This window comes from Ensifer sp. ENS06 (genome assembly GCF_014852205.1).
GTDB classification, from domain to species: domain Bacteria; phylum Pseudomonadota; class Alphaproteobacteria; order Rhizobiales; family Rhizobiaceae; genus Ensifer; species Ensifer adhaerens.
On sequence record NZ_JACVBC010000014.1, the window covers coordinates 56,168 to 112,179 of the forward strand.

Sequence of the window (56,012 nt, forward strand, 5' to 3'; positions counted from 1 at the left end):
CCTTGCCGGCTACGACGCCAAGTACCCGCATCAGCTTTCCGGCGGCATGAAGCAGCGCGTCGGCTTGGCTAGGGCGCTGGCCGCCGATACCGATGTGATCCTGATGGACGAGGCCTTCTCGGCACTCGACCCCTTGATCCGCGCCGACATGCAGGACCAGTTGCTGCAGTTGCAGCAGAACCTTTCAAAGACCATCGTCTTCATCACCCATGATCTCGACGAGGCGCTGCGCATCGGTTCGGAAATCGCCATCCTCAAGGACGGCCAGGTGGTGCAGGTTGGCACACCGGACGATATTCTGGAACGGCCGGCCAACGATTATGTTGCCCGCTTCGTGCAACGCCGACAGGGACGGCCGGAAGCCCATGAGTGAGAAAGTAGTCCTCGATGCGCCGCTGACCTGGAAGCAAATCGCAGCGGTTGCCAATGGCGCACCGCTCGCGCTTTCCGATGCAGCACGCCAGCGCATCGTCCACGCTCGCCGGGTCGTCGACGCTCTGGTCGAGCGCGGCATCCGCGGCTACGGCATCAACACCGGTGTCGGCGCGCTCTGCGACGTCGTCATCGACCGCGAGAACCAGCAGGCGCTGTCGCGCAACATCATCCTCAGCCATTCCTGCGGCGTTGGCGAACCGCTCGCCCGGCCCGAAGCCCGGGCGGTGATGGCCGCCCAGATCGCCAACTTCGCCCACGGCTATTCCGGCGTGCGCATCGAGACGGTCGAGGCGCTGCTGGCACTGCTCAACGCCAACCTCATCCCCGACATCCCCTCGCGCGGCTCGGTCGGCTATCTCACCCATGCGGCCGCGATCGGCCTCGTGCTGATCGGCCATGGAACGGTCGACGACGGCAAGGGCAAGATCTGCGGCGCCGAGGCGCTCGCTCGCATCGGGCTGAAGCCGCTCAGGCTCGAAGCCAAGGAGGGCCTGAGCCTTGTCAACGGCACGCCCTGCGCCACCGGCCTTGCGGCATTGGCACTGTCGCGCGCTACGCACCTCTTCGACTGGGCGGATGCCGCCGCCGCGATGACCTATGAAAACCTCGGCAGCCAGGCGAATGCCTTTGCCACCGGTCCATTGGCGCTTCGCCGCTCCAAGGGGCTGGATGAGGTCGGAGCATCCCTGCGCGATTTTCTCGCCGGCAGCCCGATGCTCGCCGAGACCGCCGGCACCCGCACGCAGGATCCTTTAAGCCTTCGTGCCGTGCCGCATGTGCATGGCGCTGCCCGCGATGCACTGGCCCACGTCGCCGAAGTCGTTGACCGCGAGCTTGCAAGCCTCACCGACAACCCGGCCGTGTCGGGCACGTCTGAGGCGCCGGAGGTACATTCGCAGGCCCATGCGGTCGGGGCTGCCCTCGGCCTTGCCATGGACAGCCTGGCCGTCGCCGTCGCCGAAGTCGCTGCCATCTCCGAGCGCCGCATCGACCGGCTCGTCAATCCGCTGGTGAGCCGCCTGCCGGCCTTCCTCGCCGGTGATAGCGGTGTTGCCTCCGGCTTCATGATCGCCCAGTACACCGCCGCCTCACTTGCCGCTGAAAACCGACGCCTGGCCGCCCCCGCCAGCCTCGATGGCGGCATCACCTCGGCGCTGCAGGAGGACATCCTGACCCATGCGACGCCGGCCGCCTGGAAGGCACTTGCCATCGCCGACAACCTCGAAACGATCCTTTCGATCGAACTGCTTGCGGCGTCGCAGGCCTATGACCTGCAGCCGCGTGGCCGCGCCGCACGCACCGACGCGCTTTACCGGCGCATTCGCTCGGAAATCCCCACCTATGCCGACGACCGGCCGCTCAACGGCGACTTCGCCCGCATGCGCACACTGATCGAAGGAGGCACGCCATGAAGCTGCTTCGCGCGAAAGACTACAAGCGCATGCCCTGGAAGAACGGCGGCGGTGAGACGGTGGAGATCGCCATTTTCCCCGAGAAGGCGTCGCTTGCCGATTTCGACTGGCGCGTCAGCATGGCGACCGTCGCCACCGATGGCCCCTTCTCCAGCTTCCCCGGTATCGACCGCACGCTGTCGATCCTTCAGGGCAAGGGTGTGCGGCTGATCATCGAGGGTCGCAAGCCCGCTTTGATGACCGGCGAGACGGCGCCGCTCCCCTTCCCGGCCGACGTCGCAACATCAGCGACCCTCGTCGACGGTCCGATCGTCGACCTCAACGTCATGACACGGCGCGGCAGGCTCACGCACTCGGTTCAGCGACTGGCACTCGATCATCCGCATAGGGCAGAAAACCTGGGGGGCACGATCCTCGTGCTATGCCACGGCGGCGCCGTGCGGTTGACCGCAAGTGACGCCACGGCCGACCTGGCAGCGGGCGACACGGCCGTGCTGACGGGCGCAGCCTCCTTAACCATCGAACCGGCGGCCTCTGCCGTCCTCTTCCTGATCACCATCGACAAGCCGGCCGCCTGATCGGGCGCCGTCTCGCGTCGTTCAGCCGCGCCTCAGATGCTGCAGGGGATAGGGCCGGCCTGCATCGTCGACAGGCGAAAGCCCGACCACCTCAAAACCCATTCGCCGATAGAAACCGGCGCCGGACACATTCTGCTCGTTGACGTCAACCGTCAGCACCGGATGCAGGCTCATCGCATGCTCGACAAGCCGCCGACCGACGCCAGCGCCGCGCGCCTCGGCGTGGACGAAGAGCGAGTCGATCTGCGCCCCGCTCATGCCCATGAAACCGAGCGCCAGGTCATTTTCATCCGCGGCGATACAGAACTCGGCGGCCGGCAGATACTGGTCGCGCACCAGCACCTCGATCGCAGCAAAATCCTCCGGTGTCAGGAAATCATGGGTGGCGACAACGGCGCTGCGCCAGATCTCGAAGGTGCGCGGAAAATCGGATGGACGGGAGGGGCGGATGGAGATGGTCATGATGCAATCGCTTCTGAAAATGCGGCAGCGCGAGGCGTGCCGCGCGTCCGGCTGTGGCCAACGCGACTTTGCGAGGGCGTCAGCCTGTGAAGATGTCCGGTCCTGATCCGGTCCCGGACCGCGCACCTTATCCGCAGCCCCGACGATCGCAAGCGATCTCCGCACCTGCGGTTTTCAGGCCACGCCGGTTAAGAATTCAGCAACCATATTCCATGTTCCCCGGGGAACAGCACGATTGACGCCACACGATAGTCTCCATGTCACGGTTCTTAGCCACACATCAACGAACGCAGGGACTGGAGGACAAGGACATGATCAAAACCGCTTTCGGCGTCAACGTCACCGTACTGGTCTTCTCGATCACCGTGATCGCCATCATGCACTTCGCCCTGTCCCAATATCGCGCAGCCGAAATCGCCAACATCGACCTGCCGGACTACACGACGATCACTTCGTCGATTCATCGCTGAAGCGACCTACCCCGCGGCGGCAGCCGGGCAGCATGCCTGACTGGTTTCTACGCACACCCTCTCAAGCCGCATCTGCAGGCGCTGCCATCGATGATGGCGGCGCCTTTTGCATCGATCATCGGCTCCATGTATGGCCAAAGGGATTATGATAGGGAACGCTGACTGAACGAATCGCCGCTCAAGACAGCGTTGGCAGCATATCCAGGAAGGCCCGAAATGACGGATCCGCAAAACGAACTGAAACTCAGCGCGTTCAAGTTCCACGAGCAGGCCGTCCGCGCCTCCGTCGGCGGAAAACCGCTCGCACTCGATGCGTTGGAACTCGGCGGCGAAATCCTGGTGGTACTGACCTGGCTCGGCAATTCCGAAAGAGGCCTGCGCAAGCCGGAATACGTCCTGCCCCTGAGCGCCGTGGCGCATCAGGCGCTGAGCAACGATCAGGACGCCAAATACAAATGGGCCATCGGCGCCCCGCTGCCGCAATCGCTCTTTGACGGCAGCGCGTCAAGGCAGTTCCGCAGACAGTTCGGGGTCAAGAGCGGACCGGCGCTGACATTGCCCTTGAAGCCGCCGCACCATTGACGGCGATTGTGCGTGCCTCAGACGAGCGCTTTCGTGCCAGATCTCCCTCATCAATCATTGCAATCTTAAAATCGTTAGAGATTGATGCCGTAACCGGCCAGCCACGAGCAGTCATCTCCAGATTGCGGAATGGAACCGTCCCCGCTTACCATGCGTAGGATGGGGGATATGCCTATGAACGACAGAGGCTTCTACATTCCGGTTCTAAGCGCGCTGACCTTGGCCGCCTTTGTACTGCTTATTCGCTTCTTTCCAGATGTGACGAACTGGGAGCTTTGCGAAGCGTCGAGATGCACCGTACAGGATTGGCTGGCAGCGACGGCAGGCTGGGTGGGATTTCTCGCAGCCGCGGTCGGCGCATACTTCGTTTATCACCAATTGGCGGAACAAAGGCGACAAACTGCATTCGCGCTCGGAGATGGCGATCCCGTCTTTCAGGTCCACGTCTACGCTTTCGACCACACACGTGCGGTTCTGCGCTTCATCAATTGGAATAGGCGTACCCTCGCCATTCACCGGATCAGGATCCGGTGCGCGGATGTCGCAATTCCCATGCCGATCAAGTTTCGCTGGTCTGAGGACCAATTCACGCCCGGCGGAGTCGTCAACGACTGCGGGATCAATGCGGCAGGATGGCTCAACACAGTGCCCGGCGTAGAAGGCTGGATAGACAGACAAGGTCGTCCAGATATCTTCGACTTCCAACTGCTCTTCCAGGAAGAAGTTGAAGACTTCATCGATCTCATTGGGGGTCTTAGCACTGCAACGATCGCTGAGATCATTGTAAACGGACAGTATGAAGACGGTACGGAAAGACCGATTTATTTTAGGCTGAGAGTACCCGTCATCGATTTCCTGCCGAACACCGCAGCACGTGTACATTTGCACACAGCGGATGGCTAAGAGCACTCAAACAGAGTGCCCGCTTGGCGCCTTTTCAGCAACTTATTCAGCGCGCGTAAGGAATCGACCACCTCATTCGCCGCGAGGTGGCAACGCATGCCGTACAAGCAAACTATTATCGATTCCTTCGGGAACAAATGGTAGCGGAGGAGGGATTCGAACCCCCGACACAAGGATTATGATTCCTCTGCTCTAACCTACTGAGCTACTCCGCCGGGTACCGCGTCAGGGCTTCGAAGGGGAAGCCGTCTTGACTGGACGGGCGGCTTATACGGCCCGCCTCCGCCCACTGTCAACCCAAGTCTCCGGGAAAATGTGAAGTTTTCACAACAGCCCGGAAATCAAGGGCTTCAGGCGGCTGCCTGCGCCGAAAGCAGCGCCTTCAGCGCGGCTTCTGCGCCGGCTTCGCGTTCCGATTTGCGAATAAATCCGCCGCCATAGACGCGCGCATCCTCGCCGACGCCGGAATAGAGCGCGCAGGCCTGGCCGGGTGCAATACCGGCTTCGCCTTCCGCAAGCTCCACATAGATGCCCTCTTCGTCCATCGCGAGCACGGCAGGCGCCGGCTGGCGGGTGGAGCGCACCTTGGCGAAACATTCAAAGCCCCGCGCAGCGGCCACTTCGACGTCCTCATCACCCAGCCAGTTGACGTCGCGCAGGTAGACGCGGCGCGTTTCCAGCGCCTCCTTGGGGCCGACGATGACGCGGCGCGAGCGGGCATCGAGATAGACGACGTAGAGCGGCTCGCCGGTCGCTACGCCGATGCCGCGGCGCTGGCCGATCGTGTAGTGCAGGATGCCCTCATGCGTGCCGAGCACGCGGCCGTCGAGATGCACGATCTCGCCGGAAAGCGCTGCATTCGGCTTCAGCTTCGACACGATGTCGCTGTACTTGCCCTGGGGCACGAAACAGATGTCCTGGCTGTCTGCCTTCTGGGCAACGACGAGGCCCATCTTCTCGGCGAGCTTGCGGGTCTCGGCCTTGGAGAGATGCCCCAAGGGAAAGCGCAGATAGTCGATCTGTTCCTGCGTCGTTGCAAAGAGGAAGTAGCTCTGGTCGCGATCGGCATCCGTCGGCCGGTAGAGCGCCCGCTGGCCGGCATAGCGCGGGTTCGGGCTCGGGCGCGAGCGGATATAGTGGCCGGTCGCCAGCGCATCGGCGCCAAGCTCCTTGGCGGTCAAAAGCAGGTCGGCAAACTTGACCGTCTGGTTGCAGGCGACGCAAGGGATCGGCGTTTCGCCGGCGATATAGCTTTCGGCGAAGGGATTGATCACCGTTTCGCGGAAGCGCGCTTCGTAGTCGAGCACGTAGTGGGGAATGCCGAGCGTTTCGCAGACGCGGCGTGCATCGTCGATGTCCTGGCCGGCACAGCAGGAGCCGGCACGGTGCACGGCGGCGCCGTGATCGTAGAGCTGCAGCGTGATGCCGAGAACGTCGTAGCCCTCGCGTTTGAGCAGGCCGGCAACGACGGAACTATCGACGCCACCGGACATGGCAACGACAACACGCGTATCTTCGGGCTTGCGGTCAAAATCGAGACTGTTCACGGGATCCAATCCGGCCTTCGGGCGGCAACCTTGCGCCTGCCCTGTTTCACGCTTCATGCGATGCTTTGCCGAGGAACTCTCGGCCCACGGCATCTTCGGCTCCGCGGCGGCCGGCATCAATCGGATGCATAGAGCGCGTCGCAGTACTTTCAGTTCCGCGACATATAGAAACTTGTCCGTCCGGCGGCAAGGCCGGCCGCTGCCGCTGCCCGGCCTTAAAGGCGTCAGATGAGCTTCAATCGCATGGCGCGGGCAATCGCCTGCATGCGGTTGACGGCATCGAGCTTGCGGGTCGCGCTCTTGAAGTAGCTGCTGACCGTGTAGGTCGAGATCCCCAGGATGATGCCGATCTCGTCGCTGCTCTTGCCGGCAGCCGCCCAGCGCAGACATTCCAACTCGCGGCTCGAGAGTTTTTCACGTGCCGTATTGCCGGTGTCGAAGGTGCGCTCCAGGCATTCGAAAAGCTGGACCAGCGTGAGATACAGCGTCGCCCGCTCGACGCCGGCAGGTGCCTCGCGGCGGCCCGAAAGCATGGCGATGAAGGGATCGCCGCCACTCGTGTGCAGCAGCACCGCGAAATGGCGCGCCATCTCCGGATGGGCCAGCAGGCGGTGCACCATGGCCTCGTCCGCGGGCTTGGCCGCAACATCGAGCAGCTCGGCCCCGCCGGTCACCGGCAGCTTGGTGAACCGCAACTTTTCGACCAGCCCGCTCGACTGGAAAGTCTCGCAGGCGTCGTACTGGCGCACCAGTTCGGACGGCCAGTTGCTGAGCACCAGCCGCTCGGAAAAGCGCTGCTGTTCGGCCAGCGGCATGCGCGCGATCATGAAATGGCCGAAGCCATAGCGCGCGATCAACCGCCGCATGAGATGCAGAAGTTCGTACTCGGTGCGGACGGTGGCCGTATCGATGTCCGAAAACATCTCCACCGTTTCAGCCTCGCGCAGCAAGGCCGGTTCATGCGATTCCTTCATCTGCGATCACCACATCCCCGGCGCCACCGCACCGGTCGAGAGAAATACAAACAACGCCCCACATCTTCAGGAGCATGAAATTCACCGGACAGGCGAAATAAAACTGCCGCTCCCGGCCTGCCCGCGAAAGAAACGCGCCCGGTTGTGAAAACTATGACGATGCACCAAGAATGAATGCGGGAGCGTACATACGACGCTCATCCTTATTTCGGGGCTTCGTTACCAAAAATTTTAGTTAAAGTGAAATGTGGTATTTGCATGGCTCCCATGTCAATTCCGGGAGAATCCGGATTGTTCTCAAGCGTTTCCACAAGTCGGGGAAATATTGCCCCAAAATCTAAGGGGCGCCGCACACGGGCAAAAGCCCACCGGAAGTGTCTCAAATTATGAGCAAATTGTTACTTGACGCTTAGGCAAATGTTAAATGTGGCAGGCTAAGGTCACGGTCATATGGTCTTGAGTTTGTGTAGAGAGTCCCATGACCGAAATGATGCGACCACGCGTGAAATATGTCATCGGCCCCGATGGCAGCCCTCTGACGATTGCGGATCTTCCGCCGGCTAATACCCGGCGCTGGGTGATCCGCAGGAAGGCTGAGGTTGTTGCCGCCGTGCGCGGTGGCCTGTTGAGCCTGGAAGAGGCGTGCGAACGCTATACCCTTACCGTCGAGGAGTTCCTGTCCTGGCAGTCGTCGATCAACGATCACGGTCTCGCCGGCCTGCGCACCACTCGCATCCAGCAGTATCGCCACTAATTCGCCCATCACAGGGCCATAGGTCGCGCGGCGGCTCCGGGTTTCCCGGGGCCGCCGCCGTCGTTTTTCCAGGTCCCGCGCGCACCGGCATTGGTTGCGTTTAACGAACGCTCTGTGCACCGGCGATGGCGGGGCAGGCGATTCCGATTTGCGGAAAACTGCGCTAGCTTCCACGCAGACAAACCCGTTCATCAAGGAAGGCTGCCATGGAAATTATGCACGAGGAAACCGGATCGCACGGCCGCTACTCGACATCAGTCGAAGGCCATACCGGTGAAATGACCTATTCGCGCACCTCGCCTCAACTGATCATCGTCGATCATACGCTCGTTCCGGATGCTCTGCGCGGCAAGGGTGTCGGCCAGGCGCTGGCCAAGCATGCGATCGAGGAAGCCCGCAAGGGCGGCTGGAAGATCATTCCGCTCTGCCCTTTCATGAAGGCCCAGGCGATGCGGCATCCCGAATGGCAGGATGTCATCCAGGGTTGAGACAACCGCGGCAGCCACGGCACAAATCTTAAATCGAAATCGCGACCTTGGCGCGTCTTGAAAGAGGCGCGGCCCTGCAGGCCCCAAAATGAGAAGACCCGCCCGGATGCCGAGGCATCGGGCGGGTCTTTTTGTCTTGTCACGAATCGTGCCGGATCGGATCATGCCAGCCGCATGATCCGTCAAGGATGGAACCATCTGCTCCGAAACGGGCAATCGGCCCGTCCAACGGACAAATCCCCCTTGCCGGATCCGGCTCGGGGTTCAAATCGCCCTTTGGAACAAGGCGTTACGGCCCGCTGCGCCGGATTTTGGCGCAGGAGCCGCAGCTATGCCCGCAGGCGGGTCGACGTGTCCCGCTCTTCGAGGGCCGCCGCCTTCGCGTATTCAGCCTGCACTTCTTCGAGCGCGAGTTCGGCAGCATCCTGCTGCGTCTTCAGTTCGCGAATGGAAACCTGAAGATTGTCGGCTCTTTGACGTGCGGCCTTGGCGAAGGTGGGATAGGCGAAGTGCTGGGGATCGGAGATACCCGACTTCTTCTCCTCGAAAATAATCTGATTTTCCAGATCCTTGGTCATCCGTTCGAACTCAGCCATCATCATCTGAAGCTGGTTCAGCTGACGCTGCTTCTCCCGGACCTGAAATTCCTTCAGGCGGACAAGGCTCTCACGTGCTTTCATACGCAATACTCCCGTGGATAACGAGACCCCGGTTACTGATTTGCCCGCGAGCCGGCCCGAACAGGGCCGGAAACGAAAAATCTTCAGCGATATTAACAAAAGCCTACCGCTGGTAACCTTTCGTTTACGGGCATCGTTAATCATAGGCGTGATGATTTAAGGCTCCGTAAATGCTGAGGCACGAAATGTGACCGCCCCGGCATTAACGAGTCAGAAGAGTCAGATAACGGCATTTCCTCATGTTTCACATGAGATTAGCCGTTCTGGATTCACGTTTGAAATCAGGAGACTGCTAAAAATATTTAACAAACTCGATACACCTTGCCAGAGGGAATCAGAATTTGTTAACCATTTGGTGGCAGCCTCCAAATCAGGCAACGACTGGATCCGTATCGCGTAAGGGTGCCACGACAACCTTGGGCGGCGGAAAAGGGGAAGAATATGCGGGTTCTATTAATTGAAGACGACAGTGCAACGGCTCAGAGCATTGAGCTGATGCTCAAGTCCGAGAGTTTCAACGTCTACACCACCGATCTCGGTGAAGAAGGCGTCGATCTCGGCAAACTTTATGACTATGACATCATCCTTCTCGACCTCAATCTGCCGGACATGTCCGGCTACGAAGTCTTGAGAACGCTGCGTCTTTCCAAGGTGAAGACACCCATCCTGATTCTTTCGGGTATGGCCGGCATCGAAGACAAGGTTCGCGGCCTGGGCTTCGGCGCAGACGACTACATGACCAAGCCGTTCCACAAGGACGAACTGGTCGCTCGCATTCATGCGATCGTCCGCCGCTCCAAGGGCCACGCCCAGTCGGTCATCTCCACCGGCGAGCTCATCGTCAACCTGGATGCCAAGACGGTTGAAGTCGGCGGACAGCGCGTCCACCTGACCGGCAAGGAATACCAGATGCTCGAGCTGCTCTCGCTGCGCAAGGGCACGACGCTCACCAAGGAAATGTTCCTGAACCACCTCTACGGCGGCATGGACGAGCCGGAACTGAAGATCATCGACGTCTTCATCTGCAAGCTGCGCAAGAAGCTTGCAAACGCCGCCGGCGGCGCCAACTACATCGAAACCGTCTGGGGCCGCGGCTATGTGCTGCGCGAGCCGGATGGTGCCGAATACGCCGAAACTGCCTGATTCCCCGCCAGGGCTTGCACCGATCCCCGCATGATGCGGGCCCGACATTCAAGAGTTTCGCAAAACCCGCCTTATGAGGCGGGTTTTGTTTTGCGCGCAAACAACCACGCTTGCCGATCCTGCAATGCCCGGCGGATGCCAGGGTTGCGCGCGCCTGCACCCTCCCCTTCCCCGACGCTCGAAAATCTGATCCGCTCGCCCGCTCCGCACACAACAAAAAGCCGCGGCAAATGCCACGGCTTGATTTTGCTGCAAACAGATCAGGATAAGGCGGCTCAGGCCGCCATCGACTGGCTCGCGAAAACGCTGGTCAGGATCTTGCGGTCGAAAGGCTTCAGCAGGAAGTCGTCCGCGCCAGCGCGCTTGCCGGCCATCATCTTCTTCAGGTCTGCCTCGACGACGCAGTAATAGATCCGCACCGAAGGGCCGTTCGGCAACCGGCGAATATTGCCGATGAGCTCGAGCGCGCCTTCGAGACCCGCGTCGATGATCAGGATGTTCGGGAGTTCCGCTTCGCAGCGCACAAGCGCCTCGAGGCTGTTCGACGCCTCGTAAACCATGAAGCCCATGCCGGAGAGGATACGTTTTCCAACTTTCCGCACGACATCCGAGCCGTCGGCAATCATCAAACGTCGCATGTCCAACTCCCTTCGCCACTTACCTATACGCGTATCGGCATTCCTGAAACAACTCTATACAAATTTGGGAAAGATTTCGTTACAGAGTTTGCTTAACGAAGCTTTTTCATGCGGGATCAACACTCTGAAAACATTAAATTTTCCAGAATGCGAGCGAGATCGAAACGCATATGGCAGATACGTTTCCGCCGGATGCGATGGCACCCGGCGGCTGTAGAGAAGTCAAGAAATCGGAATACCTGGCGCAGCCTAATTAAACCTCAGGCTGCATTTTGGCCGTAAAGATGATTTCCTCGCCGGTCGAGGTAACGGCGATTTCCATGCGCGCCTCCTCGCCGAGAAGCACGGTGTAATAGGGCTGGATCGAATGGGCATCGACCGCCTCTTCCGGCGTGCCGGACAGGAGTTCCACCAGCCTCGGCGGTACCCGCATCATCCGGCCCTTCGCAACGAGCGTGAACGCGGCGTCGAATTCCGGATTCTCGAGCGTCACGTCGATCGAGCCGCCGCGCGGAATGGCGCCGTAGGCAATCAGGAAGAGGTTCAGAAGCAGCTTGACCCGGTTCTTGGCGATGATCGCCCGCGGGCCGTGCCAATTGACCTCGGTCTTCTTCTCGGCAGCGGCAAAATCCTTGGCGGCCTTTTCCGCTTCGCCGGTGTCGATCGACGCGCCGACCGAACCCGAGGCACCGAAGGCGAGGCGCGCAAACTTCAGCCGGACAGAGGCGTTGAGCGCGCTCGTGCGGATGAGGTCCATCGCATCGGCATCGGCGCCGCCCTCGTCGAGCAGTTCCAGGCCGTTGTTGATGGCGCCGACCGGGGAAATGATGTCGTGGCAAACCCGGCTGCACAGAAGCGCGGCCAGATCGGGTCCCGTCAATGTCAGGTTCGGATTCGTTGCCATCTTAGTTCCTTGTTTGGTGCCATCGGCCGTCGCCTGGAGCACGCGCCGTGGTCACGCCGGTAAACCCTCACGCGTGAAGACGCAAGTCATGAGCTGCCCGGCGCAGCCGTTCATCAGTGGAACATAATGACACCACATTTGGTAAACCGATTGTTAAGACCATCAGTTCAAATTGCATGGCATTGGTCCAGACCCCAACTGGCCGAGCAGTGATCTGACTGTCGGCCACTGCAAACCCGCAAGCGAGCAATTTTCGCGCCTGACGGAGGATATGATGCATCAGATCATGAAGGCAGCCACATCGGCTGGCCGTGTTGTCCTGGCCACGATGTTTCTGGTCGCCGGCGCCCTGTCCGCTGCGCACGCCCAGTCGGCGAACAACAACAGCCAATACACAATGCAGGAAATCGTCGATGCCGGTCACGGCTTCTTCGGCGAAACCTCGGGCGGCCTTGCCAAGGTCGTCGAACGTGCCTTTGAACGCTACGGCCTGCCGAACGGCTACATTCTCGGGCAGGAAGGCTCAGGCGCGTTCATCGCCGGCCTCACCTATGGCGAAGGCGAGCTCAACACCAAGAATGCCGGACAGCACAGCGTCTTCTGGCAGGGTCCGTCGCTCGGCATCGACTGGGGTGGCCAGGGCAGCCGCGCGATGATGCTCGTCTACAATCTGCCGAGCGTGCCGGCGCTCTACAAGCGCTTCGGCGGCGTCTCCGGCTCGGCCTATGTGGTTGCCGGCGTCGGCATGACGGTGCTGACCGACGAGAACATCGTCGTGGTGCCGATCCGCACCGGCATCGGCGCGCGCCTCGGCGTCAACGTCGGCTACCTCAAGATGACCCAGACCCCCACCTGGAATCCCTTCTAAGACCGTTGCCGGACCTGCCTGTCGCAAAATCCGGCACCATAGACTTGCAGCGCACGAAACGTCATGTTTAGTGCAAGGAAGCGGAAGATGGAGCGCCTGCCGCGCCCTTTGTGGCCGGGCAGGCGGTTCGGTTTCCGGTCCAGTTTCGAAACGGCCAGCTCGTGATCCAATTCTCGCTTCTCTTTGCCCTGGGCTTTCTGACGGCGATCATCATCGGTCTCCTGGTCGCACCGGCGATCCACCGCCGTATCGTGCGTTTCGCCGAGGACCGGCTGAAAGCGACGATGCCGCTTAGCCCTCAGGAGGTGCGCGCGCAAAAGGATGCTGCCCGCGCCGCCTTTGCCGCCGAGAATGCCCGCACGCTTCAGGCCCTGAAGCGCGAACGGGACAAGGGCGTGTCGCTGATGCTGACCAACGAGAAGAGCCTGCAGGAAGCCCGTCGCCTCAGTGGCGAAAACGCCGATCTGCACGCCCAGCTGGCCGACATGAACGTTGAGGCGGCAGACATGCGCTCGGCCATCCGCCAGTTCGAACAGCGGCTGGAACGCATGAAGGCGACCCTCGACAGCGTCGAGCGGGACAACGCCGGCAAGGCTGACGAGATCAGAAAGCGCGACGCCCAGCTCGCCCAGGATGCGGCCCAGACCGACAATCTGCGGATCGATCTGGCTGCGCGCGAGACCGAGGTCGAGCATCTGAAGAGCCGGATTGCCACGCTGCGCGACGAGCGCGAAGCCCTGCGCAGCGACTTGAAGACCGAGACCACCCATGCAAAGGAAATGGAGCTCCGCCTGTCGCGCGACGGGACCCGCCTTCACCGGCTGGAAGACAAGCTTGCGCGCGAAATGGCGACCAGCGCCGATCGCGAGAGCGCGCTCGAAAGGCGCGCCGGGGAAATCGAGAGATTGAAAGCCAAGGTCAAGGACACCAACCAGGAAATGCGTGACGCCGCCAAGGCTCTCCGCGCCGCGGGCGTCGCCTTTCCCCTGCGCCGCGACCGCAAGCCGGCATCCGAACCGGCCGCCAACGGCGCCGCGGAACCGGCCCAATCCGTAGGAGGGGAGCCCGGCTCCATCGTCGCCGCCGACGACCTGCGCAATCGCGCCACCGCCCTTTCGGAGCGCCTAACCAACTCCAAGTCCGCAGCCCATGACGAGGCGCTTCGTGATGAAGTCGCAGCAATCGCCGCGGGCATGGTCGCACTGACGGCGACGAACGAAGGCGCCGCCTCCCCCATCCTCGGCCTGCTCTCGGGCGAGGAAGAAGGCACCGGTAACAGGAAAAGCCTGGCAAAGCGCGTCAAGGACATCCTGCCGCGCGAGTAGTGCGCGCAGCGGTCGGAATCATCTGCCCTTACACCAGTGCGAACCGTCAGATCCGGCCGTTGATCAATGCCACCTGGTGCAATGCGATGCCCGCCGCGGTCGACACATTGAGGCTGTCGAGCCCAGGACGCTGGCGGATGCGCGCCGTCTGGATCGCCGTCATCACCGATTGCGGCAGCCCCTCGCCCTCGGTCCCCATCAGAAGCGCCGTGCGCTGTGCCGCCGGGATCGCCCCGATGTCGATCGTTCCCGCCGGCGACAGGCCCCAGATTGCAAAGCCCGCATCCTGCAGCTGCTGCAGCATGACGGCAACGGACCCTTCGCGGGCAAAAGGCACCGTCAGCACGGAACCGACGGAAACGCGGATGGCCTTGCGGTACATCGGATCGCAGCTCGTCTCGTCCATCAGCACCGCATCGACCCCGAAGGCCGCGGCGTTTCGGAAAAGCGCACCCATATTGTCGTGGTTGGAGATGCCGCAGGCCGCCAGCACCAGGCTCGACGCGGGTAGCGACGCGATCAGCGCGTCGCGATCCGGCTCGCCTTCGCGGCGCCCGAGTGCCAGCACGCCGCGATGCATGTTGAAGCCGGCGATCGCGTCGAACACCTGCGCATTCGCCACATAGACCGGCACGTCAGGCGGGAAACGCCGAAGAATGTCGCCAACGCCCTCCAGACGGTTTTCCAGAAGCAGGAGGGCCTCGGCCGCAAAGCCACGGCCGGTCTCGTGCGCGGCAGCCAGCATGCGCAGCACCACGGTGCCTTCGGCGATGAAGCGACCCTGCCGCCCCGTCAGATCGCGCTCCTTGATCGAGACGAAACCGGCGATCCGGGGATCGGCGGGATCGTCGATGCGCAAGACGGGCGGGAGGGCGCCTGGCATGCCGTCAGTTCGTCCGAACGGTAATATCCGCAACGATGCGGCCGGTGCCGATGTCGAAGACGATGGCGCGCGGCTCGGCGCCGGGCAGGTTGCCGTAGAACAGCACCTGCGAGCCCGAAAGCGCGACATTCGTCACGGTGAAGCCTGCGGGCAGCGCGGCAACGGCGTTGAGCGGTGCCTCGCTCGGGACGACGGCAGCGGACGTCTGGGCCGGCGCTTTCTCATCCGTGCGTGTCAGCTTGTAGACAATCGTTCCAAGGACAGCCATAAGCATGACCAACATGACGCCGGCCGAGACGAGCTGCAGCTTCACCATCTTGCGGCGGACATTTTCCATCGCCGGATCTAGCGGCTTGTCTTCCTGGTCGTCGGGCTCGATTGCGGTCATGGCTGGCCTTTTTTCGGATTTTTAGCGGAATGAACGACCCCTTTAAACAAGCAACGGCCAATAGGAAAGTCCTGACGGCGGGCGAGGATGCCGCAGGGCGGCTCGATTCCTTCCTGACGGACGCACTTTCGGGTGAATTCTCCCGCAACCGCATCAAGGCCCTGATCGAACAGGGTGCGGTGTCAGTCAACGGCAAGCCGGTGAGCGAACCGAAAAAGAAGGTACAACCGGGCGACGTTTTCGAGATCGACCTGCCCGAGCCGGAAGATCCCGAGCCGAAGGGCGAGAACATTCCCCTCGACGCGCTCTATGAGGACAGCGACCTGATCGTGCTGTGCAAGCCGGCCGGCCTTGTCGTGCATCCGGGCGCCGGCAACTGGACCGGCACGCTGGTCAACGCCCTGATCCACCATTGCGGCAGCAGCCTGTCGGGCATCGGCGGCGTCAAGCGCCCCGGCATCGTCCATCGCCTCGACAAGGAGACGAGCGGCGTCATGGTCGTCGCCAAGAACGATGCGGCCCATCGCCATCTCTCGGACCAGTTTGCCGACCACGGCCGCACCGGCCCGCTCGAGCGCGCCTACCGGGCGGTCGTCTGGGGGCGGCCACGGCAACTGAAGGGTACGATCGACGCGCCGCTCGGCCGCGCCGGCGACCGGACGAAGCGCGCGGTCAAGCGCGAGGACAGCGACGACGCCCGCGAGGCGATTACCCATTACGAGGTGGTCGAGCGCTATCTCGAAAAACCCGACGGCACCTCGCTCGCCTCGACCATCGAATGCCACCTGGAAACGGGCCGGACCCACCAGATCCGCGTGCACATGGCTCATATCGGCCACCCGCTGATCGGCGATCCCGAATACGGCGCCGCCTTCAGAACCAAGGCGAACCTTCTGCCGGAGGCCGCCAAGACCGTCGTCAACCAGTTTCACCGCCAGGCGCTGCATGCCTTCATGCTGCAGTTCGAACACCCCTCGACCGGCGAGACCATGCATTTCGAAGCACCGATGCCGGCCGACATGGCAGCGCTGATCGACGCGCTGCGCAGCGGGGAATGACCGCCCCTTGAAATCCGGCGAGAGAATTCCGATCTAAGGCGAGCCTCTATTCGTGACATTTCCGTCGCTCCGGCGTCACATGCTTGTGAACCGGACTCCTTGAATCATGCTTTCGCCGTACTTATTTTCTACGTTCGTGGGGTCTTGACGAAGACCCACATGCCCGGCTTGCCGACCGGAGGCCGGAGACTAAAAAGGGGGGTGCTTCATATGGCCCGAAACAATTTGCCGTCCATTGCCGCTGGAGAAGGCGGCCTCAATCGTTACCTCGACGAAATTCGCAAGTTCCCGATGCTGGAGCCGCAGGAAGAGTACATGCTCGCCAAGCGGTACCAGGAACATGACGACCGCAAAGCGGCACACAAGCTCGTCACCAGCCACCTTCGCCTCGTCGCCAAGATCGCGATGGGTTATCGCGGCTACGGCCTGCCGATCGGCGAAGTCGTGTCGGAGGGCAACGTCGGCCTGATGCAGGCCGTGAAGAAGTTCGAACCCGATCGCGGCTTCCGTCTCGCCACCTACGCAATGTGGTGGATCAAGGCCGCGATCCAGGAGTACATCCTGCGCTCGTGGTCGCTGGTCAAGATGGGCACGACCGCCAACCAGAAGCGGCTGTTCTTCAACCTGCGCCGCCTCAAGGGCAAGATCCAGGCACTCGATGAGGGTGACCTGAAGCCGGAGCAGGTCAAGGAAATCGCCACCACGCTCAAGGTGAGCGAGGACGAAGTCGTGTCGATGAACCGCCGCCTGTCCGGCGACGCCTCGCTCAATGCGCCGATCAAGGCGAGCGAGGGCGATTCCGGCCAATGGCAGGACTGGCTCGTCGACGATCACGACAACCAGGAAGAAATCCTGATCGAGCAGGACGAGCTCGAAAGCCGCAGGGCGCTGCTGGCAAACGCGATGAAGGTGCTCAACGACCGTGAGCGTCGCATCTTCGAAGCACGCCGTCTGACCGAAGATCCGCTGACGCTCGAAGATCTTTCGGCCGAGTTCGACATCAGCCGCGAGCGCGTCCGACAGATCGAAGTTCGCGCCTTCGAAAAGGTTCAGGATGCCGTGCGCAAGGCAGCGCTGGAGCGCGCCAATTCCCTGCGCGTCGTCGAAGGCGCCTGAGGCGACTGCAGCACTTCAACAAAGGTTCTGCTTCAAGAGCGCGAAAACCAACAAAAAAACCCGGCGGTTGCTTCCGCCGGGTTTTCTGTATCTACCGCTCTTATCGAGCTTACTGGCTGTTGCTTTCGGCAGCCGTTCCCGTCGTCGACCAGGCGCGCATCGCCTGATTGAAGGCATCCGTACCGCTCTGCCCCTTTTCAAGCGTCAGCAGCGCGCGGCGGCCGTTGCGATAGGTGAGCGGAATATCGATCCAGCTGCGGCTACGCAGCAGTTCGGTGTTGTTGCCGATGGCGTCCGTCGCATCGTTCAGCGCGATCATGTGGAAATCGTCGGTGATCTTGGCCGGAACCGCGATCAAGGCGTCTCCCCGGTCCTGCTCGGTCCGCTTCATCGATACGCGCTGGACGCTGTCGATAGCGCCGCCTTCGAAGTTCGACGGCAGCGAGAACACGAATTCGATGACGTGACTTGCCGGCAGCGACGGATCCGCATTCCGCTTGATCGTCATCAGCGCGGTGAGGCCACGGTCGGGAACGGTGATCTGGGCCTGGATTGCCGGTTCGGGCTTGGCGTCGCCGCCAGGTGACTCCTCCTTCACCGTCCATGCCACGGTTCCCGGAACGGCCGTGGGCGAAGACTGGCCAAGACGCTCCTCGTAGAGGAACATCTTCTCGCCGGTCGCAAGCGCGACTTCAGGCTGGTTCGGCTGACCCGACGGCTGTCCTGTCGCCGGCGCGCCGGCCTGGCCGGCCGTGCCGCCCTGCCCGGCGGCCGCTTCGACAGGCTTGCCTGCCTCGGTCTGCGGCGCCACGGACTTGCCTTCCTGCGCCGCGCTCTCGCCGGTTGGGTTGGCCGGGCCGTCGTCGGTCTCCGATCCGTCCGCCATCAGGCGCTGCGTGAACTTGGTCGAGCTGTTGTCCGGAGCGACGGTATCGTCGTGCGCAGCCGGTTCCTGCGTGGCGGTTTCGCCAGCGGGCTGCGGCGGCGTGCTTTGTTCTGCCGGCGCTCCGCCGATGTTTGACACCACCGAGGTTATCGACGCCACCATGCCGGAGATCCAGGCATTGCCGGCCTCTCGGTTCTGCCAGTAGGCAAACCCGCCGCCGCCAAGCGCCAGCAGGGCGACGCCCGCAATCGCGAGACGCTTAATGCTGAAGCGCGACGGCTTCGGCGTGGCCCGGTAAGATGTCGGCCTCGGCGCCGCCGGGGTTGCTTCGCCAGCCCGTTCCGGCTCGCGTGCTGCGGCCGCAGCTCCGGCTCCCGCCGCAGCAGTATTGGCCGCGTCCTCGAAACCGAGCAGGTCGTCGATATGATCCCAAGCGGTACCAGCGCGTTCCTGCTGGTTCTGTGCCGCCGGTGCGGCAGTAGCCTGAACTGGCTTTTCGACCGGCCATGACCAGTCGCTGATCTCCGGTTCGGAAGTCTTCTCGGCCCGCCGCTCTTCGATCGCCGCGAAGGGGTCATTGTCGTCGAACGACCAGCCGCGCACCGGGTCCGCCTTGGGCGTCGCCTCAGGCGCATGTTGGTCCGGCTCGGCGACCGGATGCATCCCCAGGAGCTCGGGCGCGTTATCCGGTTCGTGGGCCTCGGCGGCACGCTCGTCGCTGAGGTGTTCGGCAACCGGAGCGACGGTCGAAGTCGGACCAACGGTCTCCCACTCGGGCAGGTCCCACTCCGAGAGTGCCGGCTTCTGCTCGGCGTTTGCCGCCGGCGCTTCCTCCCAGGCCGGCTCATGCGCGGCATGGTGCTGCGCCTCGACCGACGGGGAAGGCTCCGATGTGTCCTGCGTTTCTGCCACCGGCTCCGAATACTCGGGCGCTTCGTAGGCTGGCGCGTCTTCGTGCGGCTGAGCCACGACGGGACTTTCGTCCAGCGGCGCCGCAACGGCTTCGGCAGGCTCAACGACCGGTTCGTATTCTACCGGCTCGACCGGAGTTTCCTCGGCCAGTTCAGCATGAGGCTCGACGACATGCGTCGGTTCCTCATAAGCCTCGACATGGTGGTAGGGCTCGGCGGCGCTTTCCGGTTCCGCGGCCGGCTGTTCGACCTGTTCGGCAACGGCCACCGGTTCGCTTTCGGCAACCGGCGCAGACGGAGCTTCCGGTTCCGGCTCCGGTTCCGGTTCCGGTTCCGGTTCCGGTTCCGGAACGGGCTCGTCTACTGCAGCGTCCGAGGCAACCGGTTCGACGGTCTCCGCCTCGGCTACCTCCGGCTCGTCGAGCGCCGGCAGGGCCTCGGCATGTTCGCTGTCGACCTCGGCGATCGCATTTTCGAGCTTCGCCAGCTGGCGATTGATCATGTCGTCCGACGGACGCGGGTTCATGTTTTCGAGTTGGCGGCGCACGGCCGCGCGCGCCTTCTCGTATACCCTGTCCCGCATTTCAGGTGTGTTTTCCGACAGGCCGTCAACGGTCCTGCGAATAACTGCAACAAAGTCCGCCATTAGTACTTTCTCATACGCCCAGGTATGTCTTTGCGATCACGACGCAATGTCAGTTCGCCGACACTAGTCCTCAAAGGGGTCCGTCACAAGTATTGTGTCGTCCCGCTCTGGGCTGGTCGAAAGAAGAGCAACCGGTGCACCGATCAGTTCTTCCACCTGGCGGACATACTTGATCGCTTGCGCCGGAAGATCTGCCCAGCTGCGCGCGCCAACCGTCGATTCTTTCCATCCTTCAAGCGTAACATACACTGGCTTTGCCGAAGCTTGCTGCGCCTGGCTTGCCGGCAGATGGTCGATCTGCTGCCCATCCAGAGTATAGCCGATGCAGATCTTCAGTTCGTCGAGACCATCGAGAACGTCGAGCTTGGTAAGCGCGATGCCGGTGATGCCGTTGGCGGCGACCGACTGGCGCACCAGAGCCGCATCGAACCAGCCGCAGCGACGCTTGCGACCCGTGACCGTGCCGAACTCATGGCCCTTTTCACCGAGGAACTGGCCGATTTCATCGGTAAGTTCGGTCGGGAACGGACCTTCGCCGACGCGCGTCGTATAGGCCTTGGTGATGCCGAGGATATAGCCGAGCGAACCCGGGCCCATGCCCGAGCCGGCGGCAGCCTGGCCGGCGACCGTGTTCGACGAGGTGACGAACGGATAGGTGCCGTGGTCGATGTCGAGCAGCGTGCCCTGCGCGCCTTCGAACAGGATGCGGGCGCCCTTGCGGCGAGCCTTGTCGAGCAGCACCCAGACGGTGTCCATGAACGGCAGCACCTTGGCGGCGACCGACGAAAGCTCCTGCATGATCGCGTCATGGCTGATCTCGGCTTCGCCGAGGCCGCGGCGCAGCGCGTTGTGGTGCGTCAGCAGGCGATCGACCTTGGCCGGCAGCGTGTCAAGGTCGGCAAGATCCATGACGCGGATGGCGCGACGGCCGACCTTGTCTTCGTAAGCCGGACCGATGCCGCGGCGCGTGGTGCCGATCTTCGTACCGCTGTTGGAGGCGGCGTCCTCGCGGATGCCGTCGAGCTCGCGGTGCAGCGACAGGATCAGGGTGGCATTGTCGGCGATGCGCAGATTGTCCGGCGTGATCGCAATGCCCTGCTTGCCGAGCTTGTCGATTTCGGCGATCAGCGCGTGCGGATCGATCACGACGCCGTTGCCGATGACGGCAAGCTTGCCGGGACGCACGACGCCGGAGGGCAGGAGCGACAGCTTGTAGCTGACGCCGTCGATCACCAGGGTATGGCCGGCATTGTGACCGCCCTGAAAGCGCACCACGATATCCGCGCGCTCGGAGAGCCAATCCACAATCTTGCCTTTGCCTTCGTCACCCCATTGGGAGCCGACCACTACGACATTCGTCATAATTCTCTTCCTGTTCAGGCGCGCAACCGAGGCTGCGCTGTTCTCAAACCCGCGCATCTATACTGTGTTGTCATCTGGAAAGCGACCCCGTTATGTCGGGCGTTCCGCCCTTTTTGCATGACAAGGCCGGGATATAGAGCCTATATCTTCCGCTCTCCCGCCATCGCGACAACCGGTCGCCATCCCCATGCAGGTCTGACCATCGTGAATTCCAGGGCCTACTTCTATCTGTGCATCACCGCTCTCTTCTGGGGCGGCAACTCCGTCGCCGGAAAGATGGCCGTTGGCCATGTGAGCCCAATGATGCTGACGACCCTGCGCTGGGTCTTCGCGCTCATCGTCATCCTGGTGCTGATGACGCCGCAGATCCGCCGCGACTGGGACAAGATCCGCAAGCACTGGCTGCAACTTCTTGCCTATGGCGCGATCGGCTTCACCACCTTCAATGCCCTGCTCTACTCGGCGCTCAAATATACGAGCGCCATCAATGCCGTCATTCTGCAGGCCGGCATCCCGATGCTGATCTTTCTCTTCAACTTCGTGCTCTTCCGCACCAAGGCGTCGATCGCCCAAGTGATCGGCTTTACCGTCACCCTCGTCGGCGTGCTGGTGACGGCGGCCCATGGCGACGTCACCAGCCTGCTGTCGCTCGAATTCAACTTCGGCGATGCGCTGATGATCGCGGCCTGCATCGTTTATGCCGGCTACACCGTGGCGCTGCGCTACAAGCCGACCATGCACTGGCAGAGCTTCATCGCCGCCCCCGCCTTCGGCGCGCTGTTGAGCGCCATCCCGCTGTTGTTCTGGGAGATCGGCACAGGCACGGCGATAGTCCCAGATACCACGGGCTGGGTCATCGTTCTCTATGCCGCGATCTTCCCGTCGCTGATGTCGCAGGTGCTTTATGTGCGCGGTGTCGAGATGATCGGCGCCAACCGCGCCGGCCTGTTCATCAACGCCATTCCCGTTTTCGGCACGCTGCTGTCGGTGATGCTGATCGGCGAGACCTTTCACCTCTTCCACCTCGTCGCTCTGCTCTTGGTGCTCGGCGGGATCGCGATCGCCGAAAAAGGTCGCCCGCGCTAGAGAAGTCTCGCGCCTGCCGGGCAAGTTTCGGGCGATGCAATCGCTAGAACTCGGGAGGCGACTTAAGGCTTGATTAGCAGATGGGTGTTTCTGTCGCCGCCAGGATTTTCCTTGGGGCTAAGGCAGTGAAAAATATTAGAATTTCGACACGTATCTACTTATTGACGGCGATGGCGCTGGTCTTCATGGCAGCCGCCATGGCCTACAAGACTCAAGTTGCCAACTCGGAAGTCAGCGACGAGCGCCGGCAGATGCTGCGCAACGTCACCGAAGCGGCGATCTCGACGATCGCAAGCTTCGAGGAGCAGGAGCGCAATGGCACGCTCTCGCATGAGGAAGCCCAGAGCCGCGCTATTTCCGCCGTTATGGCCATGCGCTTCGGCCAGGACGGCTACTTCTTCATCAACGGCTTCGACGGCATGATGATCGCCCACCCGCTCGCCAAGAAGCTCGTCGGCACCGACGTGCGCGGCCTCAAGGATACCAACGGCAAAGCCTTTAACGTCGAGCTCATCGCGTTGGCGCAGAACCCCGGCAGCGGCATCGTCAACTACTATTGGGACAAGCCCGGCCATGAGGAGCCGGTCGAGAAGTACTCCTACATTCAGGGCTTCAAGCCCTGGGGTTGGGGCGTCGGCACCGGTGTCTATGCCGACGATCTCGCCGCCAAGTACAATGCGTCTCTGCTGATGACGATCATCACCACGGCGATCGCCGCGATCGCGACGCTTGCTGCCGCCATGGCGATCGGCCGCTCGATCAGCCGGCCGATCAACCGGCTGAAAGACGTGATGCTCGAAGTATCGAATAACGACACCCGTTCGGAAGTTCCGGATACCGACCGCCGCGACGAGATCGGCCACATGGCCGATGCCCTCGTCGTGCTGCGCGCTTCGGTGATCGAGCGCAACGCGCTCGAAGTTCGCCAGCGCGAACAGCAGGTGGCGCTCGACGGAGAACGCAGCGCCAACGAGGAAATGCAGCAGGCGACCGCCCGCGTGCAGGCCCATGTCGTCAGCACGATCGGCGGTGCGCTCGAGCGGCTGGCGAGCGGCGACCTGACGACCCATGTCCCCGATCTCGGCGCAGACTACGAAAAGCTGCGCCAGGACTTCAACACTGCCGTTGCGGCCCTTCGCTCGACGGTGAGCGCGATCGCCGCTTCCACCTCCGTTGTCACCGGCAATGCCAATGAGATCAGCAGGGCAGCCAACGACCTGTCGCAGCGCACCGAGCAGCAGGCAGCGTCGCTCGAAGAAACCGCAGCCGCCCTCGACGAGATCACCTCAGCGGTTCAGAACTCCACCAACCGCGCCGAGGAGGCGACCCGCATGGTCGCCGAGGCCCGCAAGGGTGCGGCCACCTCGAGCGAGGTCGTTCGCGACGCGATCACCGCCATGGGCCGCATCGAAAACTCGTCTTCGAAGATCGGCGAGATCATCGGCGTCATCGACGACATCGCCTTCCAGACGAACCTCCTGGCGCTGAACGCCGGCGTCGAGGCGGCACGCGCCGGTGATGCCGGCAAGGGCTTTGCCGTTGTCGCGCAGGAGGTGCGGGAACTGGCGCAGCGTTCGGCAACGGCGGCCAAGGAGATCAAGGGGCTCATTACCGCGTCGGGCGTCGAGGTTTCGGCCGGCGTGCGTCTGGTCGAGGCGACCGGCTCGGCGCTCGGCGACATCGAGCGGCGGGTCAACGAGATCAACGACCGCATCGTCGCCATTGCGACGGCCGCCCGCGAACAGTCGGTCGGGCTGCGGGAGATCAACACCGCCGTCAACCAGATGGACCAGATGACCCAGCAGAACGCCGCCATGGTCGAGCAGACCTCGGCCGCAAGCCAGGCGCTCGCCGGCGAAAGCAACGTGCTATCCGGTCGGCTCGCCCAGTTTACCGTCGAGGAGAAGGTATGGCGGTCCGCTGCGCAGCGCGCAGCTTGATCCATCCCGAGACGAAAATGGCGCCAATCGGCGCCATTTTCATTCAGACGAGATGCCGCTCCATATAGAGCGCATCATCGCCATAACTTGAAAGCTTCTGCACCAGCCGTTCGTCCATGCGAACCTCGAAGCCCTGTCGCTCCCAGAAGCGGCGGGATCCGTTGACGGAAACGAGCGACATCGACCGGAACCCTTCCGTCCGTGCAACATCGGCAAGCATCGGCAACACGCCGCCCCCTGCCCCGGAGCCACGCATTTCGGGCAGAAGGGCGAGGTCATGGATGTACCAGGTATCGGCAGCCTCAGGGATTTCGCCAAGCATGCTGTTCAGCGACGGCGGCGCACAGCGAAGCCAGGGGTGGCTCAACACATAGCCGCGCGACAGGCCCTTTGAGTCCAGCATGAAACAACCGGCAGGGCTGAGCGCGATGCGGTCGGCGAGCACGGCGTCATCCTCGGGAAAGGCCTGGTGAACCACGAGCTGGATCTCCGATACGGATGCGAGGTCGGGCAGGCTTGCCTCACGCCAGCGGAATGTCATTTCGGTCATTTCTCGTCACATGCGTTCGAAACAGGAAAACGCACCGGTGGTCGGCCGGTGCGTCCTCGATATGTCCCGTGAGTGGGTCGGCAAAGTGGCAGACCGTGCTGCCACTTGCTGGGCTGGCATCAATCGATGTTGAAGACCAGCGGCTTTGCCTGGCGAATTGCCGGATTGGCACGCAGCTTGTCAAGCACGGCCTCGGAAACAGCGCCATCGACGTAGAGCAGCGCGATCGCGTCGCCGGCTTCCTTCTCGCGGCCGAGCTGGAAGTTGGCGATGTTGACGCCCGCATCGCCGAGCGTCATGCCGATGAAGCCGATCATGCCGGGAACGTCGGTGTTGGTGATGTAGACCATGTGGTTGCCGACATCCGCATCGAGGTTGATGCCCTTGATCTGGATGAAACGCGGCTTGCCGTCCGAGAACACCGTGCCGGCGACCGAACGTGTCTGGTTCGCCGTCTTCACCGTCAGCTTGATGTAGCCGTCGAAGACGCCGGTCTTGTCGCGCTTGACCTCGGACAGGATGATGCCCTTTTCCTTGATCATGACCGGCGCCGAAACCATGTTGACGTCGGCGACCTGCGGCCGGATCAGACCGGCAAGCACGGCACTCGTCAGCGCCTTGGTGTTCATGCCGGCGGTCGAGCCGTCATAGAGGATCTCGATTTCCTTGATCGCGCTTTCGGTCACCTGACCGACGAAGGCGCCGAGAACATCGGCAAGCCGGATGAACGGCTTCAGGATCGGTGCTTCCTCAGCGGTGATCGACGGCATGTTGATGGCGTTGGAGACCGCACCCTTGACCAGATAGTCCGACATCTGTTCGGCCACCTGCAGCGCGACGTTCTCCTGGGCTTCCGTGGTCGAAGCGCCGAGATGCGGCGTGCAGACGACGTTCGGCAGGCCGAAAAGCGGGCTTTCCGTTGCGGGTTCGACCTCGAAAACATCGAAACCGGCGCCGGCGACATGGCCCGACTTGATCGCTTCGGCAAGCGCCTTCTCGTCGACCAGACCACCACGGGCGCAGTTGACGATGCGCACGCCCGGCTTGGCCTTGGCAAGCGCTTCGGCGCTCAGGATGTTGCGGGTCTTGTCGGTCAGCGGCACGTGCAGGGTGATGAAGTCAGCCTGGGCGAGCAGTTCGTCGAGTTCGACCTTGGTGACGCCCATTTCTTCGGCACGCTCCTTGGAGAGGAACGGGTCGTAGGCAAGCACATGCATCTTCAGACCGATGGCGCGCGAGCAGACGATCGAGCCGATGTTGCCGGCGCCGATGACGCCGAGCGTCTTGCCGGTGATTTCGACACCCATGAAGCGGGACTTCTCCCACTTGCCGGCCTGCGTCGAGGTGTCGGCGGCCGGAAGCTGGCGGGCAACGGCAAAGAGCAACGCAATCGCGTGTTCGGCGGTCGTGATCGAGTTGCCGAAGGGCGTGTTCATCACGATGATACCGCGGCGCGAAGCGGCCGGGATGTCGACATTGTCGACGCCGATGCCGGCGCGGCCGATGACCTTGAGGTTGGTCGCAGCGGCGATCAGCTTTTCCGTCGCCTTGGTGGCGGAACGGATGGCAAGACCGTCATAGTTACCGATGATTTCGGCGAGCTTGTCCTTGTCCTTGCCGAGCTTCGGCTGGAAATCGACTTCGACGCCGCGGTCGCGGAAGATCTGGACGGCGGTTTCCGACAGTTCGTCGGATACGAGAACACGAGGTGCCATGGGAGGCCTCCTTAAAGATCAGGTCTGAATGGGAATGCGGGTAGCCAGGCCTCGCTCCCATCGGGAGCGAAGCGGATCACTCAAATCAGTGTGAGATGCGGGCGAAGTTCATTGTCCTCACCCTTTGTCCAATCAGGCCGCGGCCTGTGCCAGCGTTGCCTTCTGGGTCTCGAAAGCCCAGGTCAGCCATGGCATCAGCGCCTTCATGTCGGCGGCCTCGATCGTGGCGCCGGCCCAGATGCGAAGACCGGACGGGGCATCGCGGTAATGGCCGATGTCGAAGGCGACGCCTTCCTTTTCGAGGAGCGCAACCACGCCCTTGGCAAAGGCCGCCTGTCCGTCGGCGTCGAGCGCGAGCACGTCCTTGTCGACGATCTTCAAGCAGACCGAGGTGTTGGAGCGGGTCTCGTCCTTGACCGCCAGGTTTGCGATCCAATCGTTGGCGGCGACGAAATCGAAGATTGCCTGCGCATTGGCATCAGCCCGGGCCATCAGGCCCTTGAGCCCGCCGACCTGCTGTGCCCAAAGCAGCGCATCGATGTAATCTTCGACGCAAAGCATCGACGGCGTGTTGATGGTTTCGCCGGTAAAGATGCCTTCAATCAGCTTTCCGCCCGAGGTCATGCGGAAGATCTTCGGCAGCGGCCAGGCCGGCACGCAGGTCAGCAGCCGTTCGACGGCGCGCGGCGACAGGATGATGACGCCATGGGCGCCCTCGCCGCCAACAACCTTCTGCCAGGAGAAAGTGACGACGTCGAGCTTGGCGAAATCGAGGTTCTGCGCAAACGCGGCAGAGGTCGCATCGCAGATCGTCAGGCCATTGCGGTCAGCCGGGATGAAGTCGCCGTTGGGCACACGCACGCCCGAGGTCGTGCCGTTCCAGGTGAAGACCACGTCGCGGTCGAAATCGACCTTCGAAAGGTCGGGAAGTTCGCCGTAACCGGCTTCGAACTTGCGTACGTCGGCGAGCTTCAGCTGCTTGACCACGTCGGTCACCCAGCCGGCGCCAAAGCTTTCCCAGGCGACCATGTCGACGCCGCGCGGACCGAGCAGCGACCAGAGCGCCATTTCGACGGCGCCGGTGTCGGAAGCGGGCACGATACCGATACGGTAGTCGGCCGGCACTTCAAGAATGTCACGGGTAAGATCGATGGCCTGCTTCAGCTTCGTCTTGCCGATCTTGGCGCGGTGCGAACGACCGAGCGGAGCATCGGAGAGAGCGTCGAGCGTCCAACCGGGGCGCTTCGAGCAAGGGCCAGAAGAGAAATGGGTATTGTTCGGACGGAGGTCCGGCTGTGCAGGCTTTGCCATGTGCTATCCTTCCAGATAGATAGCCCTTCGTTGGGGAAGGGTGTCCCGCCGTCGTCGATATTGGCGGCGGGATCGGAAGTCAAGCGCTTTGTCGCAATCGACAAAATTAATGGCGTAGCGGGCAACATATGAAAAGACAGGCGGCCACCGCCGAACGATTATTGCCAGGCAACGCCTTCATGTGGGCAACAGGTTGAATCACTTGGGGAAAAGCAAACCTGCTCGACTTTCCCGCGGCCGATGGCGCTAGAACGAGAAGCGCAGGCCCGCTCGGATTTCGTGACGGGAAAGACCGTCGTCAAAGCCCTTGTCGCCACGTGCGCCCGCAAGCGCCTCAGTGCCGAAGCCAAACATCTCGCCGTCGGCGATATGGGAGTAGCGGTAGCCGACATCGAGCTTCAGCTGATCGCTGAGGTCGTAGGAAACGCCAGCCATCAGCGCATAGGTGAACCGCCAGCTGTCGCGCCCCTCGTAAGAGGTGGAGCCGGCCGCTCCGGCGCAGGCGCCGCCACCGGCAACGCAGGTCGCCTTTTCAACCGCCGTATCCCAGTTGAGACGCGTCGCGCCGAGACCGGCGCCAACGTAGGGGGTAAAGCCGGCAAGCGTGCCGAAATCGACATAGGCATTCGCCATCAGGCCGAGAGCGGAATAGTCGGCCCCGGTCGAAAACGCGCAGGATGTTCCCGCCCCCTGCCCCGCGCACGGGCTTGCCGATGAGGATGAACCGTTGAACCGGCCCTCGAAATACTCCGCCGTCAGGTCAGCGCGGAACGTGTCGGTAAACTGGTAGCCGACGCCAAGCGACCCGGAAAACGGCTTGTCGAAACGGGTGTTGTCGAAGGTGGTGCTGTCGTAGGTCGACGTGCCCGCATCGAAGGTCCGGTAATAGGGATCGCCTTCGCTACGCCAAGGCGCATAGCCGATATCGCCGCGCAGATAGATCGCACTCGCGCCAGCCGATTCTTTTTCGATGGTGATCTCCGGCGCATTCAGGAGATCCTCATCGGCAGCGAATGCCGCGCCGGAAAGGAGCAGGCCGGCACCAAAAGCGGCCCCGCAGAACCCGTTTCGCCAATCCATGCCCATGCCCTTTCACCACTGCTATCGGTGCGGGATGGCGCGCTGCCGTCACCGCTTCGTTCAGCGTTAACTATTGGCAGCGACTGGTTAACCCCCGGTTAACCATGCCTGTTAGGAAACAAGCAAAGAATGACGGCAACGAAAAAGGCCACCCGAAGGTGGCCTTTTGTATCATCTGGTCCGGCCGATCACTTGTAGACGATCGGCTCCGGCTCGTAGGGCACTTCGCAGACACTGCCGAACGAGTAGCGCAGACCAGCGCGCGCCTCGTGGATGTAGAAGCCTTCGTCGGAGCCCGGACCGCCACCGTTGGCGTAGCCGAACATGTCGCCATCGTCGACCTGGCGGAAGCGGTAGCCGACGTCGGCTTTGAGATTGCAGGTGAGATCGATGGCAGTACCGGCCATCAGCGCATAGGTGAAGCGCCACTTGCTCTCGCCGTCATGACCGGTCGTCGGGTCGCATTGGCTGGGATCGGCGATGCTGCAGCTGGTGTTGCGCAGCTTGTCCCACTTGACGTGGGTGGCACCGATACCGGCACCGACGTAAGGCGTGAAGGCGCCGTAGGTGCCGATGTCGACATAGGCATTGGCCATCAGGCTCCAGGCGGAAACGGAGGTGACGTCACGCGACCGGCAAGGACCGACCACGCTGCCGCAGTTGCCCAAAGTCGAGCCAGTGAAGTCGGCGCCGCCCCAGTAGTCGGCCGTGATGTCGGCGCGCAGATAGTTGTTGAACTGGTAACCGACACCAACGCCGGCGACCCAGGAATCATCGATATCGGCCGTTTCGAAACTGGTGATGGAGCCGCCAGGCCCCCCTTGGTAGTAGTTCGCGCCGCGCAGATTGTTCCAGGCGTAACCGACGTCGCCGCGCAGGTACCAGCCGCTGGTCTGGATGACTTCGACCGGCTGTTCCGGCACCGGCTCGATAGGCGGTTGATAGACATCCGCAGCAAAAGCTGCCGTGCCGCTGAGCAAGATCGCAACAACGCCACTCAAAATTCTCTTCATGGCCCACTCCAATAGATTCCGTTGCTTGGATCACCGTGAAAGCGGTGCCCAAATCCCGTTGTTGTTGTGGATAATGAGGAGCAAAGGTTAAGTTCCGATTAACTACAAACGTTTACCGCGTTTGTTAAGGAATCGGCATATTCTTGTAGTTGTCGTGCAGTTTACTGCCTGCTGCCCGAGATCACATAAGGTAGAGCTAAATAGAACGGCAGAACAACACTCTCTTTTGTCGTGATGGTTGCAGGTTCTGTTCCCCAGCGGAGTTCTAACGGGAAAATGGCCCGGACTGCGGCGACACTACCGGGCAAAAGCAACAGGCAACGGGAAAAAAAGAGGCCGGCGCTTCGCACCGGCCCTGGAGGGAAGTCGATTGGTACCGGCTTAAGCGGCGTTGCGCACGCTGCCGATGACATTGACCAGTTCGTCGACGATGCGCTCGACCTGGCCGCGATCGTCGCCTTCCGCCATCACGCGGATAAGCGGCTCCGTGCCGGACGGGCGGATCAGCAGACGACCGGATTTCGCAAGCTCCGCTTCCGCGTCCGCAATCGCCTGGCGCACGGTCGCGTCTTCAAGCGGCTTGCCGGCCGAAATGCGCACGTTCTTCAGCACCTGCGGCACTGGCTCGAAGCGGTGGCAGACCTCACTCACCGTCTTGCCCTGACGCTTGATCACCGCAAGGATCTGCAAGGCCGCAACAAGACCGTCGCCGGTGGTGCCGAAATCGGAAAGCACGATATGCCCCGACTGTTCGCCGCCGACGTTCAGTCCGTCCTGACGCATCTGCTCGACGACATAGCGGTCGCCGACCTTGGTGCGGCGCAGGTCGATGCCGCGCCCTTTAAGGTAACGCTCGAGACCGAGATTGGACATCACGGTCGCCGCAACGGCACCGCCGCGCAGCATGCCGTCCTCGGCCCAGCTGTCGGCAATGACGGCCATCAGTTGATCGCCATCGATGACGGTACCGTTCTCGTCGACGATCAGCACGCGGTCGGCGTCGCCGTCGAGCGCGATACCGATATCGGCGCGCACTTCATGGACCTTCTTGGAAAGAGCAGCCGGATGCGTCGAGCCGCAGTCGAGGTTGATGTTGAGGCCGTTCGGCTCCGTACCGATGGTAACGACTTCGGCACCCAGTTCCCAAAGGGCGGTCGGCGCCACCTTGTAGGCTGCGCCATTGGCGCAATCGACGGCGATCCTCAGGCCCTGCAGCGTGACGTCGCGCGGCAGCGTGCGCTTGGCATGTTCGAGATAGCGATAGATGTCGCCATCGACGCGCTTCGCGCGGCCGATGTCTTCCGACTTCGCCAGCTGGCCCGAGAGATCCTGGTCGAGCAACGCCTCGATCTTCTGTTCGATGTCGTCGGAGAGCTTGTAGCCATCGGGGCCGAACAGCTTGATGCCATTATCCTGGAAGGGATTGTGGGACGCCGAAATCATCACGCCGATATCGGCGCGCAGCGAGCGGGTGAGCATGGCCACACCCGGCGTCGGGATCGGCCCGAGCAGGAAGACGTCGAGACCGGCCGCGGTGAAGCCCGCCACCATCGCGTTTTCGAGCATGTAGCCGGAAAGACGCGTGTCCTTGCCGATCACCACCCGGTGGCGATGGGCGCCATTGCGAAAGATCGTACCGACGGCGATGCCGACCCGCATCGCCAGATCCGGTGTCATCGGAAACATATTGGACTGGCCGCGAATACCGTCGGTGCCGAAATACTTGCGCTTCATAAGAGCTCCATCGTTCTGCCGGGTCAGCGCTGGCTTTGCCAGTTTCGCCTGTCTGCGGGGTGCGCGACTGGGTTTCATTGACCGGACCTCATTTCATATCGGCGGTTGCCGTACGCCTCCGATCGCCGTGCCCACCTATGGCCATGCGATCGCGACACATGAGTCTTCTTTGACACAAAAGCGCAGCAAACGGCAGCGAGCCTAGCATCAGAAATCATTACATCCCGTTACCAAATGCCAGGTGCAAGATCGCCAACGAAAAACCGCCGCTCCACTCAAGGAACGGCGGCTTCAATACATGGCCGACAGGTGTCGGTTATTGCGGCTGCGGCTCGAACCCGCCTTCGGACTCTTCGCCCTTGCCCGCCGAGCCTTCCTTCTTGGCACCGGCCGAGGGAACGGCCGAGCCACGATGCGGCGGCGTGTCGTCGCCGAGATCACGTGCCGGCTTCTCTCCGCGGATCAGCGCCTTGATTTCTTCGCCGGTCAGCGTTTCGTATTCGAGCAGCCCTTCGGCAAGAGCCACGAACTCGTGGTTCTTCTCCGTCAGGATTTTGCGGGCGGTCTCGTAGGCCTCATCGATCAGACGACGGATTTCGTTGTCGATCTTCTGGGCGGTCGCTTCCGACACGTTCTTCTGCTGAGCAACGGAGTGGCCGAGGAAGACTTCCTGCTGGTTCTCGCCATAGGAAACCTGGCCGAGCTGGTCGGAGAAGCCCCATTGCGTCACCATCGCACGGGCAAGCTTGGTGGCCTGCTCGATATCCGAGGATGCGCCCGAGGTGATGTTCTCCTTGCCGAAAGTCAGTTCTTCGGCGACGCGTCCACCCATCATGATGGCAAGACGCGAGACCATCCACTTGTAGCTCATCGAGTAGCGGTCGCCTTCCGGCAGCTGCATGACCATGCCGAGCGCGCGACCGCGCGGGATGATCGTCGCCTTGTGCAGCGGATCGGCCGAGGGAACGTTGAGCGCGAGGATCGCGTGACCGGCTTCGTGATAGGCGGTCAACTTCTTCTCGGCCTCGGTCATCGCCGACGAACGACGCTCCGCGCCCATCATGATCTTGTCCTTGGCATCCTCGAACTCGAGCATGGTGACAAGACGCTTGTTGCGACGGGCGGCCATCAGGGCGGCCTCGTTGACGAGGTTCATGAGGTCGGCACCGGAGAAGCCGGGCGTACCACGGGCGAGCACCTTTAGGTCGACGTTCGGCGCCAGCGGCACGTTGCGCACATGCACCTTGAGGATGCGTTCGCGGCCGTTGATATCCGGGTTCGGCACGACGACCTGGCGGTCGAAGCGGCCCGGACGCAGAAGGGCCGGGTCGAGAACGTCAGGACGGTTGGTCGCGGCGATCAGGATGATGCCTTCGTTGGCTTCAAAGCCGTCCATCTCGACCAGCAGCTGGTTGAGCGTCTGTTCGCGCTCGTCGTTGCCGCCGCCGAGACCGGCGCCGCGATGACGACCGACAGCGTCGATTTCGTCGATGAAGATGATGCAGGGCGCATTCTTCTTGGCCTGTTCGAACATGTCGCGCACACGGCTGGCGCCGACGCCGACGAACATTTCAACGAAGTCCGAACCGGAGATCGTGAAGAACGGCACGTTGGCTTCGCCGGCAACCGAGCGGGCCAGCAGCGTCTTACCGGTACCGGGAGGACCGACGAGCAGCACGCCGCGCGGAATGCGACCGCCGAGGCGCTGGAACTTCTGAGGGTCGCGCAGGAATTCGACGATTTCTTCCAGGTCCTGCTTGGCTTCGTCGACGCCGGCGACGTCGTCAAAGGTGACGCGGCCATGCGCTTCGGTCAGAAGCTTGGCCTTGGACTTGCCAAAACCCATCGCCCCACGCGAGCCGCCCTGCATCTGGCGCATGAAGAACAGCCAGACGCCGAGGATCAGAAGCATCGGAAGCAGGGTACCGATATAGCTGAGGAACCCGGACGAACCGTCGGTTTCCGGGCGAACCGTGACCGTCACGTCCTTGGCTTCGAGGCGCTCGGTCAGCGCCGTATCGACTGAAGGCGCGTAGGTCTGGAAGGTTGCGCCGCTTTCGGAATAGCTGCCGATCACTTTCGAGCCGGTGATCACGACTTCCTTGACGCGGCTCGCATCCACGTCCTTGAGGAATTGCGAGAACGGAATCTCGCGCGAGCCGGTGCGCTCCGTCGGCTGTTGGAACATGCTGAACAGCGCGATCAGCAGAAGCGCTATGATTGCCCAAAGGGCAAGATTACGAAAATTAGGGTTCATCGAACTCCCCGGAACCTGTCACGACCCGCGCATTTCGCGAGCCGCTGTCTTGCTCCCTAACATAGGGTTCTGGTGACGTATTGCCAAGGCAAACCGCCGGCTACCGTTCCATTTCTGTCAATAGATCGTGAACCGGCGGCGGAGGATAAGGCCCTCGTCCGAACAATCCGGCGATCCGATCGGCCATGATCCGGTCGAAACCCGGCAAAAAGGTGTCGTAGAGCCCGATCCGCGGCTCGATTGTGATGGATGCGACACTTTCGCCGTTCTCAGACAGGACCCTCGGCGCCGTAAGCGATGCACGACCGGCAACGCCCGGTGGCAAGCCTGCGGCAATAAGTCTCTGCTGTTGTGGCCCGCCTCGGCCCTCTGCCGCGACGGAGATGGGCGCGCTTCCGCCATTTCGCACATGGAAGCGGCCATCCCATGTTGCGGTCTCGCCGCCTGCAAGCGTCAAAGTCGTCAGGCCCCGCGCCTCGCGATAGAGGTAAAGCCCGCTTGCGCGGCGGTCGAACACGCATCTTCCGGCCGTCATCCTACCGAGCGTTGTCTCTCGCAGAAACGCCGCCACCCGCTTCAGCGTATCTGCGGCGGGGATATGCGCGCGGCCGCCGACCACGGCCACCAGCGCGAGCAGCGCCCGCTGCCAATCGACGTTGTCGCGATGGTCGTCGAGAGCAAGCGGGATCTCCACCACCAGGCCTGCATGCACGCGCACATGGCGGGTGATGAAGGCGGCAGCCCTTGCCGACGACCGGGCCCTGGTTCCAGCATCCCATACACCCTCTTCCGCCCGCGGTGATTGCGCCAGTTCGGCCCGGACGCGGACCCGCTCGAAGGTCGGGTTGGCGTTGCTCGGATCATCGAACCAGGTCACGTCGCGCGTCGCGAGATAGGCGCGGATCGACGCTCGGTCTAGGTCGAGGAACGGCCGCACCACCCAGATCCGGCGGTCATAAAGGGTGGCACTCGCCATGCCGGAAGCGCCCGGCCCCTGCGCCCTTTGCATCCGCATCAGGATCGTTTCGCGCTGGTCGTCGCTGGTGTGGCCGGTGACGATACAGCCGGCCTCAAGCCGCTCGGCGGCATCCGCCAGTAGCCGATAGCGCGCCTCGCGCGCCGCCGCCTGAATGCCGGTCAGCGGTTTGGGGCCATCCCAACGCTTGATGAGGTGCGGAACGCCGATGCTTGCGCAGAAGGCGGCAACGCCTTTCGCTTCCGCAGCCGATTCCGGCCGCAGGGCGTGATCGACCGTACATGCGGCCAGGGAAAATCTGTTGGGGTCGCTTGCCTCGATCGCCTCGTTCAGGGCGAGAAGCAAACCCTTGGAATCGCTCCCGCCGGAGACGGCAACGAGGATACGCATCGGGCGAAGACAGGAGGCGAGAAATCGTTTTGCCGTTTCGACAACGGCTGTCGGCGCTGGAGCCTCAGCAGCCAAAGCGGCTCTGCTCGCTCGTCACCTTCGCCTTCACCGCAGGCGAGGCCTTGGGATAGCGCTTGTTGACCTCGCCCAGCGTCGCGCAGGCGGTTTCCTTGTTGTCGAGCGCACCGAGCGACATGCCGAGCTTCAAGAGCATTTCGGGCGCCTTCGGCGATTTGCCGTGGGCCTGATGCGCGTTCAGGAAGGTCTTGGCGGCGTCGCTGTATTTGCCTTGCGAATATTGGGCTTCACCCAGCCAGAAGCTGGCATCGGCTGCCTTGTCGCCCTTCGGAAATGCGGCCAGGTAGTCGCCGAATTCCTGCTCGGCAGTGCTGTAGTCGCCCGAAAGGACATGACCGTAGGCCGACTGGTAGAGGTCGCCGGGATTGTCGAGCGATGCAGTCTGCTGGCTGCCGGGATTGCTGTTCAAGCCGCCGTCGGCCGGTGCGCCGGAATCGACGCCGGGAAGCGTGGCGTTTGCGCCCGGCCGCCCATCCGTCGTCGCTGCGACCGGATTGCCGTTCTCGTCGAACACGATCTGTCCGAGTGTCGACGGCGGGGCCGCGCCGTTGCCGCCCAGGCTTCCTCCGGGCGAAACGCCCGAAGACGCCATGTCGTTGCCGCCGGCTGCGGGCGCCATGGTCTGGCTATCCGTCACCCCCGGGGTGACGGACGCCTGATCGCTGGTTTTCGGCGTCTGCAGAGCGCCGCTCTTCTTGGGGGAGGCCTTGCCGCTTTCCAGATCCTGGAAGCGGAACTCGTTGTCCTCCTGGAACTTCCGGATCTGCTCCTGCATCTGCAAGAGCTGGAAGCTCATTTCCTCGATACGCCCGTTAAGCGAGCGGATCTGTTCTTCGAGCTGGCCAATCCGTGCGGTTTCGGCCGACTGCACCTTTACGACGGGCAGGTTCTGCGCGCCGCTGTTGGTCTCAGTCGTTCGGGCCAGCAGCCCTGAAAGAGGCATGGCGTTCGCCGTCTGGCCGAGACCCGCAAGGGTCGCAAGACCGATCAGGCCCGCCACGACAAATTTCTTCATTTCATTTGTCCTGTTCGAATACCGGTTGTCCCACCCTTGACCAGGGGCCCGCAATACATCTCGCCGAGTCATCTGGGTGATTGCCGCACAGTTTTCCAATTGCCCTGAAAAAGCAACGGAGTTCGGCCAAAGTGTGGTAAAAAAGCAAAGGGCGGCCAAGGGCCGCCCTTTTAATTTAGCGATCTGTGATCTCCGGAACACGCAACGCCTCCTGGGATCAAGTCGTGATTGCGGGCCACACAATGCGCGCGGCCGCGGCATCATTACATGCCGGCGCCACCGAGAACGGTAACGGCGCGGCGGTTCTGCGACCAGCAGGAAATGTCGTCGCAAACGGCGACCGGCTTTTCCTTGCCGTAGGAGATCGTCTTCATGCGGTTCGACGGAACGCCCTGGCTGATCAGGTAGTCGCGGGTCGAGGCCGCACGGCGGGCGCCGAGCGCCAGGTTGTACTCGCGCGTGCCGCGTTCGTCGGCATGGCCTTCGATGGTGATCGCGTAGTTCGGGTACTTGGCAAGCCACTGGGCCTGACGAGCGAGCGTCTGCTGCGCGTCGGCGCGGATCGAGGTGGAGTCGGTGTCAAAGAAGATGCGGTCGCCGACATTGACGGTGAAGTCCTGCTGCGAGCCCGGCGTTGCCGAACCGGCGCCACCGAGACCGAGTTCGCCAGCGCTGCCCGGCAGGTTCTTCTTCGATGCACAGCCAGCCAGGGCAAGCGTCATGACCAGGGCGATCATGACCGGGTTGCGAGCGATGGTCTGCATGCGGCCTGCGGCCGGGGTGTCAATTCGGCTCATACGCCGGTCTCCTTGAGAAGTGTCTGAATTCACGGTTGCCAGACTGTAACCGGAAGCGGTTAATCGCTATTCAACAGTTATGGTTAACAAATCGATAATTTCGGCTCGGGCCCTGCTAGACCAGCACTTTGCGGCGAGAAAGCGGCATCATTGCCACATTTTCCCGCCGCAAATCGGATCAGCATGCAGCGGGATCAGGAAAAAAGGAGGCGGCTTTCCGCCGGCCTCCCGCCCTTAAGCGGACGAGAGGGCGATCACGTTACTGGCTTTGGATCGGGCCACCCAAAGCCACGTGAACTACTCGAGCAGCGGCGACCAGGCCGGGTCGGATGCGAAGCCCTGCGTCTGGATCAGTTGCTCGTTGTAACCCGACAGATCGATCGAATAGAGCTGCGGTCCGCCGGAACCGGCACCCTGGCGGAAGAACATCAGGACACGGCCGTTCGGCGCCCAGGTCGGGCCTTCGTTGTGGAAGCCGGTGGTCAGGATACGTTCGCCCGAACCGTCGGTCTTCATCACGCCGATCGAGAACTTGCCGCCCGACTGCTTGGTGAAGGCGATGAGGTCGCCACGCGGAGACCAGACCGGCGTCGAATAGGAGCCGTCGCCGAAGGAGATGCGGCGCTGGCCGGAGCCGTCGGCACCCATGACGTAGATCTGCTGGCGGCCACCGCGGTCGCTTTCAAAGGCGATCTGGCTGCCATCCGGCGAATAGGACGGGGCGGTATCGATCGCGGCGGTGTTGGTCAGGCGCGTCGTGGTCCGCGAGCGCAGGTCCATTGTGTAGATGTTGGCGTTGCCGTCCTGCTGCAGGCTCATGATGACCCGCTGGCCATCCGGCGAGAAGCGCGGCGAGAAGGTCATGCCGGGGAAGTTGCCGACGACCTCGCGCTGTCCGGTTTCCAGCTGCAGCAGGTAGACGCGCGGCTGCTGGTTTTCGAACGACATGTAGGTGACTTCCTGGCGGTTCGGCGAGAAGCGCGGCGTCAGAACGATGTCGTTGGAATTGGTGAGCGCACGGGCGTTGAAGCCGTCCTGGTCCATGATGGCGAGCTGACGCTTGCGTGCCGTCTTCGGGCCGCTTTCGGCGACATAGACGATGCGGGTGTCGAAATAGCCCTTTTCGCCGGTGACGCTCTGATAGATGGCGTCGGCGATGATGTGGGCCACGCGGCGCCAGTTTTCCGGCTGGGTGAAGAACTGCTGGCCGGTCATCTGCTTGTTACCGAACGTATCCCACAGGCGGAACTCGGCCTTCAGCCTGCCGTCGCCTTCCTGCGTCACGCGGCCGGTGACGAGCGCCTGGGCGTTGATGACCTTCCAGTCCTCGAAGCGCGGCGTCGCATCCGGATTGCTGATCTTCTCGATGAACGCTCCCTTGTTGATCGGCGCGAACAGGCCCGACCGCTTCAGGTCCGCCGCAACCACGTCGGAAATCTTCTGGCCGAGTTCGCCCTGGAGAAAGTCCGTGACAGCGATCGGCAGCGGTTCGACGTTGCCCTTGTTGATGTTGATTTCAACTTCAGCATTTGCCGGTGTCACCGCCGCCACGACGGCGGCTAACATGCCCGCGGCCACCATCAGGGCGCGGAAAAGAGAGACCTTGATCATAGGGACAAGCCTTTCAGCTTCGTACGAAGGGTTTGCAGGGGTGGTTTGCTATCCGGCATGGGTTCCAATCCCGGCAGCTCTAGAGTGCGAATTCCGAGGGGTCGAAATTCAGCACGAGGGTATTCCATCCTTTTTCGCCCTCATATTTTTCAGGCGGGAGGTTCTGTAGCGGGGCCGAACGGCGGATCGCGCGCAAGGTGCTGCTTTCAACGGCACGGCGCGTACCTTCCGGACCGCCGGTTGCGGTAACCTCGGGTGTGCCGACGATATTGCCGGCGGGATCCAGCTGCACGCGCACCGTGACACGCACTTCCTCGACGCCGGTCAGGCCTGGCGTCAGCGACCAGTTGCCCTGGATCTGGCCCTTGACGCCATCGATCTCGTTGGCGCTCAAGCCCACACCAATGGTTTTCTTGCCGCCGAGCGCCGCTTCCTGTGTCGAGCGCTTGGCACCACCGGCGGAGGGATCCTGCCGGTTGAGAAGGGCGGCGATCTCGTCGGCGTTGAACTTGCTTTCCTCGGTGGAGGCAGCTTTCTTCTGTTCCTTCGGCGTCGCCTCGTTCTTGCGGTCTGGCGTCTTGGCGCTCTGGGCGGGCTTTTCGACCTTCGGCTTTGCCGCCGGCGTCGGCACCTTCTCAGGTAGCGCTTCGGCTTCCGGGTTCTCGGCCGGCTTTTCCTCGGCGGGTGCCGGCTCCGGCTTCGTCTCCGGCTTCACTTCCTGCTTCGGTTCGGGCAGAGCGGCAACTTCGGTCGCAGGTTCGGAGGCGGGCTTGGATTCCTCGACTTTCTTGATCTCTTGCTCGACCGGATCGGGCGTCGGCTCGGGCTTCTCGTTCTTTTCCGGAGAGGCCGTGGCTTCGCTCTTCGACGGCTTGGCGTTCGGCGTCGGCGGCGTCTTCAGGTCGGTATCGTTGTCGCCGATGTTTTCGGCAGGCTGGTTGGTCTCCGGCCGCTTGGTCGGAACCGGCGACGAGGTCTCCTTCTTCGGCGCCTTCTTGTCGCCCTGCTGAACCTGCGTCATCTCCGAATAGGGAACGATGTCGACAGGCAAAGCCTCGACGTCGGCGACCTGGAAGTCAGCCGGGCTGCCAAGCGACACCAGCGCCCAGGTCAAGACCATGGCGTGGAGGACAGCAGATGTAGCGAGACTGCCCTTCATCGTGGACGATCACTTTTCCTGTTCTTGCAGCGTGACGAGGCCGAGGTTCTTGAAACCGGCGGCCGAGATGCGGGCCATGACCTTCATGACCGTGCCGTAGTCGGCATTGGTGTCACCGCGCACATAGATGCGCTCGTTGTAGCCGGTGGTGGCGATCGCCTCGAGCTTCGGCACCACTTCGTCGATGGCGATCGCGGTTTCCTGCAGGTAGATCTCGCCTGCCGGGTTGACCGAGACAGTGATCGGCTGCGTATCGGAATTGAGCGCCTTTGCCTGCGTTTCCGGCAGATCGATCGGCACGCCGACCGTCATCATCGGTGCTGCCACCATGAAGATGATCAGGAGCACGAGCATGACGTCGACGAACGGCGTCACGTTGATCTCGCTCATCATGGCTTTCTTGCCGCCGCGGCGACGACGTCCGCCACCCGAACCCTTGGCTCCGCCAACCGACATACCCATCAGCGTGGTCTCCGTACTCTCTGGCGATTACTGCGCGGCCTGGCGCGGGTTCTGCAGCTTCTCGTCGATCTGCCGCGACAGGATGGCGGAGAATTCGTCGGCGAAAGCTTCCATGCGTGCCGACAGCTTGCCGGCGTCGGCCGAGAACTTGTTGTAGGCGATAACCGCGGGGATAGCGGCGAGCAGGCCGATCGCGGTGGCGAGCAGTGCTTCGGCGATACCGGGCGCCACGACCGCAAGGTTGGTCGACTTCGAACCGGCGATCGCCTGGAACGAGGTCATGATACCGACGACCGTACCGAAAAGGCCGATGAACGGGGCGGCCGAACCGATGGTCGCGAGCGAGCCGAGACGGGCTTCCAGCGATTCCGATTCCCGGGCGAGCGTCACGTCCATGGCGCGGTCGATACGCATCTGCAGGCCGATCGGCGAACGGGCGCCGCGCTCGAAGCTCTTCTTCCATTCGCGCATGGCGGACACGAAGATCGCACCCATGCCGGCCGTCTGGCGGTCGGCGAGCGTGCGGTAGAGTTCTTCCAGCGACTGGCCGGACCAGAACACCTGCTCGAAGCTGTCGAGCTGGCGGCGGACGCGGCCGTAGTTCAGCGTCTTGTCGACGACGATCGCCCAGGTCCAGACGGAGGCTGCGACCAGCCCCAGCATGACCAGCTTCACGACGAAGCCCGCTTGCATGAATAGCGACCAAAGGCTCACATCGTGTGTTGCCGCGGCCAATCCAACCTGTTCCATCGTCTTCAGTCCCCGAATCCAAACACCCGGCAAGAGCGGTTCATGCTCGTGACCGGGTAGCCCAAACGTCCTGTTTGCAAGAGTGCCCGGCACCGCCGCAGATCGCACCATCGCGACCTTAATTAGCTTTAGGTTGCCTTCTTGCCGTCAATTTTGGTCAAAGGATGACGTGCACTGCACAAATCCTGATGCGATGATTAAGACACCATTATGGTTAAGAGACCGTTACCGTTGTGTGTCTTTGCAGTATCACCCGGCGGTCGGAACTTAGCGTGGCCGAGTACGTTCCTAGGGATGGCCCAACGAACGACAGGACAACGAAGCGAAGGAAAGTCCTCACCGGACTTTGATCCCCGGGAGCGATTGATCCTCGCCCTTTACGCCGAGCTCAAGGCCGAGCGGGAAACCCGCGCCGCCCTGGAGGACGCACTCGCCCACGGCGTCGTGTCGCTGGAAATCCTCCAGGCCATCATCTCCGATCCAGTTCCCGTGGTGACCGAGGAGGACATTGTTCGCATCGAACGGGTCCTCGCCCTCGATGCGGCCCGGTCCGCAATTCTGGCTAAGGACGCGCCGACCGTCCGGGGTCTCCGTGGAGGCGGGTGATGACGTCCCTTCGCAGCCCGCTTGCCGAATACAACAAACGCCGCAACTTCGGCGTGACGCGCGAACCAAAGGGCAAGCTTGGTCGCGGCCGGTCCGGCCGCATGCGCTTTCTCGTGCAGAAGCATGACGCCACCCGGCTCCACTACGACTTGCGGCTGGAATGGGACGGTGTCTTGAAGAGCTGGGCGGTCACCCGCGGACCAAGCCTCAATCCGGAAGACAAACGACTTGCCGTGAGAACCGAGGATCATCCGCTGGCCTATGGCGATTTCGAAGGCACAATCCCCGAAAAGCAATATGGCGGCGGCACCGTCATGTTATGGGACAGCGGCTGGTGGGAGCCGGAAAACCGATCCGGACGAGGGCTTGCGCGACGGCAAGCTGACATTCCATCTTCACGGTCAGCGGATGCAAGGCGGGTGGGCATTGGTGCGGATGCGGTCACGCCCCGGCGAAAAGCGCGAGAACTGGCTGCTGATCAAGGAGGGTGACGAAATTGCAGCCGAGGATGGCAACGTTCTGCTGGAGGACCATCTGACGAGCGTCAGCACCGGCCGCACCATGGCCGAGATTGCCGATGGGAAGGGCGAACGCAAGAAGCATGTCTGGACCTCCAAGGGGGAGGACAAGGAGGCGAAGGCCGTGACAGTCAAAACATCCAAAACCGCAACGAAGCCCAAGGACAGAGCAGCAAAGCCGGCAAAGGCGAAGCAAGCCATATCGGACGAAACCGTGCTTGGGGTGCGCATCACCCATCCGGATCGCGTCCTGTTTGCCGACCAGGGCATCAGCAAGCTCGATCTCGCCCGCTACTACGCCGTCGTCGCCGATCGCATATTGCCCCATGCGGCCGAGCGTCTCCTGTCGCTCGTGCGTGCGCCGCAGGGCGTGAAGGGTCCGCGCTTCTACCAGAAACATGCGAGCGACGGTTTTCCCGACGAGATCAAGGAAGTCCCCGTCGAGGAAAGCTCCGGCGAAACGGAAAACTACATGTATGTGCGCGACGCCAAGGGGCTGGTCGCTGCGGTCCAGATGGGCACGCTGGAGTTCCATATCTGGGGATCGCATGTCGACAAGCTGGAGATCCCCGATCGACTGGTCTTCGACCTTGATCCTGACGAGGGTCTCGACTTCGAGATGGTCAAGGGTGCGGCCGTGGCCCTGCGCGATGCGCTCGACGAGATCGGGCTGAAATCGGCTCCGATGGTCACGGGCGGCAAGGGCGTCCACGTCATCGTGCCGCTGACGGCCCGCGCCAGCTGGCCGGAAGCCAAGGCCTTCGCCAAGACCTTTGCGCAAGGTTTCGCCGATCGCGAACCGGACCGGTTCATCGCCACCATGTCGAAGGAAAAGCGCAAAGGACGCATCTTCATCGACTGGCTGAGGAATGAGCGCGGCGCGACCGCCATTGCCCCCTACTCGACCCGGGCGCGCGCTGACGGACCGGTGGCGACGCCCATCAACTGGGATGAACTGGACGATCTCAAGTCGGCCAACAGCTTCCACATCCCGGACATCCTCGAGCGGATCGAAAATGGCGCAGACCCCTGGCAGGATGTGGCCAAGATCAGGCAATCCCTGACCAAGACGATTTTGGGCAAAATCGGCGTGAACGAGGCGGACTAGGCCGCCGACGCCCCGCGCAATCCCTCGATCCACGAGCGTAATGCCGTCCCGATCGCGTGCGGATGATCCTCCTGCAGGTAGTGCGCGCCCGCGCCGAGTTTCACCAGGCGGCAATTCGCAAGCTCGTCGGCATAAGCTTCCGCCTCCGCCGGCGAGATGAGCGCACCAGGGTCGCCCGAGAACAACAGCTTGGGATATCCTGAGGCGCGAAGCGTGGCGTGATCTGCCGTACTGATAGCGTAGAACTCAGAAGGCGCGCCCTCGATCGGCAGTTCGCGCGGCAGGCGCAGCACGGGGCGGCGGGAAGATGGATCCGGAAACGGTGCCCGATAAGCAGTCATTTCCTCGTCGTTCAGTTGACGCAGGATCGCGTTCGGTACGACCCGTTCGATGAAGACGTTTTCCTCCAGGATCAGCCGCTCGCCGACGCCTTCAGTTCGGAACGCCCTGAACAGTTCGCGGGCCTGCGGCTTTTGATGAAACGCCTCATAAGTTTCAGCCGGACGGATATATTCCATGAAGGCGAGGCCGAGCACCTTCTCCCGATTGAGTGCGGCAAAGTGGAAGGCAAGCGCTGTTCCCCAATCCTGCGCGACCAGGAAAAGTGGACCGGGGACCACCTTTTCGATGAAGGCTTCGAGATAGCGGAACTGGTCGAGGAAGGTGTAGTCGATGTCGGGCTTGTCGGATTGGCCATAGCCGATCAGATCCGGTGCAACGCAGCGCCCGACCGGTGTCACATGCGGCAAGATGTTCCGCCAGATATAGGACGACGTCGGGTTGCCGTGGAGAAACAGGACCGTCGGTCCCGTGCCTTTTTCGATATAGGCCATCGACGATCCGAAAATGTCGACGAATGACTTGCCCGCTGCGAATGCCTCTTCACGCATGCTTCCCTCCATCAAACACGGTTGAAAAAACGATCGTCCTGAACGTTGCAAGCGGCGCCGGGCTGCGATCGACCTTCATGCGCAGCATGGCCCCCTGCCAGGCGCTGAGCAGGAAGTCGGCAAGCTCGGCCGCCGAGCCGAGCGGAGCGATTTCGCCCTTCTCCAGCCCTTCGGCGATGCAGGCCTCGAAGGGACCGCGCCACGTCGCAAAGAGTTCCGACAGATGCGCCCTGAGCCGTTCATTGTCGAAGGAGGCTTCGAGGCTGAGATTGCCGATCATGCAGCCGCGGCTGTAGTCGGCGTCAGCCAGCTTGCCGGTGATAAGGTCGATGTAGCGGCGCAACCGGTCGACGGGGCGCACGCTTCTGTCGCCAAGCGCCTCTTCCACGAGGCCCGAGACATAGGCGAAGTAGCGATCGAGCACCTCGATGACGAAGTCTTCCTTGGACGTGAAGTGATTGGTGAAGGACCCAGGACGGGCGCCCGCAGCCTCGACGATGTCGCGTACGCCGGTCCCGGCGTAGCCTGTGTTCCATACGAGCTGATCGCCCGCCTTCAGAAGATTTTCACGTATCGATTTTCTGGACATGGCGAAATAATACGTACGTACGTATTATTGTCAATGCACTGAATCGAATGCAGTGAAAACGCGCGTCCACCAACGAAAAACGCCCCTGGAAGGGGCGCCGTGTCTCCGTTCGACTGAAGGAGAGCTCTAGCCCGCGCTCTCCTTCGCATGATGGAATTTGTAGGCGAGCGCCTCGGGCAGCCGCCGTGGCCGACCCTGGCCGTTGATCACGGCGATGATCACCTTGGCGGCGATCAGCAGCTGCTCGCCGCGGCGGATCTCCTGCTGCAGCACCATCTTGGCGCCGCCGGCCTTCTCGGTGACGGTGGTAATCGTCAGGATGTCATCCATGCGCGCCGGCAGCTTGAAGTCGATCTCCATGCGATGGACGACGAAGACGAGGCCTTCGCTGTCGCCCTCGATCGCCAGCGTTGCCTGCTCGACGCCGAGCAGTCGCAGGAAATCGGTGCGGGCGCGCTCCATGAAATGCAGGTAGCGGGCGTGATAGACGACGCCGGAAAAGTCGGTGTCTTCGTAATAGACGCGCTGGATCAGCTGATGGCCGTTTTCGGTCAGTTCGCCTGCGAGCGAAATCAGGGACATACTTTTCTCCGAAAGAATTTCCCGTTTCCTGTGCAGGAACAAAAAGCCGTTTGCAAGCATTGCAGCCTTGTCACAATCCTATCCTATCACGTGACGGACTTCCTTTGCGATCAGGAGAACGTGCATGAAGATTGCGATTCTCGGCGGCGACGGTTTCGTCGGTTGGCCCACGGCCCTTCATTTGTCCGATGCTGGTCACGACGTTCATATCCTCGACAATCTCTCCCGCCGATGGATCGATACGGAACTGGGCGTACAATCGCTGACGCCGATGGATTCGATCCAGGAACGCACGCGTATCTGGCATGCCGAAACCGGCCGGCGCATCCATTTCAACCTGATCGATCTCGCCCGCGACTACGAACTCCTGAAGAACTGGCTCGCCGACCATCGCCCTGACGCCATCGTGCATTTTGCCGAACAGCGTGCCGCGCCCTATTCGATGAAGAGCGACCGCCACAAGAACTACACGGTCAACAACAACGTCAACGCCACGCACAATCTTCTGAACGCGCTGGTCGAACTCGGCCTCGACGCCCACCTCGTGCATCTGGGCACCATGGGCGTCTACGGCTACTCCACCATCGGCGCGGCGATCCCCGAGGGCTATCTGCCTGTCGGCATCGAAACGATGGGCGGCGAGACCGTCAGCCAGGAGATCCTCTACCCCTCCAATCCCGGGTCGATCTACCACATGACCAAGTGCCTGGATCAGTTGCTCTTCCAGTTCTATGCCAAGAACGACGGGCTTCGGATCACCGACCTGCACCAGGGCATCGTCTGGGGTACGCATACCGAGCAGACGCGCCGCCACGCCCAGCTCATCAACCGCTTCGACTATGACGGCGACTATGGCACCGTGCTCAATCGTTTCCTCATCCAGGCGGCAATCGGTTATCCGCTGACCGTGCACGGCACCGGCGGCCAGACCCGCGCCTTCATTCACATCCAGGATTCGGTGCGATGCATCGAGCTGGCACTCACGAACCCACCGGCGCGCGGCAGCCGTGTCGAGATCTTCAACCAGATGACCGAGACCCACCGGGTGCGCGATCTCGCCGAAATGATCGCCTCGATATCGGGGGCTGAGATCGCCCGGTTGCCGAACCCGCGCAAGGAAGCTGCCGAGAACGAACTCGTCGTGCACAACGAGAAATTCCTGAGCCTCGGTCTCAACCCGACGCGGCTGCAGGACGGATTGCTTTCGGAAATCGTCGATGTCGCCAAGAAATTCGCCTATCGTGTCGACAGAACGCGCGTGCCCGCCGTCTCCGCCTGGACCAAGGACATCGCGCCGCTGATCAACCACGACCCAGAGGGCAAGCGGCTGAAATCCGTTTCATGACATCGAACGATCCTTCGGAGGGGCTCCGCCCCTCCTCGCCTCCCCAAGCCGACCATGCCTATGTGACGCTCGTCACCAATGCCGATTATGCGCTTGGCGCCCGCGCACTGGCGCGCTCCATAACACGGACGGGCACGAGGGCCGATATCGTCGTGCTGCACACGGGCGGCGTTTCTGTCGATGTACTGGCGCCGCTTGCCGAATTCGGCTGCCGGCTGGTGGAGACCGACCTTCTGCCGCTTTCCGACGCCTTCAACGCGCGCCACCAGCGGCGGAACGTGCATGATAAGGCGCCCTTCACGAAAGGCCGAAAGCCCGACTTCCACTCGCCGCTCGACAACTTCTGCAAGCTCCGGCTCTGGCAGCTTACCGAATATCGGCGCTGCGTCTTCATCGACGCCGATGCGGTCGTGCTCCGGAACATCGACCGGCTGTTTGCCTATCCGGAATTCTCCGCTGCCCCCAATGTCTACGAAAGCCTTGCGGACTTTCATCGGCTGAATTCCGGCGTCTTCGTCGCCGAACCGTCAATGGCGACCTTCGACAGGATGATCACCCAGCTTGATGCGCCGGACGCCTTCTGGCCGCGCACCGACCAGACCTTCCTGCAAGCCTTCTTCTCGGACTGGCACGGTCTGCCAGTGACGATGAACATGCTGCAATATGTCTGGTTCAACCTGCCCGAACTCTGGGACTGGGGCTCAATCGGCGTGCTGCATTACCAGTATGAAAAGCCCTGGGAGACGGATCATCCGCGCCGGGAGGCCCTGCAGCCGCTTATCGATCTCTGGCATGGCTACCTGACAGGAGACGATATTCCGCACATCGCATCGCTCACCAACCCGGTCCGCCGATGACCCGCGTGCTTGTCTCCGGCGGCACGGGCTTCGTCGGCCGCTTCATCGTCGAGCATCTGCTGCAGGCGGGGTACGAGGTTGTGATCGGCGGTCGCACGCGGGCCCCAAACACCTTCTTCAGCGGGCCTGTTGGTTTCGTGCCCCTGTCGCTCGATCCGACGAGCGATCACAGCGCGGCCTTTGGCAATGTCCAGTGTTTCGTCCATGCCGCCTTCCAGCACATCCCTGGCCGATATCGAGGCGGCGAAGGCGATGATCCCGAGAGCTTCCGCCGCGCCAATCTCGATGGTTCGGTCCGGCTTTTCGAAACGGCACGCGAACAGGGCGTAGGTCGCTGCATCTTCCTGTCGAGCCGCGCGGTCTACGGAAAGCACCCAGCAGGCGCCGTGCTGTCGGAGGGATCGACCTGCCATCCCGAGAGCCTCTATGGAGCGCTCAAGCTTGCGGCGGAGCGGCAACTAGAACTGCTGGGCACGGACGACTTCAGGACAGCAAGCCTACGCGTCACCGGCGTCTACGGAGCACCGGGCAACGGGGCGTCGCACAAATGGCTGGCCCTGTTCGACGACTATCTGCAGGGCCGCCCGGTTGCACCGCGGGCCGGCACGGAAGTGCATGGCGACGATGTCGCAGCCGCCGTGCGCCTCGTGCTCGAAGCGGAAACGCGCCGCTTGCCGGTTTCGGTCTTCAACGTCTCCGATATCCTCGTCGACAACAGCATCATTCTGGAAATCGTTCGCCAAATCACCGGTTGTATGAACGACCTGCCCGAACCGGCCGCATTGACCGAATTCAACGCGATGGACTGTGGCCGTCTGCGCGCGCTCGGCTGGACGCCGGGCGGGCTCCCGCGGCTGCACGAGACGATCGAAAAGCTGCTCGGCTGAGACGCTGCGTAGAGCCGTTCTGTGTCGATCAAGGACTCCTTTAAGGAGTATTAATTTACAATTTAATACCTCAGGTTGCCGCCGAAAATCCGAGCTATGTTGGCCGCGCGGAACGGTTCCGGTCCGTGTAAAAAGCTCAACCCTCCCGTCGATCGACGGCGCTTCGAAGGAAATCAATCATGCCTATCGAGACGTTGAATCCTGAAGTCTGGAAGCTTGTCGGCACTTTGAACGGTGAATGGAAAACGAATGGCGGCAAGGATTTCGGCTGGGGCACGGTCAAGACCTCATCGCAGACCTTGACTGCAAACGCCTTGCTTTCGGTCTACAAACTGATGCGCGGCAACCAGAATCTGACGCGCGACTACTACCTCGTCGTCGGGGATGTCTATCACGGCATCCAGGGTTCGCCGTCCACTCCGTCGTCCAACTGGGTATCGGTCGGCTTTTACGCCAATCACATGAAGCTGCGCCTCGAGACGAACTCGCAGCAGGCGCGGCTCGTAACGTTCGGGCCGAACAGCACCGTCGAGCAAGCGACGATCAGTTTCTCGATCGGCGGCGAGCTCAGCGCCGAATACAGCAAGGAAGGCCCGAAGGGCGGCGCCTCGCTCAGCGCCAATGTCGGTGTCAGCTTCACGGCCTCCGAGGTTTCGTTTGCGGCACGCCCCGCAACGCAATCGATCGAGTGGCAGGCGAGATTGCCCCATGTCGGCTGGGTTTCGGCGGGAGTGCCGGCAAATCCCGGTCGCCCGTCCTATGCCGGTTACATCTGGAATGCGGCCGCGATCATCGAGGTCCCGCAAGGCGCGACGCCCAACTTCAAAGGGCGCTTCGAAGTGGACTTCGAGTTCAATTGGACGCGCGGCATTCGCAAGCGGTCGTTCACGCCCGAGATCGATCTCGTCTACCAGTCCCTTACCAGGACGGGCACCAGCGACATCGAGGTTATTCCGCCGCTGCCGACGATACTGGAGACATTGCGCTCCCTCGCCTCTTCGACCGGTCGGGACGGCAAGACCGACACCTTCCTGGCAGCGCTGGAAAACTCTCGCGTGATCGATGCGCTCGGCGACAGCAATCTTGACCAGATCGTCATCGCGCCAACCAACCTGGCCGTCCAGACCTACTTCGACCAGCACCCGCAAATCGCGCTCGAGGCCGTTTCGCCGGCAAACCAAGCCTGGCTCGATAGCTGGGTCGCCGAACGGATCATCAGCACACCGCCCGGCTCTGTTGAACTGGCAACACTCAGTGCGTCGGTAAAGAGCATGAGCGAGGGGGAATGGTACCAGTGCGCGGACGGCCTGCTGCTGGTCACCGACACCTATGAGGTGGCGTCCGGCCTGCGGGGCGCAGTGCGAAGCGGAGCCATCAGGGCCGCCTGACGCACCGTGACAAACGGGCGCCCTGCTCGGCTCCAGAGCGGGCGGGCGGAAGCAGACAGGCCTGGCGTCGTCTTGATGCCAGGCTCTTTCAGCGCAAGACCGAACGAACCCGGAATTTGTCGCTCAGCCGAGATCGATCACCACGATCTCCGGCGGCATGCCGAAGCGAACCGGCGCAAGCGAGCAGCCGAGACCGCCGGAAACAATCAGATTGCAATCGTTCTCGGTCACATGGCCATAGGCGTAACGCTCGCCGAAACGCGAGGGCACGACCGGCGCATAGCCGAGAAACCGCACCTGGCCGCCATGGGTATGGCCCGACAGTGTCAGCGCGACACGCGACGGAACACGCGGGAAGACATCCGGCTCATGCGCCATGAGGATGACCGGATCGGTATCGCTCACCTGGGCGAGCGTACCGTCGAGATCGTCGAGACCGCTCATGCGCTTGCGTTGCCACTTCTTGCCGGGCACCAAGGCAAGCTGATCTTCGAGGCCAGCGATCCAGAAGCCCTGTCCCTCCTTCTCCAGTCTCACCGCCCGGTTGCTATAGACGTTGATGCCGACGTCCTGCAGCGCCTTGTGCCCGAAGGTCGGCCCACCGCCGTTCTTCTGCGCGGTCCGGTCTTCCCACCAGTCATGATTGCCCATGACCGCGTGGACGCCGAGCGGCGCCTCGAGTGTGGCCAGCGCCTTCGACCATTCGCTGGAATGCACATAGCTGGTGACGAGGTTCATGCCGGCCACATAGTCGCCGAGCAGCAGCGTGATATCGCCGCCAAGGCTGTTGGCCTGCCGGCAGATCGAAGCGATACGGCTTGCCGGCATCCAGGGCTCGCACGCGTGGATGTCGGTGAGCACGACGGCGCGCAGCTTGAGGCCCGGTGTCCAATTGGGTGGCGTCAATTTGTATCGGGTGACGTTCAGCCGGGCCAGAGGTTCGACGGCAAAGGCGTAGCCGCCCAGTGCCGCCATGCTGACGATACCGCCGCCGATTAGTTTCAACAATCCGCGGCGGCTGATCATCTAGTCGTCGTCCTCTAATGTCAGGCGAAACTGGGTCGCCTCCATCTCCTTGGGGGGATTAAGGCCGATATGTTTCCAGGCATTGGCGGTCAAAATACGGCCGCGCGGCGTGCGTTGGATGAAGCCCTGCTGGATCAGATAGGGCTCGATGATGTCTTCGATCGCATCACGCGGCTCCGAAAGGCCCGCAGCGATGGTCTCGATGCCGACGGGACCGCCGCCGAAGTTCTGCGCGATCATGAAGAGGTAGCGCCGGTCGAGCTGGTCGAGGCCCATATTGTCGACGAGCAGCCGCGTCAGCGCCTCGTCCGCGAGCTCCTTGGTAACGGCTTCGGCACGCGCCACTTCGGCGAAGTCGCGCACCCGGCGCAACAGCCGGCCGGCGATGCGCGGCGTACCGCGGGCGCGGCGGGCGATCTCGCGGGCGCCGTCGTCGGTCATGCCGAGGCCCATCAGCCGGGCGCCACGCCGGACGATCGATTCCAGCTCTTCGACCGTGTAGAAATTGAGCCGCACCGGAATGCCGAAACGGTCGCGAAGCGGCGTCGTCAGAAGCCCGAGGCGGGTGGTTGCCGCCACCAGCGTGAACTTCGAAAGGTCGATCTTCACCGACCGCGCCGCCGGGCCTTCGCCGATGATGAGGTCGAGCTGGAAGTCCTCCATCGCAGGATAGAGGATTTCCTCGACGGCCGGATTGAGCCGGTGGATTTCGTCGATGAAGAGCACGTCGCGCTCTTCGAGATTGGTGAGCAGGGCTGCGAGATCGCCGGCCTTGGCGATCACAGGGCCGGAGGTCGAGCGGAAATTGACGCCGAGCTCCTTGGCCATGATCTGCGCCAGCGTCGTCTTGCCGAGCCCGGGAGGGCCGACGAAGAGCACGTGGTCCAGCGCTTCGCCGCGGTTTTTCGCCGCCTCGATGAAGATCTTCAGGTTGGCGCGCGCTTCCGCCTGGCCGGTAAAGTCATCCAGCGTCTGCGGGCGCATGGTCGCATCGAGGTCTTCACCGCGCTTTTCCGGCGTTATCAGGCGTGCGGCGTCAGTCATGCGTTCGTTCCATTCGGTCGGGCAGCTCAGCGCTGCAACCCGTCATCATGCCGGGCACGATGCGTTCTGCCTTCTGTGCCCGGCCAAGGCAAGCGTTCATCGCGCCAGTTCTTTCAGGCCAAGGCGAATGAGCTTGGCGCTGTCGCCGCCTTCGCCGCCGTTCTTCAAGGCCGCCGCAACGGCATTGGCCGCCTGGTCGCGCGAGTAGCCGAGATTGGTGAGCGCCGAAACCGCATCGGAAACCGGCGCGGAGGCGACGCCTTCGCCAAGCTCCTGCTTGAGGCCGATCGAGGCCGACATCTCGCCGGCGAAGGACGGCGCCTTGTTCTTCAGTTCCGTGACGATGCGCACCGCCACCTTGGGTCCGACACCGGGCGCACGGGAGACGGAGGTCTTGTCCTGCAGCGCGATCGCATTGGCCAATTCCCCCGGCGTCAGGGTGGAAAGCACGGCCAGCGCCACTTTCGAGCCGACCCCCTGCACGCTCTGCAACAGCCGGAACCATTCCCGCTCCAGTGCCGTCAGGAAGCCGAACAGCTTCAACTGGTCTTCGCGCACATACGTCTCGATGAAGAGCACCGCCGCCTCGCCCGCCGATCCGAGCCTGGACAGCGTGCGCGCCGAACAAAAGGCAACGTAGCCGACGCCATGCACATCGAGCACGACGTGATCCTCGGCGATCTCGTCGATGGTACCCTTCAATTTGCCGATCATGTGGCGTCTCTCGCGGTGGGTTCTGGATGGTCATCGGACCATCGGAAATTATCGTGTCGGGCGCAACTACGCCATCAATGCGGCAAGCCGGCTCGTCACCGATTGCCGGTTGTGGGCATGGCAGATAGCGATCGCCAGTGCGTCCGCCGCATCGTTGCCCTTGAACTCGGCCTTCGGCATCAGAACCTTCAGCATCATGTGGATCTGCTGCTTCTCGCCATGGCCGACACCGATCACCGCCTTCTTGACCGCGTTCGGCGCATATTCGGCGACCCTGAGGCCTGCGCGTGCCGGTACCAGCATGGCGATGCCGCGCGCCTGGCCGAGTTTCAGCGTCGCTGTCGCGTCCTTGTTGACGAAGGTCTGCTCCACCGCCGCCTCGTGTGGCTGATAGCTGTGCACCACCTCGGCAAGGCCGTCATGCAGCTGGCAAAGTCTGGAGGCGAGGTCCATGTCGCCATCCGACGTCACCGTGCCCGAGGCGACGAAACGCAACGAATTGCCGAGCGTCTCGATGATGCCCCAGCCGGTACGACGGAGCCCCGGATCGATGCCGATGATGCGAATCGTGGTCTGCATGAATTTCACCCTATGATGTCAGTCCGGACGCTGCCAGCAAAAAGTGAACAAAACAAAAACATACGCACAGTTGAGGCGCGGCCTCAGGTTTTCTTCGGCACCGCCCTTGGATTGAGGAAAATTGAGCTTACATAGCCTTGCATCAATTTCTCTCAATAAAGGCCTTTGCCATGGCGACTTTCTCCGTCCTCGATCTTTCCCCGATCACTGAAGGCGGCAGCGTCGCCCAATCGCTGGAGAATTCGCGCCGTCTGGCCCAGGCGGCCGAGGAGAACGGCTACACCCGCTTCTGGCTGGCCGAACATCACGGCATGAAGGGCATCGCCAGTGCGGCGACCTCGATCGTGATCTCGCACGTGGCGGCAGCGACGAAGACGATCCGTGTCGGCTCCGGCGGCATCATGCTGCCGAACCACTCGCCGCTTGTCATCGCCGAACAGTTCGGAACGCTCGCCGCCCTCTACCCCGGCCGCATCGACCTCGGCCTCGGCCGTGCGCCCGGAACCGACATGCGCACCGCCCAGGCCCTCCGACGCAACATGGAGGCGAGCGGCAACAACTTCCCGAACGACGTCGTCGAACTGCAGGCACTGCTCGGCCCCGTCGCCGAGGACCAGAAGATCATCGCCGTACCCGGCGCCGACACCAATGTGCCGATCTGGCTGCTCGGCTCAAGCCATTTCAGCGCCCATCTCGCCGGCATGCTCGGCCTGCCCTTCGCCTTCGCCTCGCATTTCGCGCCGGACATGCTGCTCTCGGCGCTGGAGATCTACCGCGAGCGCTTCACCCCCTCCGAGACCCTTGCCAAGCCGCAGGTGATGGTCGGCGTCATGGGGGTTGCCGCCGATACGGACGAGGAGGCGAACTACCTCTTCACCTCCATGCAGCAATCCTTCGTGGCCCTGCGCCGCAACGCGCGCGGGCAGTTTCCGCCGCCGGTCCAGTCGATGGATGGGCTTTGGAGCTATGACGAGAAGATCTTCGTCGACCATTCGATGATGTATGCGGTGGTCGGAGGGCCAGAGACGATCCGGCGCAAGATCGGGGCGTTCCTCGAGCAGACAAAGGCCGACGAACTGATCATCTCCATGCCGATCTTCGACATGCAGGCGCGGCTGAATTCGCTTCGCCTCTTCGCCGACGCCCAGCGCGATCTCACCAAGGCGGCGTAAAGCCGGCCGATCAGATCGCCCCGAAAGCGGGTGCGATCTCTTCCAGATTGGCAAAGAACCGATCCGGCCCGAGCCCTTGCAGGAAGACCGGGTCGGCATAGCCCCAGCCAACCGCACCGGCCGCCACGCCCGCCTTTCGCGCCGCATCGATATCGCGCGCCTCGTCGCCGATCGCCAGGATGCGAGCCGCATCGAGGCCGGAGTGCCGGATCGCACGCTTGAAGTGCTGTGCCTTGCCGAAAAGCGCGGCACCGCATTCGAAGAGATCAACCGTCGCTGCCGCCTCGCCGAGTGCGGCGCGAATACCTTGCTCCGCGTTCGAACTCACGATCGCAATGCCGATGCCCGCCGCCTTCAATTTCCAGAGAAGCTCAGCGGCGCCCGGAAACAGCCGGACGCTTGCCGCTTCAGTCGCCATGGCACGGCGCATGAAGGTGGCGATCTGCGGCAGTTTCCAAACGGGCACGCCGAGATGCGCGATGATCTCGCGGCTGCCCATGGTGCGCAACGACTGGAACTCCTCGACCGAGAGTTCGCGGAAGCCGTAGCGCCGTGCAGCCGCGTTGCACGCCGTCATGAAACTCGCCGCCGTATCGGCAAGCGTGCCGTCGAAATCGAAGATCGCGAATTCATAGGTCATCGGGCCATCCAAAGAAAAACCCGCGGCCTTTCGGACGCGGGTGAAAATTCTGCGAGCGACGGTCGTCCCAATCAGGCCGACAGCTTCGCCAGGATCTCGTCCGAGACTTCGAAGTTCGAATAGACGTTCTGGACGTCGTCGTCGTCTTCAAGGATGTCGATGAGCTTCATCAGCGACTGCGCCTTTTCTTCATCGACCGGAACGGTGTTCTGTGCCTTCCAGATCGCCTTGACCGTCTCGGCTTCGCCGAGCGTGTCTTCGAGCGCCTTGGACACTTCGCCGATCGCCTCGAAACCGCAGATGATCGTGTGGCCGTCCTCGTCAGTGGTGACGTCGTCGGCACCCGCTTCGATCGCCGCATCCATCACCTTGTCGGCGTCACCGACGGAGAGCTTGTAGGTGATCTCGCCGACGCGATCGAAGGAGAAGGAAACCGAGCCGGTTTCGCCGAGCGCGCCGCCGGCCTTGGTGAAGGTCGAGCGCACGTTCGAGGCGGTGCGGTTGCGGTTGTCGGTCAAGGCTTCGACGATGACGGCAACGCCGCCCGGGCCATAACCCTCGTAGCGGACTTCTTCGTAGTTCTCCGCGTCGCCGCCGGAGGCCTTCTTGATCGCCCGTTCGATGTTGTCCTTCGGCATCGACTGCGCCTTGGCGTTCTGGATCGCCAGGCGCAGGCGCGCGTTCATCGCGGGATCGGGCATGCCCGACTTGGCGGCAACCGTGATTTCGC

General features: G+C 62.4%; 54 protein-coding genes, 1 tRNA gene and 1 pseudogene (2 of these 56 running past the window's edge). 22 read left to right on the plus strand and 34 right to left on the minus strand.

The window, feature by feature from the left end; translation table 11 throughout:
- The 3 genes in view from IB279_RS30570 to IB279_RS30580 are tightly spaced (each overlapping or abutting the next) and all read left to right on the plus strand, a layout consistent with a single transcriptional unit that may run on beyond the window.
- Window positions 1-373, plus strand: the 3' portion of a protein-coding gene (locus IB279_RS30570; protein ID WP_112771818.1) for a glycine betaine/L-proline ABC transporter ATP-binding protein. 455 nt of this gene lie to the left of the window's left edge; 373 of the gene's 828 nt are visible here — the last part of the coding sequence; its start codon lies beyond the left edge, outside the window; the stop codon is at window positions 371-373.
- On the plus strand, window positions 366-1,847 hold the full coding sequence (hutH, locus tag IB279_RS30575) for a histidine ammonia-lyase (protein WP_112771817.1): 1,482 nt from the start codon (window positions 366-368) through the stop codon (window positions 1,845-1,847). Before IB279_RS30570 ends, hutH begins: the two co-directional genes overlap by 8 nt.
- Window positions 1,844-2,425 carry a HutD family protein gene (locus tag IB279_RS30580; protein ID WP_192340475.1) on the plus strand — a complete coding sequence of 194 codons (582 nt, stop codon included), beginning with the start codon at window positions 1,844-1,846 and terminating at the stop codon, window positions 2,423-2,425. Before hutH ends, IB279_RS30580 begins: the two co-directional genes overlap by 4 nt.
- A gap of 21 nt (window positions 2,426-2,446) precedes the next feature.
- Here IB279_RS30580 and IB279_RS30585 read toward each other — a convergent pair whose 3' ends face one another.
- Window positions 2,447-2,887, minus strand: coding sequence for an acetyltransferase (locus tag IB279_RS30585; RefSeq protein ID WP_112771856.1), 441 nt, complete (start codon window positions 2,885-2,887; stop codon window positions 2,447-2,449).
- Between the two features lie 311 nt (window positions 2,888-3,198).
- Between IB279_RS30585 and IB279_RS30590 the strand changes: the two genes are divergently transcribed.
- The 3 genes from IB279_RS30590 (at window position 3,199) to IB279_RS30600 (ending at window position 4,842) form a co-directional block, all read left to right on the plus strand.
- A complete protein-coding gene (locus IB279_RS30590) occupies window positions 3,199-3,357 on the plus strand; it encodes a hypothetical protein (RefSeq protein WP_156133954.1) in 159 nt (52 codons plus the stop codon).
- A gap of 216 nt (window positions 3,358-3,573) precedes the next feature.
- Complete coding sequence (locus IB279_RS30595) at window positions 3,574-3,939, plus strand: hypothetical protein (RefSeq protein WP_034806483.1); 366 nt, start codon at window positions 3,574-3,576, stop codon at window positions 3,937-3,939.
- Between the two features lie 174 nt (window positions 3,940-4,113).
- Window positions 4,114-4,842, plus strand: a complete 729-nt coding sequence (locus tag IB279_RS30600; protein ID WP_146749548.1) for a hypothetical protein — start codon at window positions 4,114-4,116, stop codon at window positions 4,840-4,842.
- A 138-nt stretch (window positions 4,843-4,980) separates the two neighbouring features.
- Here the strand turns inward: IB279_RS30600 and IB279_RS30605 are convergent.
- The 3 genes from IB279_RS30605 to IB279_RS30615 all read right to left on the minus strand — a co-directional run bounded on the left by IB279_RS30605 (window position 4,981) and on the right by IB279_RS30615 (window position 7,363).
- Window positions 4,981-5,057: transfer RNA gene (locus tag IB279_RS30605), tRNA-Met, on the minus strand.
- 135 nt (window positions 5,058-5,192) lie between these two features.
- Window positions 5,193-6,446 (minus strand): tRNA 2-thiouridine(34) synthase MnmA, encoded by a 1,254-nt coding sequence (gene mnmA, locus IB279_RS30610; protein WP_181529549.1) that lies wholly within the window; start codon window positions 6,444-6,446, stop codon window positions 5,193-5,195.
- Window positions 6,447-6,613: 167 nt separating this feature from the next.
- Window positions 6,614-7,363 carry a LuxR C-terminal-related transcriptional regulator gene (locus IB279_RS30615; RefSeq protein ID WP_034806462.1) on the minus strand — a complete coding sequence of 250 codons (750 nt, stop codon included), beginning with the start codon at window positions 7,361-7,363 and terminating at the stop codon, window positions 6,614-6,616.
- Window positions 7,364-7,841: 478 nt separating this feature from the next.
- Between IB279_RS30615 and IB279_RS30620 the strand changes: the two genes are divergently transcribed.
- Together IB279_RS30620 and IB279_RS30625 are read left to right on the plus strand one after the other, a co-directional pair.
- Entirely contained in the window at window positions 7,842-8,117 is a 276-nt protein-coding gene (locus IB279_RS30620; protein ID WP_003527546.1) for a DUF1153 domain-containing protein, read from the plus strand.
- Between the two features lie 206 nt (window positions 8,118-8,323).
- A complete protein-coding gene (locus IB279_RS30625) occupies window positions 8,324-8,605 on the plus strand; it encodes a GNAT family N-acetyltransferase (RefSeq protein ID WP_060581188.1) in 282 nt (93 codons plus the stop codon).
- 329 nt (window positions 8,606-8,934) lie between these two features.
- On the opposite strand, the gene IB279_RS30630 is transcribed toward IB279_RS30625, so the two are convergent.
- On the minus strand, window positions 8,935-9,285 hold the full coding sequence (locus IB279_RS30630; RefSeq protein ID WP_034806460.1) for a flagellar export protein FliJ: 351 nt from the start codon (window positions 9,283-9,285) through the stop codon (window positions 8,935-8,937).
- Window positions 9,286-9,726: 441 nt separating this feature from the next.
- Here IB279_RS30630 and ctrA point away from each other — a divergent pair, with 441 nt between their 5' ends.
- Window positions 9,727-10,428 carry a response regulator transcription factor CtrA gene (gene ctrA / locus IB279_RS30635; protein ID WP_025424706.1) on the plus strand — a complete coding sequence of 234 codons (702 nt, stop codon included), beginning with the start codon at window positions 9,727-9,729 and terminating at the stop codon, window positions 10,426-10,428.
- Between the two features lie 275 nt (window positions 10,429-10,703).
- Here ctrA and IB279_RS30640 read toward each other — a convergent pair whose 3' ends face one another.
- Entirely contained in the window at window positions 10,704-11,066 is a 363-nt protein-coding gene (locus IB279_RS30640) for a PleD family two-component system response regulator (RefSeq protein ID WP_034806707.1), read from the minus strand.
- A 253-nt stretch (window positions 11,067-11,319) separates the two neighbouring features.
- The gene (gene chpT, locus IB279_RS30645; RefSeq protein WP_034806457.1) at window positions 11,320-11,970 is read right to left on the minus strand and encodes a histidine phosphotransferase ChpT; all 651 of its coding nucleotides are present in this window, start codon (window positions 11,968-11,970) and stop codon (window positions 11,320-11,322) included.
- Between the two features lie 274 nt (window positions 11,971-12,244).
- Between chpT and IB279_RS30650 the strand changes: the two genes are divergently transcribed.
- Together IB279_RS30650 and IB279_RS30655 are read left to right on the plus strand one after the other, a co-directional pair.
- Entirely contained in the window at window positions 12,245-12,838 is a 594-nt protein-coding gene (locus IB279_RS30650; protein ID WP_082572792.1) for a DUF1134 domain-containing protein, read from the plus strand.
- Window positions 12,839-12,999: 161 nt separating this feature from the next.
- On the plus strand, window positions 13,000-14,163 hold the full coding sequence (locus IB279_RS30655; RefSeq protein WP_060518656.1) for a hypothetical protein: 1,164 nt from the start codon (window positions 13,000-13,002) through the stop codon (window positions 14,161-14,163).
- Between the two features lie 46 nt (window positions 14,164-14,209).
- Here IB279_RS30655 and IB279_RS30660 read toward each other — a convergent pair whose 3' ends face one another.
- The gene (locus IB279_RS30660; protein WP_034806450.1) at window positions 14,210-15,046 is read right to left on the minus strand and encodes an RNA methyltransferase; all 837 of its coding nucleotides are present in this window, start codon (window positions 15,044-15,046) and stop codon (window positions 14,210-14,212) included.
- A gap of 4 nt (window positions 15,047-15,050) precedes the next feature.
- Window positions 15,051-15,434, minus strand: coding sequence for a hypothetical protein (locus tag IB279_RS30665; protein ID WP_034806447.1), 384 nt, complete (start codon window positions 15,432-15,434; stop codon window positions 15,051-15,053).
- Between the two features lie 29 nt (window positions 15,435-15,463).
- Between IB279_RS30665 and IB279_RS30670 the strand changes: the two genes are divergently transcribed.
- Together IB279_RS30670 and rpoH are read left to right on the plus strand one after the other, a co-directional pair.
- Entirely contained in the window at window positions 15,464-16,492 is a 1,029-nt protein-coding gene (locus tag IB279_RS30670) for an RluA family pseudouridine synthase (RefSeq protein WP_112771813.1), read from the plus strand.
- A 210-nt stretch (window positions 16,493-16,702) separates the two neighbouring features.
- Window positions 16,703-17,608, plus strand: coding sequence for an RNA polymerase sigma factor RpoH (rpoH, locus tag IB279_RS30675; protein ID WP_034806441.1), 906 nt, complete (start codon window positions 16,703-16,705; stop codon window positions 17,606-17,608).
- A 109-nt stretch (window positions 17,609-17,717) separates the two neighbouring features.
- On the opposite strand, the gene IB279_RS30680 is transcribed toward rpoH, so the two are convergent.
- Window positions 17,718-20,051: a hypothetical protein gene (locus tag IB279_RS30680; protein ID WP_192340477.1), complete on the minus strand. Its 2,334-nt coding sequence runs from the start codon at window positions 20,049-20,051 to the stop codon at window positions 17,718-17,720.
- 63 nt (window positions 20,052-20,114) lie between these two features.
- Window positions 20,115-21,413, minus strand: coding sequence for an adenylosuccinate synthase (locus IB279_RS30685; protein WP_034806437.1), 1,299 nt, complete (start codon window positions 21,411-21,413; stop codon window positions 20,115-20,117).
- A gap of 204 nt (window positions 21,414-21,617) precedes the next feature.
- Between IB279_RS30685 and IB279_RS30690 the strand changes: the two genes are divergently transcribed.
- Window positions 21,618-22,499, plus strand: a complete 882-nt coding sequence (locus IB279_RS30690) for a DMT family transporter (RefSeq protein ID WP_034806435.1) — start codon at window positions 21,618-21,620, stop codon at window positions 22,497-22,499.
- A gap of 125 nt (window positions 22,500-22,624) precedes the next feature.
- Window positions 22,625-24,439 (plus strand): methyl-accepting chemotaxis protein, encoded by a 1,815-nt coding sequence (locus IB279_RS30695; RefSeq protein WP_112771811.1) that lies wholly within the window; start codon window positions 22,625-22,627, stop codon window positions 24,437-24,439.
- A gap of 43 nt (window positions 24,440-24,482) precedes the next feature.
- On the opposite strand, the gene IB279_RS30700 is transcribed toward IB279_RS30695, so the two are convergent.
- The 14 genes from IB279_RS30700 to tolQ all read right to left on the minus strand — a co-directional run bounded on the left by IB279_RS30700 (window position 24,483) and on the right by tolQ (window position 41,337).
- Window positions 24,483-24,989 carry an N-acetyltransferase gene (locus tag IB279_RS30700; RefSeq protein WP_112771810.1) on the minus strand — a complete coding sequence of 169 codons (507 nt, stop codon included), beginning with the start codon at window positions 24,987-24,989 and terminating at the stop codon, window positions 24,483-24,485.
- 119 nt (window positions 24,990-25,108) lie between these two features.
- Window positions 25,109-26,704, minus strand: a complete 1,596-nt coding sequence (gene serA, locus IB279_RS30705) for a phosphoglycerate dehydrogenase (protein ID WP_034806426.1) — start codon at window positions 26,702-26,704, stop codon at window positions 25,109-25,111.
- A gap of 132 nt (window positions 26,705-26,836) precedes the next feature.
- A complete protein-coding gene (locus IB279_RS30710; RefSeq protein WP_112771809.1) occupies window positions 26,837-28,015 on the minus strand; it encodes a phosphoserine transaminase in 1,179 nt (392 codons plus the stop codon).
- Window positions 28,016-28,261: 246 nt separating this feature from the next.
- Window positions 28,262-29,095: an outer membrane protein gene (locus IB279_RS30715; protein ID WP_112771854.1), complete on the minus strand. Its 834-nt coding sequence runs from the start codon at window positions 29,093-29,095 to the stop codon at window positions 28,262-28,264.
- A gap of 188 nt (window positions 29,096-29,283) precedes the next feature.
- Window positions 29,284-30,108: an outer membrane protein gene (locus IB279_RS30720; RefSeq protein WP_034806269.1), complete on the minus strand. Its 825-nt coding sequence runs from the start codon at window positions 30,106-30,108 to the stop codon at window positions 29,284-29,286.
- A gap of 381 nt (window positions 30,109-30,489) precedes the next feature.
- On the minus strand, window positions 30,490-31,842 hold the full coding sequence (gene glmM / locus IB279_RS30725; RefSeq protein WP_060518576.1) for a phosphoglucosamine mutase: 1,353 nt from the start codon (window positions 31,840-31,842) through the stop codon (window positions 30,490-30,492).
- 316 nt (window positions 31,843-32,158) lie between these two features.
- Complete coding sequence (ftsH, locus tag IB279_RS30730) at window positions 32,159-34,099, minus strand: ATP-dependent zinc metalloprotease FtsH (protein ID WP_034806263.1); 1,941 nt, start codon at window positions 34,097-34,099, stop codon at window positions 32,159-32,161.
- A 100-nt stretch (window positions 34,100-34,199) separates the two neighbouring features.
- The gene (gene tilS, locus IB279_RS30735; protein WP_192340490.1) at window positions 34,200-35,465 is read right to left on the minus strand and encodes a tRNA lysidine(34) synthetase TilS; all 1,266 of its coding nucleotides are present in this window, start codon (window positions 35,463-35,465) and stop codon (window positions 34,200-34,202) included.
- Window positions 35,466-35,529: 64 nt separating this feature from the next.
- Window positions 35,530-36,558 (minus strand): tol-pal system protein YbgF, encoded by a 1,029-nt coding sequence (ybgF, locus tag IB279_RS30740; protein ID WP_112771807.1) that lies wholly within the window; start codon window positions 36,556-36,558, stop codon window positions 35,530-35,532.
- Between the two features lie 263 nt (window positions 36,559-36,821).
- The gene (pal, locus tag IB279_RS30745; protein WP_034806256.1) at window positions 36,822-37,355 is read right to left on the minus strand and encodes a peptidoglycan-associated lipoprotein Pal; all 534 of its coding nucleotides are present in this window, start codon (window positions 37,353-37,355) and stop codon (window positions 36,822-36,824) included.
- Between the two features lie 297 nt (window positions 37,356-37,652).
- Window positions 37,653-38,966, minus strand: coding sequence for a Tol-Pal system beta propeller repeat protein TolB (tolB, locus tag IB279_RS30750; protein WP_034806253.1), 1,314 nt, complete (start codon window positions 38,964-38,966; stop codon window positions 37,653-37,655).
- A gap of 79 nt (window positions 38,967-39,045) precedes the next feature.
- Window positions 39,046-40,125 carry a hypothetical protein gene (locus IB279_RS30755; protein ID WP_034806249.1) on the minus strand — a complete coding sequence of 360 codons (1,080 nt, stop codon included), beginning with the start codon at window positions 40,123-40,125 and terminating at the stop codon, window positions 39,046-39,048.
- A 9-nt stretch (window positions 40,126-40,134) separates the two neighbouring features.
- Window positions 40,135-40,587, minus strand: a complete 453-nt coding sequence (gene tolR, locus IB279_RS30760) for a protein TolR (protein WP_034806246.1) — start codon at window positions 40,585-40,587, stop codon at window positions 40,135-40,137.
- A 27-nt stretch (window positions 40,588-40,614) separates the two neighbouring features.
- Entirely contained in the window at window positions 40,615-41,337 is a 723-nt protein-coding gene (gene tolQ, locus IB279_RS30765; RefSeq protein WP_034806243.1) for a protein TolQ, read from the minus strand.
- Between the two features lie 294 nt (window positions 41,338-41,631).
- Between tolQ and IB279_RS30770 the strand changes: the two genes are divergently transcribed.
- Both IB279_RS30770 and ligD read left to right on the plus strand, forming a co-directional pair.
- A complete protein-coding gene (locus IB279_RS30770; RefSeq protein WP_112771806.1) occupies window positions 41,632-41,943 on the plus strand; it encodes a hypothetical protein in 312 nt (103 codons plus the stop codon).
- Window positions 41,943-43,569 (plus strand): annotated as a pseudogene (gene ligD, locus IB279_RS30775) (non-homologous end-joining DNA ligase). Before IB279_RS30770 ends, ligD begins: the two are co-directional and overlap by 1 nt.
- Here the strand turns inward: ligD and IB279_RS30780 are convergent.
- From IB279_RS30780 to ybgC, 3 genes are all read right to left on the minus strand, one after another.
- The gene (locus tag IB279_RS30780) at window positions 43,566-44,459 is read right to left on the minus strand and encodes a haloalkane dehalogenase (protein ID WP_113187375.1); all 894 of its coding nucleotides are present in this window, start codon (window positions 44,457-44,459) and stop codon (window positions 43,566-43,568) included. The pseudogene ligD and the gene IB279_RS30780 sit on opposite strands and share 4 nt — an antisense overlap.
- A complete protein-coding gene (locus tag IB279_RS30785; protein WP_112771805.1) occupies window positions 44,452-45,048 on the minus strand; it encodes a TetR/AcrR family transcriptional regulator in 597 nt (198 codons plus the stop codon). The genes IB279_RS30780 and IB279_RS30785 overlap by 8 nt, the downstream gene beginning before the upstream one ends.
- Before the next feature lie 126 nt (window positions 45,049-45,174).
- Window positions 45,175-45,630: a tol-pal system-associated acyl-CoA thioesterase gene (gene ybgC, locus IB279_RS30790; RefSeq protein ID WP_034806232.1), complete on the minus strand. Its 456-nt coding sequence runs from the start codon at window positions 45,628-45,630 to the stop codon at window positions 45,175-45,177.
- A gap of 124 nt (window positions 45,631-45,754) precedes the next feature.
- Here ybgC and IB279_RS30795 point away from each other — a divergent pair, with 124 nt between their 5' ends.
- From IB279_RS30795 to IB279_RS30810, 4 genes are all read left to right on the plus strand, one after another.
- A complete protein-coding gene (locus IB279_RS30795; protein WP_112771804.1) occupies window positions 45,755-46,975 on the plus strand; it encodes an NAD-dependent epimerase/dehydratase family protein in 1,221 nt (406 codons plus the stop codon).
- Window positions 46,972-47,832 (plus strand): glycosyltransferase, encoded by an 861-nt coding sequence (locus IB279_RS30800; protein WP_112771803.1) that lies wholly within the window; start codon window positions 46,972-46,974, stop codon window positions 47,830-47,832. The genes IB279_RS30795 and IB279_RS30800 overlap by 4 nt, the downstream gene beginning before the upstream one ends.
- A complete protein-coding gene (locus IB279_RS30805; RefSeq protein WP_112771802.1) occupies window positions 47,829-48,719 on the plus strand; it encodes an NAD(P)-dependent oxidoreductase in 891 nt (296 codons plus the stop codon). Before IB279_RS30800 ends, IB279_RS30805 begins: the two co-directional genes overlap by 4 nt.
- 179 nt (window positions 48,720-48,898) lie before the next feature.
- Window positions 48,899-50,107 carry a hypothetical protein gene (locus IB279_RS30810; RefSeq protein ID WP_034806219.1) on the plus strand — a complete coding sequence of 403 codons (1,209 nt, stop codon included), beginning with the start codon at window positions 48,899-48,901 and terminating at the stop codon, window positions 50,105-50,107.
- Window positions 50,108-50,230: 123 nt separating this feature from the next.
- Here IB279_RS30810 and IB279_RS30815 read toward each other — a convergent pair whose 3' ends face one another.
- From IB279_RS30815 to ruvC, 4 genes are all read right to left on the minus strand, one after another.
- A complete protein-coding gene (locus IB279_RS30815; protein WP_034806217.1) occupies window positions 50,231-51,133 on the minus strand; it encodes a metallophosphoesterase in 903 nt (300 codons plus the stop codon).
- Window positions 51,134-52,177 carry a Holliday junction branch migration DNA helicase RuvB gene (ruvB, locus tag IB279_RS30820; protein ID WP_034806214.1) on the minus strand — a complete coding sequence of 348 codons (1,044 nt, stop codon included), beginning with the start codon at window positions 52,175-52,177 and terminating at the stop codon, window positions 51,134-51,136. It lies immediately after the preceding gene.
- A gap of 96 nt (window positions 52,178-52,273) precedes the next feature.
- On the minus strand, window positions 52,274-52,891 hold the full coding sequence (gene ruvA, locus IB279_RS30825) for a Holliday junction branch migration protein RuvA (protein ID WP_034806211.1): 618 nt from the start codon (window positions 52,889-52,891) through the stop codon (window positions 52,274-52,276).
- Between the two features lie 66 nt (window positions 52,892-52,957).
- Window positions 52,958-53,470: a crossover junction endodeoxyribonuclease RuvC gene (ruvC, locus tag IB279_RS30830; RefSeq protein WP_034806209.1), complete on the minus strand. Its 513-nt coding sequence runs from the start codon at window positions 53,468-53,470 to the stop codon at window positions 52,958-52,960.
- A gap of 170 nt (window positions 53,471-53,640) precedes the next feature.
- On the opposite strand from ruvC, the gene IB279_RS30835 reads away from it, so the two are divergent.
- A complete protein-coding gene (locus IB279_RS30835; RefSeq protein ID WP_112771853.1) occupies window positions 53,641-54,642 on the plus strand; it encodes an LLM class flavin-dependent oxidoreductase in 1,002 nt (333 codons plus the stop codon).
- A 10-nt stretch (window positions 54,643-54,652) separates the two neighbouring features.
- Here IB279_RS30835 and IB279_RS30840 read toward each other — a convergent pair whose 3' ends face one another.
- Together IB279_RS30840 and IB279_RS30845 are read right to left on the minus strand one after the other, a co-directional pair.
- Complete coding sequence (locus tag IB279_RS30840) at window positions 54,653-55,282, minus strand: HAD hydrolase-like protein (protein WP_192340479.1); 630 nt, start codon at window positions 55,280-55,282, stop codon at window positions 54,653-54,655.
- A 71-nt stretch (window positions 55,283-55,353) separates the two neighbouring features.
- On the minus strand, window positions 55,354-56,012 hold the 3' portion of the coding sequence (locus IB279_RS30845; RefSeq protein ID WP_043625539.1) for a YebC/PmpR family DNA-binding transcriptional regulator. 88 nt of this gene lie beyond the right edge of the window; only the last 659 of its 747 coding nucleotides appear in the window; the start codon falls outside the window, past its right edge; its stop codon occupies window positions 55,354-55,356.

Excerpts from the sequence above, each read along its gene's own strand:
- hutH (WP_112771817.1), top strand. The coding sequence starts at position 366 with ATGAGTGAGAAAGTAGTCCTCGATGCGCCGCTGACCTGGAAGCAAATC.
- IB279_RS30580 (WP_192340475.1), top strand. The coding sequence starts at position 1,844 with ATGAAGCTGCTTCGCGCGAAAGACTACAAGCGCATGCCCTGGAAGAAC.
- IB279_RS30585 (WP_112771856.1), bottom strand. The coding sequence starts at position 2,887 with ATGACCATCTCCATCCGCCCCTCCCGTCCATCCGATTTTCCGCGCACC.
- IB279_RS30590 (WP_156133954.1), top strand. The coding sequence starts at position 3,199 with ATGATCAAAACCGCTTTCGGCGTCAACGTCACCGTACTGGTCTTCTCG.
- IB279_RS30595 (WP_034806483.1), top strand. The coding sequence starts at position 3,574 with ATGACGGATCCGCAAAACGAACTGAAACTCAGCGCGTTCAAGTTCCAC.
- IB279_RS30600 (WP_146749548.1), top strand. The coding sequence starts at position 4,114 with ATGAACGACAGAGGCTTCTACATTCCGGTTCTAAGCGCGCTGACCTTG.
- mnmA (WP_181529549.1), bottom strand. The coding sequence starts at position 6,446 with ATGAAGCGTGAAACAGGGCAGGCGCAAGGTTGCCGCCCGAAGGCCGGA.
- IB279_RS30615 (WP_034806462.1), bottom strand. The coding sequence starts at position 7,363 with ATGAAGGAATCGCATGAACCGGCCTTGCTGCGCGAGGCTGAAACGGTG.
- IB279_RS30620 (WP_003527546.1), top strand. The coding sequence starts at position 7,842 with ATGACCGAAATGATGCGACCACGCGTGAAATATGTCATCGGCCCCGAT.
- IB279_RS30625 (WP_060581188.1), top strand. The coding sequence starts at position 8,324 with ATGGAAATTATGCACGAGGAAACCGGATCGCACGGCCGCTACTCGACA.
- IB279_RS30630 (WP_034806460.1), bottom strand. The coding sequence starts at position 9,285 with ATGAAAGCACGTGAGAGCCTTGTCCGCCTGAAGGAATTTCAGGTCCGG.
- ctrA (WP_025424706.1), top strand. The coding sequence starts at position 9,727 with ATGCGGGTTCTATTAATTGAAGACGACAGTGCAACGGCTCAGAGCATT.
- IB279_RS30640 (WP_034806707.1), bottom strand. The coding sequence starts at position 11,066 with ATGCGACGTTTGATGATTGCCGACGGCTCGGATGTCGTGCGGAAAGTT.
- chpT (WP_034806457.1), bottom strand. The coding sequence starts at position 11,970 with ATGGCAACGAATCCGAACCTGACATTGACGGGACCCGATCTGGCCGCG.
- IB279_RS30650 (WP_082572792.1), top strand. The coding sequence starts at position 12,245 with ATGCATCAGATCATGAAGGCAGCCACATCGGCTGGCCGTGTTGTCCTG.
- IB279_RS30660 (WP_034806450.1), bottom strand. The coding sequence starts at position 15,046 with ATGCCAGGCGCCCTCCCGCCCGTCTTGCGCATCGACGATCCCGCCGAT.
- IB279_RS30665 (WP_034806447.1), bottom strand. The coding sequence starts at position 15,434 with ATGACCGCAATCGAGCCCGACGACCAGGAAGACAAGCCGCTAGATCCG.
- IB279_RS30670 (WP_112771813.1), top strand. The coding sequence starts at position 15,464 with ATGAACGACCCCTTTAAACAAGCAACGGCCAATAGGAAAGTCCTGACG.
- rpoH (WP_034806441.1), top strand. The coding sequence starts at position 16,703 with ATGGCCCGAAACAATTTGCCGTCCATTGCCGCTGGAGAAGGCGGCCTC.
- IB279_RS30680 (WP_192340477.1), bottom strand. The coding sequence starts at position 20,051 with ATGGCGGACTTTGTTGCAGTTATTCGCAGGACCGTTGACGGCCTGTCG.
- IB279_RS30685 (WP_034806437.1), bottom strand. The coding sequence starts at position 21,413 with ATGACGAATGTCGTAGTGGTCGGCTCCCAATGGGGTGACGAAGGCAAA.
- IB279_RS30700 (WP_112771810.1), bottom strand. The coding sequence starts at position 24,989 with ATGACCGAAATGACATTCCGCTGGCGTGAGGCAAGCCTGCCCGACCTC.
- serA (WP_034806426.1), bottom strand. The coding sequence starts at position 26,704 with ATGGCACCTCGTGTTCTCGTATCCGACGAACTGTCGGAAACCGCCGTC.
- IB279_RS30710 (WP_112771809.1), bottom strand. The coding sequence starts at position 28,015 with ATGGCAAAGCCTGCACAGCCGGACCTCCGTCCGAACAATACCCATTTC.
- IB279_RS30715 (WP_112771854.1), bottom strand. The coding sequence starts at position 29,095 with ATGGATTGGCGAAACGGGTTCTGCGGGGCCGCTTTTGGTGCCGGCCTG.
- IB279_RS30720 (WP_034806269.1), bottom strand. The coding sequence starts at position 30,108 with ATGAAGAGAATTTTGAGTGGCGTTGTTGCGATCTTGCTCAGCGGCACG.
- glmM (WP_060518576.1), bottom strand. The coding sequence starts at position 31,842 with ATGAAGCGCAAGTATTTCGGCACCGACGGTATTCGCGGCCAGTCCAAT.
- ftsH (WP_034806263.1), bottom strand. The coding sequence starts at position 34,099 with ATGAACCCTAATTTTCGTAATCTTGCCCTTTGGGCAATCATAGCGCTT.
- tilS (WP_192340490.1), bottom strand. The coding sequence starts at position 35,465 with ATGCGTATCCTCGTTGCCGTCTCCGGCGGGAGCGATTCCAAGGGTTTG.
- ybgF (WP_112771807.1), bottom strand. The coding sequence starts at position 36,558 with ATGAAGAAATTTGTCGTGGCGGGCCTGATCGGTCTTGCGACCCTTGCG.
- pal (WP_034806256.1), bottom strand. The coding sequence starts at position 37,355 with ATGAGCCGAATTGACACCCCGGCCGCAGGCCGCATGCAGACCATCGCT.
- tolB (WP_034806253.1), bottom strand. The coding sequence starts at position 38,966 with ATGATCAAGGTCTCTCTTTTCCGCGCCCTGATGGTGGCCGCGGGCATG.
- IB279_RS30755 (WP_034806249.1), bottom strand. The coding sequence starts at position 40,125 with ATGAAGGGCAGTCTCGCTACATCTGCTGTCCTCCACGCCATGGTCTTG.
- tolR (WP_034806246.1), bottom strand. The coding sequence starts at position 40,587 with ATGGGTATGTCGGTTGGCGGAGCCAAGGGTTCGGGTGGCGGACGTCGT.
- tolQ (WP_034806243.1), bottom strand. The coding sequence starts at position 41,337 with ATGGAACAGGTTGGATTGGCCGCGGCAACACACGATGTGAGCCTTTGG.
- IB279_RS30770 (WP_112771806.1), top strand. The coding sequence starts at position 41,632 with ATGGCCCAACGAACGACAGGACAACGAAGCGAAGGAAAGTCCTCACCG.
- IB279_RS30780 (WP_113187375.1), bottom strand. The coding sequence starts at position 44,459 with ATGCGTGAAGAGGCATTCGCAGCGGGCAAGTCATTCGTCGACATTTTC.
- IB279_RS30785 (WP_112771805.1), bottom strand. The coding sequence starts at position 45,048 with ATGTCCAGAAAATCGATACGTGAAAATCTTCTGAAGGCGGGCGATCAG.
- ybgC (WP_034806232.1), bottom strand. The coding sequence starts at position 45,630 with ATGTCCCTGATTTCGCTCGCAGGCGAACTGACCGAAAACGGCCATCAG.
- IB279_RS30795 (WP_112771804.1), top strand. The coding sequence starts at position 45,755 with ATGAAGATTGCGATTCTCGGCGGCGACGGTTTCGTCGGTTGGCCCACG.
- IB279_RS30800 (WP_112771803.1), top strand. The coding sequence starts at position 46,972 with ATGACATCGAACGATCCTTCGGAGGGGCTCCGCCCCTCCTCGCCTCCC.
- IB279_RS30805 (WP_112771802.1), top strand. The coding sequence starts at position 47,829 with ATGACCCGCGTGCTTGTCTCCGGCGGCACGGGCTTCGTCGGCCGCTTC.
- IB279_RS30810 (WP_034806219.1), top strand. The coding sequence starts at position 48,899 with ATGCCTATCGAGACGTTGAATCCTGAAGTCTGGAAGCTTGTCGGCACT.
- IB279_RS30815 (WP_034806217.1), bottom strand. The coding sequence starts at position 51,133 with ATGATCAGCCGCCGCGGATTGTTGAAACTAATCGGCGGCGGTATCGTC.
- ruvB (WP_034806214.1), bottom strand. The coding sequence starts at position 52,177 with ATGACTGACGCCGCACGCCTGATAACGCCGGAAAAGCGCGGTGAAGAC.
- ruvA (WP_034806211.1), bottom strand. The coding sequence starts at position 52,891 with ATGATCGGCAAATTGAAGGGTACCATCGACGAGATCGCCGAGGATCAC.
- ruvC (WP_034806209.1), bottom strand. The coding sequence starts at position 53,470 with ATGCAGACCACGATTCGCATCATCGGCATCGATCCGGGGCTCCGTCGT.
- IB279_RS30835 (WP_112771853.1), top strand. The coding sequence starts at position 53,641 with ATGGCGACTTTCTCCGTCCTCGATCTTTCCCCGATCACTGAAGGCGGC.
- IB279_RS30840 (WP_192340479.1), bottom strand. The coding sequence starts at position 55,282 with ATGACCTATGAATTCGCGATCTTCGATTTCGACGGCACGCTTGCCGAT.